Genomic DNA, 57,671 nt, shown 5'->3' on the forward strand with positions numbered 1-57,671 from the left:
GCGCGGGACGGGTCGAACTCGGCCGGCGGACCCGCGAACACGTCGAGGCCGCGCAGCCACTCCCGTACGCTCACGGGCTCACCGGGACCGCCGCGGCGGGCGGCCGGACCCGCCGGGGCGGTGAGGTCCGCCGGGGCGGTCCGGTCCGGCCGGGCGGGGCGATCCGACCGAGTGGTCCGGTCCGGCTGGGAGGCGCCGTTCGACGCGGTGGGTTCCCTCACAGGATGTCCTCTCCTTCACGTGTCTTCACAAGGCGCCGCCGGGGCGGTGGGAGCGGGCTCACGCCGTGCTGCGGCCGCCGCACTCGACGGCCAGGCGCAGGCTCCGGTCGACCGCGTACGGGATGTCGACGACCGGGAACAGGGTGTGCCGTACGGTGCGTTCGGCGTCGACGACCAGGATCAGCCGCTTGTGCCGCAGCCGTCCCGCACCGCGGAAGGCGGGCAGCCGCAGGGCCGCGGCCAGGTGGTGGGCGGCGTCGGAGAGCAGCGGGTACGGTACCTGCTCGGCGCGCGCGAACCCCTCCTGTTCGTGGACGAGTTGGGTGCTCACGCCGCGTACGGCGACGCCCGAGCGCCGGAACTCGGGCCAGGCGTCCCGGAAGAGCCGGTTCTCCAGGGTGCACCCGGCGGCGCCGGGTATCGGCGGCTCGCCCCATTCGACGCCGGTGCCGGGATAGGTGAACAGCACGGTGGCGGCGGCGTCCGGAGGGACGACGGGCAGGCTCTCCCCGCCCGGCCCGGGCAGGTTCAGGTCCTCGGGCAGGCGCGTACCGGTCAGGGCGTGCACACGGGCGTGCTCGGCGCCGTCCTCGTCGGCCGTCGCGGTGAGGGAGCCGTCGCCCAGCACCCACCGGTCGCCCCAGTCCTGCATGGCGACCAGCACCGGCAGCAGCGCGGCGCCGGCGTCGGTGAGCAGGTACTCGTGGCGCACCGGACGCCGCTGGTAGAGGCTGCGCGTCAGCACCCCGCTCGCGACCAGCCGCCCCAGCCGCTCGGTGAGCACCTTCCGGGACAGGCCGATCTCGGCGGCCAGCGCGTCGAAACGCACGTGCCCGCGGGCGACTTCGCGCAGCACCAGCACGTTCCACCAGTCGCCCAGGACCAGGGCGGCCCCGGCGATGCCGCATGTCTCGTCGGCGTTGCGCATCCTCATGCGCCCCTAGTACGTTCCTTTTCAGGACTCACTTTGTTTCTCGACGAAACTTATCGCTCGCCGACGCGTGGGCCAGCATGAGGAGCCGCATCATGACCGCCATCGGCCGGGTCGTCGCACGGGAGATCATCGACAGCCGGGGCAACCCGACCGTCGAGGTCGACGTGGAACTGCGGGACGGCTCCCTCGGCCGCGCCGCCGTGCCGTCGGGTGCCTCCACCGGGGCCCGGGAAGCGGTCGAGCTGCGCGACGGCGACCCGGCCCGCTTCCACGGCAAGGGCGTACGGCGCGCGGTCGACGCCGTGAACGAGACCATCGCGGACGCCGTCGTCGGACTCGACGCCGAGGACCAGGCGACCGTGGACCGCGCCATGATCGAACTGGACGGTACGGACACCAAGTCACGCCTGGGCGCCAACGCGCTGCTGGGTGTCTCCCTGGCCACGGCCAAGGCCGCCGCGGCCGCCCACCGGCTGCCGCTGTACCGCTATGTCGGCGGCGTCGACGCCCGCCTGCTGCCGGTGCCGATGATGAACATCGTCAACGGCGGTGCCCACGCCGACAACCCGCTCGACTTCCAGGAGTTCATGATCGCGCCGATCGGCGCGGCCAAGTTCGCCGAGGCCGTCCGCATGGGCTCGGAGGTCTTCCACACCCTGCGCGGCGACCTCCGCGCGGCCGGCCACAGCGTGAGCGTCGGTGACGAGGGTGGCTTCGCCCCCCAGCTGACCACCGCCGAGGAGGCGCTGGACTTCGTCGTCCGCGCCATCGAACGGACCGGCTACCAGCCCGGCACCGACATCACGATCGTCATGGACCCGGCCACCTCGGAGTTCTTCCGCGACGGCGTCTACGACTACGCCGGCGAGGGCGTCCGCCGCACCCCCGCCGAGCACGCCGACTACCTCGCGGGTCTCGTCGACCGCTATCCCGTCGCCTCCATCGAGGACCCGATGGCCGAGGACGACCACGACGGCTGGCGCGAGCTGACCACCCGGCTGGGGGAGCGCTGCCAGCTCACCGGGGACGACGTCTTCTGCACCAACGAGAGCCTGCTGCGCGCCGGTATCCGCGACGGCATCGCCAACTCGGTCCTCGTCAAGGTGAATCAGATCGGCACCCTGACCGAGACCCTGGCCACCGTGGCCACCGCCCATCGGGCCGGCTACACCGTCGTCATGTCCCACCGCTCCGGCGAGACCGAGGACACCACCATCGCCGATCTCGCCGTCGCCACCGGCTGCGGCCAGATCAAGACGGGCTCCCTCTCCCGCTCCGACCGCACCGCCAAGTACAACCAACTCGTGCGCATCGAGGAGGAACTGGGCTCCCAGGCCCGTTACGCGGGCGCGGAGGCGTTGGGGCTGCGCCGCTAGCGTGCTCCCCCCCCGTAGTGGTCCGACGTGTCGGATACGCTACGCGTCCGACGACGGGGGGAGACACATGTTCGGCAACCGGCTGAGAGCCGTGGCCGTGGCGGCCGCCTTGCTGGCCGGGCCGGCCGCCTGCGGCAGCTCGGAGGACGAGACACCGGACCCTGTGTCCGGCCTGAAGGACACCGCCCGGCACGTCTCCCGGCAGACCGCACAGGCCGTCCGCCCGCGCCTGGTCAGGAAGTGCACGACCCGGACCCGCCAGGTCCGCCACACCTCCTCGTCGGGCTCCGGCAAGGAGCGCAAGACCCGTACCTGGTACACCACCGAGGACTACCAGGACTGCCGCAAGGTCCGCAGCGGCACCGAGATGTACCAGGAGGAGGTCCAGCCGGAGCGCTGGTGCGTGCGCCTGGACGACGTGGACGGCGACGACAGCGTGGACGACGTCTGGTACCGGGTGACCAGCACCGATTACGACCAGGCCCTGGCGGCCGACGACCACGCCCGGCTGGAGTTCGTCCCGCAGCAACCGGACGACGGCTGCTGAACGCCTACGGCTGCTGAACGCCGACCGCCGTTCCACGGGGCGCACAGCTTCGCACGCCGTTCGACGAGACCGCAGTCGGGGCCTTGTCGAACGGCGCGGGCGTCACCGCGTCTCGCGCAGCCCGAGCAGGTAGGCCGCGGTGAGCGCGACGGCGCGGTCCTCGTCCTGGGACAGCTGAGCCAGGGCGCGTGACGTCGTGGGCCCGGGGATGTCCCCGAGCGCCTGCGTCAGCCCTCGGCGCGCGGACGGGGACGGGGCGTTCCGGGTGAGGCGGTCGACGAGCCCGGTGGCGATCCGGTCCGCCAGCGCGGGCTCGTGCGCCAGGGCGCTCAGCGTGTCGGCCGCGTCGACGTCGTTCGCGCCCTCAGCGATCATGTCGATGAGCGTCGGCACCGCGTCGGCCACGCCGCGGGACCCGAGCGCCACGGCCGCGCACCGGCGGACCTCCACGTCGCGGTGCGTGAGCGCGTCCCGCAGCAGCGCGGTCGCCTCCTCGGCCGGCATCTCGGCGATGGCCCGGACAGCACGTCCGCGCACCTCGGCCACCGGCGAGCCCAGGCCCTCCGCCAGCAGTTCCAGTCCGCTGCCACCCGACTGCGCCAGTGCCCACCGCAGGGCGCCCGCGACGTTCGGGTCCGCTTCGTGCAACGCCGCCTCGACCAGGGCCTCCACCGGCACCGCGGCCTGCCCGGCCGAGGACAGGGCCGCGCTCTGGCGCTTCCCCGGGCTCTCCGACCCCAGCGCGTGCAGGAGGGCGACGGTCCGCAGGACGTCCTCCCAGCCGGTGGGCTCCGCGGCGCCGATCCGGCGGAGCCGGGTCAGCAGTTCCGTCTCGGCCGCGATGCGTTCCTGGGTGCGGCGGACGAGGTCGTCGACGAGCGCCGACGGCTCGAAGCCCGGATCGTCCAGCGCGCGCCCGATGTCACGCAGCGACAGACCCAGCGACCGCAGACTCTCGATGTGGAAGATCCGCTGGATGTCCTCCCGGGCGTACTCGCGGTAGCCGCCCCCGGTACGCCCGCTCGGCCGCACCAGGCCGAGCCGGTCGTAATGCCGGAGCATCCGTGCGCTCACCCCGGACCGCCGTGCCACCTCACCGATCAACACGCCTGGTCACTCCTCCTGGCCGGTCGTCCCCAGCGCCACGACACGCCGCGCCTCCTCGATCGCGTCCTCGGAACCGGAGTCCGGGTCGTACCACAGCCGTTCCGTGTCCTCGGCGTGCCCCCGCACCCGAGGGTCGGCGTCCGTCATCGCCGCCCGCAGGACCGGCGTGATCACCTCACCGAGCGCGATCAGCGCCCGGCTGAGACTCAACCGCGTCGCCCGCCCGCCGCGCCCGAGCTGGGTCGCCAGCACACCGGCCAGCGCGGACGCCTCGTCCTCCGGCACGAGCAGCACCGCGGCCCGCCAGGCGCAGCGCGCCACCTCGTCGTCGGCGTCGGTCAGCAGCGTCCGCGTGAGCGACGGCCACGCCCGCCGGTCCCCGATCTTGGACAGCGTGTGCAACGCCTGGCTCCGCGCCTGGGCGTGCTCCGAGCGGAGTTCCCCGAGGAGCCTGGGGAGCGTCAGCGCCGGCGAGTGGCGGGTGAGCGCCCAGGTGAGCGTCTCCCGCACGTACGGCTCGGGCTCGGTCGCGCACCGTTCGACGAGCGCGTCCACGAACCGCGGGTCCGGTGACGTGCCGATCGCCAGCGCGGCCCGCATCCGCACCGATGAGCTGCTGTGCTCCAGCGCCTGGAGCGTTCGTGTCATGTGCGGGTCCGCGGTCGCGTCCGCCCTTGTGTGCGCGTCCTCGTCCGGTCTGGTCATCGGGACCACCTCCTTGACCGCAGTGAAGACCTTGTCACCGTGTCAAGGTCAAACCGTCACACCGGGTCCGGGTCCCCGACGACCCCGTTTCCCCCCTCGCGGTCGGGAGTTTCCGCGCGCTCGCGCAGGTACGCCTCCAGTTCGGCGGCGCCGACCAGCATCGCGCGCCCCCGGGCGGACAGCCGGCCATGCCAGTCGCGCAGGGTGGCCGCCAGCGGCTCCGGCCCGCCGGCCGCCCGCACCTGGGCGATCAGCGGGGCGATCTGCTCCAGCAGGTAGCCGCCCCGCCTGAGCTGGTGCGCCAGCCGGGCGTCCCGCACGTCGGCCTCGCCGTAGACGCGGTACCCGGTCCGCGGATCGCGGCCCGGGCGCACCAGACCGGCGCGCTCCCACTTGCGCAGCGTCGCGGGCCGGATGCCGAGCTGCTTCGCCAGCGGCCCGATGAACCTGCCGCCGGACGCCGACGCCGACGCCGACCCGGCCCGGGCCCCGGCCTCGGAAGCCGATCCGGACGTACGGCCTGGCCCGGACGCCTGCCCGGATGCGGCCACCGCCGCCGACTCCAGCCCCCGGAGCGCCTCCTCCACCGCCCGCAGGGTCCGCCGGTCGTCGAGGAGCTGGGCATGGCTCTCGTCGATGAGGCGCAACGCCTCGTCGACCGTCCCCTGGTTCACCGCCCGCATGACCGACGTCGCCGTCCGGTGCCCATGACCGGGCACCAGCGCGAGGAACGCGCGCAGCGCCCGCGCGTGCAGCGGGGTGTAGGTGCGGTAGCCGTGGGGCGTGCGACCGGCGGCCGGGAGGATGCCGGCCTCCTCGTAGTTCCTGACCGCCTGCGTGGACAGCCCGTGCCCGCGCGCCAGATCGACGGGACGCAGCCGAACCCCGGTTTGAAGGTTTCTCCCCATGCTTCCGACGATATCGCGCCCCCAGCCCTGTCCAAGTCTCCATCGAAGGTTCAATGATACCGTTGAACGCATGCTCACCGACATCCAGGACACCGTCCACCCCGTCGAGGCCGCCGCCGTCATGCGGCTGCTCCCCACCCGCCCCCGGCTGCTCGCCCTGGGCGAGCCCACCCATGGCGAGGACGCGCTGCTCGGCCTGCGCAACGACCTGTTCCGGCAACTGGTGGAGCAGGAGGGCTACCGGACGATCGCGATCGAGAGCGACTGCTTGACGGGCCTGGCGGTGGACGACCACGTCACCTCGGGCACCGGCACCCTCGACGAGGTCATGGAGCACGGATTCAGCCACGGCTGGGGCGCCTACCCGGGAAACCGCGAACTCGTCCGCTGGATGCGCGGCTTCAACGACGGCCGGCCCGCCGCCGACCGGCTCCGCTTCGCCGGTTTCGACGGCCCGCTGGAGATCACCGGCGCGGCAGGGCCCCGGCAGGCCCTCACCGCGCTCCACGGCTACCTGCGCGCCCGGGTGGACGCGGACCTGCTCCCATGCACCGCGGACACGCTCGACCGGCTGCTCGGCGCCGACGACCGCTGGACCGAACCCGACGCGATGACGGACCCGGCCCGGTCCGTGGGGCGGTCGGCCGAGGCCGGCCGGCTGCGGCTGCTCGCCGACGACCTGGCGGCGCTGCTCGACACCCAGACGCCGCACCTGATCGAGGCGTCCTCGCGGGAGGACTGGGACCGGGCCCGCCTGTACGCGCGGACCGCCACCGGCCTGTTGCGCTACCACCACGCGATGGCCGACACCTCACCGCTGCGCATGGCACGCCTGGTGGCCCTGCGGGACCAGATGATGGCGCGCAACCTCCTCGCCCTCGCCGCGCGGGGCCCGGCCCTGGTCCACGCCCACAACGGCCATCTCCAGCGCGACGAGAGCACGATGCGGATGAGCGGGGCCCCGCTGCGCTGGTGGAGCGCCGGCGCGATCGTCCACGCGCACCTGGGCGAGCGGTACGCCTTCCTGGCCACGGCCCTCGGCACGCTCCGGCACCAGGGCGTGGACACCCCGCCGGCGGACACCGTCGAAGGACTCCTGTACACCGCCCTCCCGCACGACCCCCGCGTCATCGACGCCCCCGGGCTGGCCGCCGCCCTCGGTGACGCGCGCCCCGCCCACCGCGCATCCCCCTGGTTCGGCTACGCCCCGCTCGACCCGGCCCACCTGGCGGACTGCGACGGCCTCGTGTTCGTCAGGGACGTCGTGCGCACCGGGCGCCCCTGACTCCGGCTCGTCAGGCGGATTCCGCCCGCTCCTGGCCGGTGAACAGGGCGATCAGACCGTGGGGCGCGGTGTCGCCGAACATGAGTTCGTTCAGGCTGATGGCGTCGGCGGCTTCGGCGGCGCTGCGGGGGAACATGGCCCGCTCGTACTCGGCGAGCGCGGTCTCGGTGTCGTCGTCGGGGTGCGCGGCGAGCGCCTTGCCGAGTTCGGCGCCGTCGTACATGGCGAGGTTGGCACCCTCGCCGGACGGGATCATGAGGTGCGCGGCGTCGCCGAGCAGGGTCACCCCGGGTACCCGGTCCCACCGGTGCCCGGTGGGCAGGGTGTACAGGGGACGCAGGACGGGCGCGGTGTCGCCGTCGGTGAGCAGCGCGGTGAGTTCCGGCGCCCAGCCGTCGAACTCCTGCGCGATCCGCGCGGTGGCCGCTGCGGCGTCGGTGAAGTCGACGCCGTCGAACCACTCCTTCGGCCTGCGCAGCGCCACATAGGTGTGCAGGGTCCCGCCGCTCTCCCGGTGGGCCTGTATGCCCTTGCCCGGCGCGAGCGCGTACATTGCCCCGCCGCCGACCGCCTTCGCGGCGGCCGGGTGGCGGGTGTCGGCGTCGTACAGGTACGTCTCGACGAACGAGGTCCCGGTGTACTCGGGTGTGGCCGGCGAGAGCAGCGGCCGGACCCGCGACCAGGCGCCGTCCGCGCCGACCAGCAGGCCCGTGGAGACGGTGGAGCCGTCGGCGAACGTCACCTCGTGCCGCCCGCCGCCGAGCGCGCGTACGCCGCTGACCTTGTGACCCCACCGGACGGTACCGGCCGGGAGCGAGGCGAGCAGCACGCGCCGCAGCTCGCCGCGCTGCACCTCGGGGCGCCCTCCCGTGCCGTCGTCGGGCTCGTCGAGCAGGACGGTCCCGTCCGGGGCCAGGGCCCGGGACGCCTGCCGGCCCTCCAGGACCAGGCCGCGGAACTCGTCGGTCAGGCCCGCCGCCGCGAGCGCCCGCCGGCCGTTGTGCTCGTGGATGTCGAGCATCCCGCCCTGCGCGCGCGCCGTCGCGGAGGACTCCGCCTCGCAGACCACGGCCGGGATGCCGTGGACGTGCAGGACGCGGGCGAGCGTGAGGCCGCCGAGTCCGGCGCCGATGATCGTGACGGGGGTGCGCATGAAGGCTCCTTGGTGGTTCGAGGGCACCGGCGAGGTCCGGCCGACCTCTCTGGAACGCCGTTCTGGAATGCCGTTCCACCGCCATGGTGGAACGGCGCTCCAGTCATGTCAAAATGGCTCCATGGCAGCAGCACGGACACGCAGGTCACAGCGGCGCACCGAGGCGCTCTCCCGGGAGCGCATCGTCGAGGCCGCCGTCGAGCTGCTCGACGCGACCGGCGAGGGCGGCCTGACGTTCCGGGCGCTGACCGAGCGCCTGGCCACCGGCCCCGGGGCGATCTACTGGCACGTGGCGAACAAGGGCGAGCTGCTCGACGCCGCGACCGACGCCGTCGTGGCCGCCGCCGTGACCGTCGGGCCCGCAGGCTCCGCCGGCTCGCCGCAGCAGGGGATGCGCGCCGTCGCGCTCGGCCTGTACGAGGCGATCGACGACCACCCGTGGCTCGCCACGCGGCTCGCCGTACAGCTCGCCCGCAGCCCCTGGGGACCGGTGGCGCCGCGGATCTTCGAGGGCATCGGCCGGCAGATCCGTGCGCTGGGCGTGCCCGAGAGCCACTGGTTCACGGCGACCTCGGTGCTCATGCACTACGTCCTCGGCGCCGCCGGCCAGAACGCCGCGAACGCCGCGAGCGCCCGCGCTCTCGCGCCGGGCGTGGACCGTGCCGAGTTCCTCGGCACCGTCTCGGCGGCGTGGGAACGGCTCGACCCGGACGACTACCCGTTCACCCGTGCCGTCGCGGACCAGGCGCGCGAGCACGACGACCTCGAAGAGTTCCTCGCCGGGATCGACCTCGTCCTCGCCGGCATCACGGCGCTCCACCTGCCCGGCACCACCGGACCGGCGACGACGCAGACCGCGGCACCGCCCGGACGAATCCGGGACTGACCGACCCTCAAGGGTGCTGTTCCGGCCCTCGTGTTGACGCGCCCGCGGTCGTGACCGGCCCACACGGCGGGGAGCGCGGAAGACGGCCTGGATTCGCCGGACTCCCGCCGCGACGGCGGTTTACTGTACGGGCGTGCCGCGCTGCCCGCGGCGGTCGCGCGAGGAGGAATTCTGTGGCATCGCCCTGTGACCCCGAGCACGCTCCCGTCGGCGACGTGGGTGCGGCGCTCATGATGATCGACTCCCATCTCAAGACCGTCCACGACGGCAGGACCGCCGCCGGACCCGAACAACGGGCACTGACCGAGCAGTTGGCCGCGTCCCTGGGCCCCGAGGGAGTCGACGACGTGCTGGACGGCACCTGCACCCTCATCTACATGTTCATGATCTGGCTGCGGAAGGCCTACGAGAGCCACGGCAAGGACCCCGTGGAGTACGTGGTGCCGAGCCTGGTGGCCACCATGCGCAGGATGCCCAGGAGCTTCCCGCCCGAGGTCATCCCCACCATGGCCGGCCTGGTCCTCGCCGCCGCCACCGATCTCAGTCCCGGCCTGTGGCGCGAGCAGTACGGCTACTGGACCAAGGAGGAGATGACCCCGCTGGAAGGCACCGCCTTCCTGCTCGCGGACCACATCAACCGCCTCACCGAGGACCGTGACTTCGCCACCCGCCTGATCACCGACGCGCTGACGAGCATGGACGGGAACTGACCCGGTACGGACGGGGGCCGGGCCGACCCGCTGCATCGGCCGGGCTCGGCACTCAGCCGGACGGCACCGCCGCGGGCTCGTGCGGAGCGCGGTCCCGCGCGATCTCGCGGGCCGTCCGGCCGAACAGCTCGATCATCCGGTTGCCGTCACCCGACCGCCACATCAGGCCGTACGACAGCGGTTCGTCCTCCTCCACCGGGATGTACGAGATGCTGGGCCGGCCGTGGTACAGGGCGAGATGGGCCCCGGCCAGCAGGACTCCCGCACCGCCGGCGACGAGCGTCAGGGCTTCCTGGTAGCTGGTGACGGACGGGCCCCGGACGATCGCCCGGCCGCTGGGCGTGCGGGCCGGCAGCTGATGCTCCAGCCAGTACTCCGGGATCTCACCCTCGATCGTCAGCAACGGTACGTCGCCCAGGTCCTCCAGCGTCACCGCGCTCCGGCGGGCCAGCCGATGCCCCTGGCCGACGGCCAGCACCCGGCCTTCGACCAACAGGGTGGGGCCGCGGGTCAGGTCGTCCTCGCGCACCGGGAAGTCCGTCAGCTGGACGTCGAAACCGCCGTTGCGCAGCATGCCGTACGGATCGCACAGCGGTACCTCGCACACCTCCACGGTGAGCCCGGGACAGGTGGTGCGCAGTCTCCCGGCCGTCCGCATCACCAGCTCCCCGGCCAGGGCCGTGGAGAAGCCGACGTGCAGGACCCGCCCGGCGCCGCGGGCCGAGGCGGCGGCCCGGGCCAGGGCCGCCGCGATGCCGCGGTGGTGGGGCGCGAGGTCGTCGCGCAGGCGGGCACCCAGGGGCGTGAGCGCCACCCGGCGGCTGGACCGGGTGAACAGGGGCGCCCCGACGCGCCGTTCCAGCTTCTGGACGAGCTGGCTCACCCGGGCGCGGGACAGACGCAGCCGGTCCGCGGTACGCCCGAAGTGCAGTTCCTCGGCGAGCACCAGGAAGCAGTCGAGTTCGTTGTGGTCCACGTGCCTCTCCGGGACGGGGGGCGGACACGGATCGGTAAGCCTGACTGACCGAACGTTGCGCTGATCGCTGTTGTTCCCGGCCGCGCCCCGGCGCAGGCTCGAAGGCACCGACAACGTCTCTCACTCCGGAAGGAGTTCGTCGTCATGAGTGCCTTGAGCGCCGCGGACGGACTGAGCGCACGCAAGTGGGGCATCCTGCTCGTGCTGTGCGGCGCGATCTTTCTCGAAGGCATCGATGTGGCCATGCTCAATGTGGCCCTGCCCTCGATCCGCGCCGATCTCGCCCTGAGCACCGGTGAGCTGCAATGGGTCATGAGCGCCTACGTCCTCGGCTACGGCGGCTTCATGCTCCTGGGCGGACGGGCGGCCGATCTGTTCGGGCGCCGCCGGATGTTCGTCCGCTGGCTCACCGTCTTCCTGGTGTTCTCCGGGCTCGGCGGCCTCGCCACGCAAGGGTGGACACTGATCGCCGCCCGGTTCGTCACGGGCGTGGCCGCGGCCTTCCTCACCCCGGCGGCCCTGTCCGTCATCACCACGAGCTTCGCCGAGGGGAAAGAGCGGAACAAGGCACTGCTCGTCTATTCGGGCACCGCGGCGGGCGGCTTCACCATCGGCCTGGTCGCCGGCGGGCTGCTCACCGCCGTCGGCTGGCGGTGGGTGTTCTTCGCCCCGGTCATCCTCTCCGCCTTGGTCCTCGCCGCGGCCTTCGTGTTCGTGCCCAGGTCGGCGCGGCCCGACCGGCACGGCACCCGCGTCGACATCGCCGGCGCGCTCACCGTGACCACCGCCCTCGTGCTCGTCGTGCTGGCCGTCGAGCGCGCCGCCCACACCCGGGCCGCCGTCACCGCCGCCACCCTGCTGGCCGCACTGGCGCTGCTCCTGGTCTTCGTCGCCGTCGAACGGCGTTCCGCCGCACCGCTGGTACGCCTGGGCGTCCTCCGCGACGGCCCCCTGCTGCGGGCGAACCTCTCGGCGATGCTGTTCGCCGCCGGATTCTTCGGCTTCCAGTTCCTGGTGGTGCTGTACCTCCAGGAGGTGCGCGGCTGGTCCACGCTGCAGACCAGCCTCGCGATGCTGATCGCCGGCATCGACGCCGTCCTCTCCCCGACGCTCACCCCACGGCTCGTCGACCGCTTCGGGAACGCCCGAGTGATCCTCGCCGGTCTCCTGCTCGCCGTGCTCTCCTACGGGCTGTTCCTGCCGGTGGGGCCCGACTGGAGCTACGCGGCGATGTTCCCGAGCCTGCTGATCCTCGGTCTCGCCTTCTCCCTGGCGTACGGCCCGCTCACCATCGCGGCCACCCAGGGAGTCGCGGAGGAGGAACAGGGGCTCGCGGGCGGCCTCCTCAACACGTCGTTCCAGTTCGGTGCCGCCCTCGGCCTGTCCGCGGCCACCGCCGTCAGCGTGGCCGCCACCCGCGCGGACACCCCGGCCGCCCTGCTCGCCGGCTATCGGGCCGGGCTGCTCGTCCCGTTCGCGGCGGCCGGCGCCGCCGCCGTCATCAGCGCCTTCGGCCTGCGCACCGGGCGAGGAAAGGAGAGCACGCGCGGCCATGCGGCCGCCGACGTCCCCGCGCGAGCGGAGGCGGGGTAGGGAAAACCGGAAGGCCAGGTCTCGACCTGGCCGTCATGACCCCGGTGGGGGAGCGCGGCTGCAATGGCCGGGTGATGATTCACCGGTTCGAGAAGACGGTCGCAGGCCGGGCACCGGGCGGCAGCCCCCGCCGGCTCGACTCCAGACCTGTGTGGGCCGCCGGATGGTCCCTGGCCGCCGTGTGGGCCCTGGGCTTTCCGCTGGTGTCCGACCTGCCCGCGCACCGGGCCTGGGGGCTGAGCGCGGCCGTCGGCTACGGGTGCGCGGCGGTCGCCGCCGGCCTGCTGCCGTGGCCGCGCGCCCGTACGGTCTCCCTGGCGTGCGCGCTCACCGGAGCGGTGATCGTGCCCCTGGTCCTCCTCGTGCTGACGGGACTCCAACAGAGCGAGGTCGGGGTCATCGAGCGCTCCGGTGCCCTGACACTCCATCAGGGCACCCCCTACCTCGCCCACCCGCACCAGGCCGCCGACTACACGCCCTACCTGCCGGGCATGGCCGTCCTCGGACTGCCCCGGGCCCTGCTCGGCACGGACCACCGGGTGCCGCGCGCCCTGGGCGACGCCCGCCTGTGGTGCGCCCTGGTCTTCCTGGCCTGCCTCCACGCCGGCCGCCGGACGCTGACCGCACCGGACCCGGGCCGCCCGGCTCCGGCCGGCCGCCTCCCCTATGGCGTCGCGCTCACGGCGCTGATCGCCGCACCTCCGGTCGCGCTGCCGCTGAGCGTCAGCGGGGTGGACCTCCCGCTCACCGGGCTGTGCTGCCTCGCCCTGTGCTGCGCCGCCCGGGGCCGGCCGTGGGCCACGGGACTGGTGCTGGCCGCGGCCTGCTCGCTCAAGTGGACCGCGTGGCCCGCCACAGCCGTCGCCGCCGTGCTCCTGGGACACACCCGCGGCAGCCGGGCGGCGCTGCGCTGCGCCGCCACGGCCACGGCGGGCACCGCGCTGCTGCTCCTGCCCGGGGCCCTGCTGTCGCCCCGCGCCATGGTCGAGCAGGTCCTCGCCTTCCCCACCGGGCGGGGCGGCGCCGCGACCCCGGCCGACAGCCCGCTCCCGGGCCACCTGCTCGCGGACCTGGGACCGGCCGGCTGGTACGCGGCGGCCGGCCTGCTGCTGCTCGGCGCCCTCGCCGTGGGCGCCTCACTCCTGCTGCGGCCGCCGACCGGACCGGCCGGCGCCGCACAGCGCCTCGCGACGGGCCTCACTGTCGGCTTCCTGCTGGCCCCGGCGGGCCGGTTCGGCTATCTCACGCTGCCGCTCGTCCTCGTGGCCTGGACCCGGCAGGCCGCACCCGAGCACTCCGCGCGACCGGACCGGCCGGCCCCGGCCCGGCGACCACGAGACCAACCGGCGACCGGGGCGGGGGCCGCCGCGGTCCGCGCACCGATCCGGTCCGGTACCTGACCGGCGCCCGTACGGAGGCACGCGACCGGTGCTCCCGAACTGCCGCCCCACCACCGTCCGCCCACGACCGAAGGCTGTGCCGACACCCATGGGGACCACCCTGGTCATCACCAACGACTTCCCGCCCCGGCAGGGAGGCATCGAGACGTTCGTCCACGCCATGGCGACCCGCGTGCCCGGCGACGACGTCGTCGTCTACACGTCGAGCGAGCCGGGCCACCGGGAGTTCGACGCGACCCTGCCGTTCCCGGTGATACGCGACCGCGGCCGTACGCTGCTGCCCACCCGCGCCGTCGCCAGACGCGCCGCCGAGATCCTGCGCGGCCACGGCTGTGACCGCGTGTGGTTCGGCGCCGCCGCCCCGCTCGCCGCCATGGCGCCCACACTGCGGCGGGCCGGCGCGCGGCGCGTCGTGGCCACCACCCACGGCCACGAGATCTGGTGGGCACGCACCCCCGGGGCCCGGCAGGTGCTGCGCCGGGTGGGCAACGGCGTGGACGTGGTCACCTTCCTCGGCCCCTACACCCGGGACCGCATCGCGCCGGCCCTGGGACCGCGGGCCCGCCTGAGCCGCCTGGTGCCCGGGGTGGACACCCTGGCGTTCCGGCCGGACGCCGATCCGGCGGCCGCGCGGCGCCTGCGGGAGCGTCTGGGCGTCGGGGACCGGCGCGTCGTGCTGTGCGTGTCCCGGCTCGTCGCCCGTAAAGGGCAGGACGTCCTCATCCGTGCCCTGCCTCTGATCCGGCGGACGGTGCCCGACGCGGCACTGGTGCTGGTCGGCAAGGGGCCGCAGGAGCGGCGGCTGCGGGCACTGGCCCGCCGCCACGCGGACGGCCCGGTCGTCTTCGCGGGCGGCGTGAGCCACGCGGACACGGCGGCCTACTACGCGGCGGCCGACGTCTTCGCCATGCCCTGTCGCACTCGCAGGGCCGGACTGGAGGCGGAGGGCCTCGGCATCGTGTTCCTGGAGGCCCAGGCGAGCGGACTCCCGGTCGTCGCGGGGAACTCCGGCGGCGCCCCCGACACCGTGCTCGACGGCGAGACGGGCCGGGTGGTGGACGGCCGGGACGTACGCGCTGTCGCCGATGCCGTCGCACGGACGCTGCTGTCGCCGGACCGGGCACGTATGGGCGAGGCCGGGCGGCGCTGGGTGACGAAGGAGTGGACGTGGGACGCCTCCGCCCGGCGGCTGACGGCGTTGCTCACCCCGGGGCCGGACGATCCCGAAGCCGGCAGACGGCTGTGACGCGGGACTGGGACGGCTCTCAACCGGCCGCGTGCTCCCGCAGATGCGCGAGCACCGCCAGCACCCTGCGGTTGCCCTCGGTGGGGTCCAGGTCGAGTTTCATGAAGATGTTGCCGGAGTGCTTGACCACCGACGCCTCCGTGACGACCAGCCGCTGGGCGATCGCCTGGTTGTTCAGCCCCTCCGCCATCAGGGCCAGCACCTCCCGTTCCCGGGGGGTGAGCCGTCCCAGCGGCCGGCCCGCCGACTGCTGGAGCAGCAGGACGCGGACCACCTCGGGATCGATGACGGTCCGGCCCGCCGCGACCCGCGTCAGCGCGTCGAGGAACTCGGACACCTCACCGACCCGGTCCTTGAGGAGATAACCGAGCCCTCCGGCCCCGTCCCCGCCCTCGCTGAGCAACTGTGTCGCGTACGCCGTGGCCACGTACTGCGACAGCACGAGGACGGGCAGCCGCTCGTGGCGGGCGCGCAGGGCGAGCGCGGCCCTGAGGCCCTCGTCGCGGAAGTCCGGCGGCATGCGCACATCGGTGATGACGACGTCGGGGCGGTCCGCGTCCACCGCGCGGGCCAGGGCGTCGGCGTCCCCGACGGCGGCGACCACCTCGTGGCCGCCGCGGGCCAGCAGCTCCACGAGCCCGGCCCGCAGCAGCACGGCGTCCTCCGCCAGCACTACGCGCAGCACGGCACCTCCACCCGCAGTTCGGTCGGGCCGCCGAGGGGACTGCTCACGATGAGCCTGCCTCTGTGCAGCGCCAGCCGGTCCGCCAGACCGCGCAGACCGGCCCCGGCCGCGGGATCCGCCCCGCCCCGGCCGTCATCGGTGATCAGCAGGACGAACCGGTCCGCGTCGATCCGGCCGACGACGCTGACGGCGGACGCGTCGCTGTGCTTGGCGGCGTTGGTGAGTGCTTCGGTGACACTGAAGTAGGCCATCGACTCCACGGCGGCCGGCAGCCGGTGCGTCAGGTCGATGTCGACCGTGACCGGGACCGGGTTGCGCAGCGCGACCTCCGCCACCGCGGCGGTCAGTCCGTGGTCGGTCAGTACCTGGGGATGGATACCGCGTACGAGGTCGCGCAGTTGGCCCAGCGCCCGGCGTGCCTCGCCCTGGGCGCGCGCGAGGAGTTCGGCGGCCGGCGAGTCGGTGCCGCGCAGTTCCAGCCGGGCGAGCCCCAACGTCATGGTGAGCGCGACCAGTTGCTGCTGGGCGCCGTCGTGCAGGTCGCGTTCGATACGGCGGCGTTCGGCCTCGAAGGCGTCGGCCAGCCGGGCCCGGGACCGGGTCAGCTCGATGACCCGGCTGCGAAGGTCCTCGTCACGGGCCGACAGCAGGAACCGGGCCACGCGGACCTGCGTGCCGGCGAGCAGCCCGCCGGCGTACGCGCACACCGCCAGCCCCACGAGCCCCACCGACGTCCCCGGCAGCGCGGCCACCGGGTCCGCGACCCGATGGCCGGGAACGAGCATCACGGTGTCGGGGGCGACGGCCCACACGATGACCGGGGCGGCGGTGAGCAGGAACGACAGCCCCAGCAGAGCGGTGAACCCGGTCCCGACGGCGGGAACGACCGTCGCGAGCAGCACCGTGTACCCGAACTCCCGCCAGGTCGCGCGTTCCCGCACCCGGGTGCGGAGCCGGCCCGCCACCCCGGTCCCGGCCAGGGACGCGTGCGGGTCGGGCAGCGGCGCGGGATCGACCCAGCGCAGCCGCCTCCGCTCCGCCGCACCGACCGGAACACCGAGGACCACGGCCGCCGCGAGCAGCAGCAGCCCGACCCCCACGACCGACAGCCCGACCCCTAGGAACAGCAGCACCGCGAGCGCGGCCAGGGCGACGTACCCGAACAGGGTCCCGGTGAGCAGATAGCCCCAGCACCGCCACGGCCACCAGGAGACGAGAAACCGCAGCGGCCGCCCCCTGAGCGCTCCCCAGACCTCTGCACCCGGACCGCCGCGCCCCGCACCGGCGGACTCCACCCGCACCCGCTCTCCCCCTCGCCGTCCGCGCCTCATGGCCTCGCAGAACCCTAACCCGCCCTGTGTCCCGCCCACGCAGGACAACCCCCAGTAGTTAATTGTAGGCTTACAATGGTTTTGACAACACAAATAAATTCTCGGGAGTCCCTCATGCCAGACGCCGATCGCCGGCGGCCCTGGCTCGTGCTCGCCATCTGCTGCATGAGCCTGCTGATCGTCAGCCTCGACAACACCGTGCTGAACGTCGCCCTGCCCTCCGTCCAACGTGACCTGCACACCTCGGTGTCCGGGCTGCAGTGGACGGTGGACGCCTACACGCTGGTGCTGGCGAGCCTGCTGATGCTCTCCGGGTCCACCGCCGACCGCCTGGGCCGCCGCCGGGTCTTCCAGACCGGGCTGGTGGTCTTCACCGCCGCGTCCCTGCTGTGCGGCCTGGCCCCCGGCCTCGGCTGGCTCGTCCTCGCGCGGATGCTCCAGGCGGTCGGCGGGTCGATGCTGAACCCCGTCGCCATGTCGATCATCAGCAACACCTTCACCGATCCCCGGCAGCGCGCCCGCGCCATCGGCGTGTGGAGCGGTGTCGTGGGCATCAGCATGGCCGCCGGGCCGATCATCGGGGGAGCGCTGGTGGAGTCCGCCGGCTGGCGGGCCATCTTCTGGATCAACGTACCGATCGGCCTGGCCGCGCTTTTCCTGACCCGCAGGTATGTGCCGGAATCCCGGGCACCGCGGGCCCGCCGCGTGGACCCGGTCGGCCAGGCCCTCGTCACCGTGCTGCTCGCCGCGCTCATCTACGCGATCATCGAGTCACCGCACCGCGGCTGGACCTCGCCCCTCGTCCTCGGCTGCACCGCTGCCGCCCTGTGCGCGCTGCTGGGACTGCTGTGGTACGAACCCCGGCGCACCGACCCCCTCATCGACCTGCGGTTCTTCCGTTCCGCACCGTTCTCGGGCGCCACCGTGATCGCGGTCGCCGCCTTCGCCGGACTGGGCGGCTTCCTGTTCGTCAGCTCCCTGTACCTCCAGGAAGTACGAGGGCTGGACCCGCTGCACGCCGGGCTGTTCATGCTGCCCATGGCGGGCATGGCGATGCTGACCGCACCGCTGTCCGGCCGCGTGGTCGCCACCCGGGGACCGCGCGCCCCGCTGCTGCTCGCCGGGACGGCGCTGAGCGCGAGCGCCGTGCTCCAGGCGCTCACCTACTCCGACCACCTCCCGGCGGCCCTGCTGATCGTCGCGTACCTGCTCTTCGGCACCGGCTTCGGCGTGGTCAACGCCCCCATCACCAACACCGCCGTCTCCGGGATGCCCCGCGAACAGGCCGGCGTCGCGGCGGCGGTCGCCTCCACCAGCCGGCAGATCGGCCAGTCCCTCGGCGTGGCCGTCCTCGGCGCCCTGATGGCCGGCGCGACGCACCCGGACCCGACGGCCTTCACCGACGCCGGCCGCACGGCCTGGTGGATCATCGCCGGCTGCGGCGCCGCCGTGCTGGTCACGGGTACGCTCACTTCCGGCCGCTGGGCCCGCACCACGGCGGTGCGCACAGCACAGCGGCTCGCCGACGAGGAGACGAAGGAGCCAGTGAACGCCTGATGGAGCGTGAGCGCCTCGATGCCGACGAAGCCCACGAGGGGGACGATGCCACCGCCAGGGCGGCGACCCGGGTCTGGCAGGGCCTGAACACCCTGCTGATGGAGCGGCACAACCGCCGCAAGGCCGTCGCGGAAGCCCTCGGCATGAGCTTCAGCCGCGTCAGGGCGCTGCGCCGCCTCGCCGCCGGTCCCATCACCCTGCGGGAACTGGCCGAGCGGATGGGCAGCGACCCGCCGTACACCACGGTCATCGTCGACGACCTCGTACGGCGCCATCTGGCCGAGCGCATCACCAACCCCGCCGACCGCCGCTCCAAACTGGTCCACCTCACCCCGGAGGGCCGGACGAAGGCCGACCTCGCCATCGAGATCCTCACCACCCCGCCCGACGCCCTGCTCGCCCTGCCCCCGGAGGACATCCGGGCGCTCGACCGGCTCGTGACGAAACTCCTGGGCTGAGCGCCCGCGGCCCCGGTCGACCGGAGGCCGGGGCGCCTTCGGTGAGGCGTCTCGCGGTGGACTCGAACTCCCTGCCATCCCGGCGAGGGAGCGGTCGTGCTGCCCGGCCTTCTCGGCGCGGGCGGCGCCCCGCACGCCAACTCGCCTTCCCGCGTGCGGAGAACGGAGCCCGGGCCCTGGCACCTTGATGCCAGCCACAGAGGTGCCCCCCACGGACACTTCCCAGCCCGGGGCACGGCCGACAGGATGGCTCCCGGTCATTTCCGCGCCACTTCGCGACTACTGCGCGCCTCCGATCTCCCGACCTCCTCCTGAGGACCTCCCATGCCCATACGCCGTCCCGCCCTCCTCCGCTCCGCCGCGGCCCCCACCCGGGCCGCGCCCGCCGCGCCAAGTGCGACCGCATCCGCCTTGGGCACCAGCGCGGTCGTCATCGGGGTGAACTGGTGAGCACACCAGCCGACTTCACCCGAGCGCCGTCGTCCCATCCGGTACCGAGGACCCTCGTCCAGCGCTCCGGGCGGCGGCTGCGCCGCGCCCTCGTCGCGTCCGCGACGGCACTCGCCGGCCTCCTGGGCCCGCTCGCCCTGACCGCGCACGCCGACAGCGTGTCCGGCGCCGACGCCCCGCCGCTGCGCTTCGTCAGCTACAACCTGTGCGGCAACATGTGCTCGGACGCCGAGGGTTACGACAACCAGCGCCGGATCGACACGGTCGTCGGCGAGGCCACGGGCGCCACCTGGAACGCCGACCAGCTCTACCTCCAGGAGGTCTGCCGCCCCCAGTACGACGCGATCCTCGACAGGCTCCAGTCCCGGGGATTCCAGGGACGGTACACAGCCACCCTCAGCGGCCAGGCGGACGTCTGCGGCGGAAGCGACTACGGGGTTGCCGTCTTCACGAAGGGCACCATCACGGCGTCCACGGTCCTCGACCTGACCGTCGGCGGTGAGAGCGAGCCCATCAAGGTCCCCTGCGTCAGGACCTACACGCAGTACCGCGCCAACTGGGGCTGCTCGGTGCACCTCTACTGGAACGACGCCACCCTGCGCGACCAGGAGGCCGTCAAGCTCGCCCAGCAGGCGGCGCAGTGGCAGGACGAGGGCACTCCGGTGATCCTCGGCGGCGACTTCAACGCCGGCCCGCGGTCCAAGGTCGCCTCCGAGTTCTACGAACCGGGGATCGACGACGGCGGCATGGGCACCTTCGTGGAAGCCGACGAGACGGACCGGGACCACTTCGTCAGCGATCCGTGCTCCGACGGCCGCACCCGCTGCCGCAGCGGCGAACCCACCTTCGGCACCTCGAAGATCGACTACCTCTTCCTCTCCGCCCGCCACTTCCAGGGCGCCAAGGCCGACGTCGTGCCGCAGGACACCTCGGTCTCCGACCACCGGATGCTGCGCGGCGCCGCGTACTGGGCCGACTGCCCCGGCGCGGACGCCACCGGCGGCGCGGTGTTCCGCCGGGACGCGGCCGGCGCCCTGTTCCGGTACGCGGGCCGCGTCAGCGGCGGCGTCTCCGGAGCCTGCAAGACGGGCACGGGCTGGAGCGGCATGCGACTGGTGGCCCGCGAGGGCTCCGCCGTCCTGGCCGTCGACGCCAACGGCACGCTGTGGCGCTACCCGGCCGATCCCGCCACCGGAACGTACTCCGGCAGCACGCGCGTCCAGGCGGGCACGGGCTGGCAGTCGTACGACACCCTGCTCGCCCCGGGCGACTTCTCCGGCGACGGCAGGCCGGATCTGCTCGGCCGGGACAGCTCCGGTGGTCTGTGGCTCTTCAAGGGCACCGCGACGGGCAGCTACGCGGCCGCCGTCCGGATCGGCACGGGCTGGCAGTCGTACGACACCCTGCTCGCCCCGGGCGACATCTCCGGCGACGGGCGGCCCGATCTGCTCGGCCGGGACGACTCCGGCGGCCTGTGGCTCTTCAAGGGCGACGGCTCCTCCGCCTACGGTCCGCGCACCCGGATCGGCACCGGTTGGCAGACCTACACCGCTCTCGCCGCACCCGGTGACCTCGACCACGACGGCAGATCCGATCTGGTCGGCCGCGACAGTGCCGGCGGCCTGTGGTCGTACAAGGGCGACGGCGCGTCCTCTTACGGCCCGCGCAGCCAGATCGGCACCGGCTACCCCGCCGGGGAACTCCTCTTCTGACAGCGGCGGCGCCGAAAGGGAGGGGCGGGGAGACCGGGGAGATCAGATCCCACTCCCCGCCCCTCCGGGGCGTACAGCGCTCTACGTGACCGGGTACAGCGCCCGCACCTGCTGCAGCGCCACGACGTCCCACGTCACACGGAGCGGCCTGCCCGCCAGTGGGAACCGCGGGCAGAACACCCCGTCCGCCTGCTCGTCGAAGTGACTCGCTCCTACTTCCATATCCACGTAGCACGGCTGACCGCACACATTGCACACGCGGATCTCGCCCCGGTACGACCGGATTGACTGCACCCGACTGCCCTTCATTAGTTCGTAGACTCCGCACGGTAGCCAGTGCGGGCACCACCGTGCTCGTCGGCTTCACTCGTACGCGTGAGCGCATGCCAGCTCTTTACCGTGCGGTGCTCCGGTGGAGTGGGGCGGGTGCGGGCCGGGCACGGCGGCGCGGCGGGGCGGCCGTCGCCGGTGCTGTCACCAGTTGACCGGCAGCTCGTGCAGTCCCCTGAGCATCGCCTCGGTCTTCCAGCGCAGTTCGTCGTCGGACACGGCGAGCTTCAGACCGGGCATGCGGATCAGGAGGGACTCCAGGGCCACCTGGAGTTCCAGGCGGGCCAGGCGTGCCCCGACGCAGAAGTGCGGGCCGTGTCCGAAGCTCAGGTGCGCGGCTTCCGGTGCCCGGTCCGGCAGCAGCGTCTCCGGGTCGGGGAAGGCCGCCGGGTCCCGGTTGGCCGCCGACATGTCGACCAGGACCGGTTCGCCCGCGCGGACCAGGACCCCGCCCACCTCGACGTCCCGCGTCGCGTACCGGGGGAAGGTGAGGCCGTTGGGCATCGGGACGTAGCGCAACAGCTCCTCGACGGCGGCCGGGATGCCGGCCGGCCGGTCCCGCAGCCGCGACAGCCACTCGGGGCGGCGCAGCAGGAGGTAGCAGAAATTGGAGATCTGGTGGTACGTGGTGACGAACCCGGCGGACAGCAGCTCGGCGGACAGCCCGAAGAGTTCCTCGTAGGTGAGGCGGCCCTCCTCGTCGTGGGCCCGGACGAGGACCGTGAGCAGGTCGTCGCCCGGTGCGCGGCGGCGCAGCTCCACCAGTTCGGCGAGGTAGGCGCCGAACGCCGCCGACCGGTCGGTGAGGTCCTCGGCCGTCACGGTGCGCGCCAGTATGCCGTCGAGCCACTGCCGGATGCGGCGGTGGTCGCCGTCCGGCACACCGAGCAGATCGCAGATCAGGGTGATGGCGAGCGGGAAGGCGAAACCCTGCACCAGATCGCCCGGCGGGCCGGTCTCCTCCAGCCGGTCCAGCAGGTCCTCCGCGATCTCGGCCACCCGGTCCCGCAGCCGCTCCACCCGGCGCGCGCCGAAGTGCCGGGCCACCACACCGCGCAGCCGGGCGTGCTCGGTCCCGTCGGTGGACAGCAGCCCGACACCGCCGGTGGACAGCGGCCGCACCCGCGGCTGGTCGCGGTCCGCGCCGGCCTTGAGGCTGAACCTCGGGTCGGCCAGCACCGCGCGGGCGTCGGCGTACCCGGTGACCAGCCAGGCGTCCTCGCCGTAGGGCAGCCGCACCCGGGGCATCGGGGCGTCCCGCAGCGCGGCGTAGCGCGGGGCGAGGGCGAGGCAGTCAGCGGACGCGAAGGGATACGGGAGCGGCTCCGGCCGATCGCTCATCGCAACTTCCATCCTTTCCGTGGGGTCCTACCGGGATGACGACGTGGGTCGGGGGCGGGCCGGTGCCGTCGGTGTGCGCGGTGAAGGCCCGGCCGTCGTCACGGCAGACGAACTGCATGACATGCCGGCCGGCGGCCGCGGCGCGGATCAGGCCGCCGGTGGTGGCCCAGACACCGGAGAGGTAGAAGTTCTCCAGGCCCGGCAGGGTCGGCCCGTACTTCTTGACGACCTTCTCCAGCGTCTCGCCGCTCTCCACGAAGGGCTGCCAGCCGAGGACGGTCCCGTCGTGGTTCGCGGTGTACCGCAGCTGGGTGAGCGGCGTCGACACGTCCCGTACGGCGACGCCGTCCCGCAGCCCGGGGAACCGCTGCTCCAGCAGGTCCAGCAGGGTGTCGCGGACCTGGTGCTTGGCCGCGTAGTACGCGCGGCCCCGGCGCACCGGCAGGGTGTGCAGCTCCTTCCCGCCGCGGTGGCGGGTGCGCTGCTCCGGGCCGTCGCTCAGGTCGCGCCAGGGCCCGGTGTCGCTGAAGTAGGTGGCGTAGACGACGGTGGTGTGCTCCGGTGACAGTTCCGGGTAGTGCAGGCTGCGGAACTGGACGTTGACGCTGGGGTGGCGGATGCCGACCAGCCGGGACGCCTCCGCCTCGGTGAGCAGGTGGGTGGTGCACGGGTCGCCCTGCGGGAAGGGGCGTCGCAGCCCCAGGAACAGGGCGACGTACCCGGGGAAGATCATGCCCGGTTCGTCGATGACCTTCGTGTACAGCCGCCGGTACTCGTCGTTGAGGTAGCGGCCCCGCAGCAGCCTCGTGGTGGTGGTGTGCCCGTCGCAGGCCGAGACGACGATGTCGGCGCGGAACTCCCGGCCGTCGCTGAGCCGTACGCCCACGGCCCGGTCGTGCTCGACGAGGATCTCCTCCACCTTGGTGTTGTAGGAGACCTCGCCGCCCAGCCGCAGATAGCGCTGCTCGATGGAGGTCGCCAGGCCCAGTGACCCGCCCTCCGGCACCCCGGCCGAGAGGTTGGCGTGCGCGGCCAGCTGGAAGTAGAACGGCAGCACCGGGAAGGCCGCGTGCTTCTCGTAGAGGATGAAGTTGAACGCCTCCCGCAGCAGCGGGTCCTTGAACGCGGCGGAGTAGTCGGTCATCAGGACGCCGATCGACTTGCGGATGACGTTGAAGCAAGGGACGAAGGAGGCGAGCATGCGCCAGCGTTCGGCGCGGCTCATCAGCCCCACCGGTTTGAGGAACGGGTACGCGGCCAGGCACTTGCGGAACTTGCGCAGTCCCGCGCAGAAGTTCCGGATCAGCTTGGCGTCGGCCGGTGAGAGGGCCAGCAGATGGGCTTCGAGCCGGTCGGGATCGGAGTAGAAGTAGACCGCCCGGCCGTCCCGTCCGCGCACGATGTTGAAGACGTCGAAGTGCCGCATCTGCTTGCCCTGGAGGGCGCCCAGCTCCAGCCAGATGCGGTGCATCTCGTTGCCGGGGCCGTTGCCGAGCAGCCAGCTGACACAGCAGTCGAAGGTGAAGTCGCCGCGGTCCCACGCCGTGCAGCAGCCGCCCGGGATCTCGTGCATCTCGAAGATCCGGGTCCGGTAGCCGTTCATCCGGGCGTAGCAGCCGGTGGACAGCCCGCCCAGACCGGCTCCGATGATGATCATCGTCTCGCGGGGGCCCTTTCGTGGCATCGTCAAGCCCTCCTCACCTCATGCTCTCGTCGAGCTGGGGCAGATGGCCCAGCTTCCCGGGGTGCCACGCCTCGCGGCCCGTGCTCTCCTGCGCCCGGAAGGCGACTCCCAGCTCCTCGCAGAGGTACTGGGTCACGAACCGCCCGCCGGACGCCACCCGGATCAGCCCGCCCCCGGTGAACCACTGGCCCGCCAGGGAGAGACCGGCCAGCCCCGGCAGCCGCAGCCGGTCCTTGTCGGTCAGGGCCTGCAGCGGATCGTCGGCGTCGGTGAACGATTTCCAGGCGAGGATGGAGCCGCGCAGATTGCCGGTGTAGCGCTCGGTGGTGACGGGTGTGGCGACGTCCACCACGTCGATGCGTTCGGCGATGCCCCGATGGTGCCGCTCCAGGAACTCCCGGACGAAATCCCCGGTGCGCCGCTTGAGCGCCCAGTAGGCGCGGCGGTCGGTGCCGCGCAGTGTCTTCCAGGAGGCGTAGTCGCTGAAGTAGGTGCAGTGGATCACGGACTTGCCGGGCGGTGCGAGGCCGTCCGAGAAGCGGGAGCGCAACTGCACGACCAGGCTCTTCTGCAGCATTCCGGGCAGTCGGGCGCTGTCGGCGTCGGAGAGCAGATAGGTCGTGCTGTGCGGGGCTTCGGGCCGTACGTCCCCCGTGAAGCCGACGAACACCGACACCACCCCCGGATAGACCAGCTCGGAGGTGCCCAGCATCGACTTGAAGAGCTGGTCGGACCGGGGGCTGGAGTACCGGCCGCCCAGGAGGCGGTCGAGCGTGGTGGCGCCGTCGCAGGCCGCCACGACATGGTCGGCGTAGTGCCGCTCGCCGCCGCGCAGTTCCACGCCGATCGCGCGGTCGTCCTCGACGAGGATGCGCTCCACCCGCGCCCGGTAGTCGATCCGGCCGCCGAGGCGGGTGTACCGCTCCTCGATCGAGCGGGCCAGCCCCAGCGATCCGCCCTGCGGGAAGCCCGCGTTGGCCCGGTGCGCCCCGGCCATGTTGAACAGGTACGGCAGCAGCGGGAAGCCCTCGTGGTCCTGGAAGAAGATGAACGGCAGCGCCCGGCGCAGCAGCGGGTCCTCAAAGCGCGCGGCGAAGGCCGCCATGGAGGTGCCCGCCGTGCGCCGCAGCAGGTTCAGCAGCGGCAGGACGGTCCGCACCGTCCTTGCCTTCTCCCGCAGGGTGAGCAGCGGGGTGGGCTTGAGGAACGGGAAGAGGTCGACGTCGGCGAACCGCCGCAGGTCGCGGCAGAACGACCGGATCAGCCGCGCGTCCGCGGGGGAGAGGTCCAGCAGGTGCCGCTCCAGCCGGTCGGGGTCGTTGTAGAAGGACACCGACCGGCCGTCCTCGCCGACGACCGTGTTGAAGACGTCGAAGTTGCGGATCGTCTTGCCGTCGAGCGCGCCCAGTTCGCGCCAGACCTGATGGGCGTCGTTGCCGGGGGCGGTGCCGATCAGCCATTCGATGCAGTAGTCGAAGACGTAGCCGTCGCGCGACCAGGCCGTGCAGCAGCCCCCGGGCAGGACGTGCTTCTCGAAGACACGGGTCTGCATGCCGCTCATCTGGGCGTAGCAGCCCGTGGACAGGCCGCCGACCCCCGCGCCGACGATGATGACGCGCGGCTTCCCCCCGGGGACGCGGTCCCGGGCGGCCCACCGCTCCCTCGTACTAGACCGCACCCGACTCGGCCCCCTCCCGCACCCGGCGGCCGTGCGCCAGCACACCGCGGATCAGCCGCGCGTTGTGTTCCACGCACCCCGGGTCGAGCATGTCCGCGTGGGCGCCCGCGCCGCGCAGCACCTCGGTGGGCGCCCGCGAGGTCCCGTGCCAGGAACCGCGTTCCCCCGCGGCGTAGAAGCCGGCCTTGTGCTCGTCGGAGACGACGGTGACGCGGGCCCGGACCGTGCCCAAGTTGGGGGTGCGGCCGCAGAAGGCGATGTAGTCCCTGGCCTGGTCGAGGGTCTCGCGCAGGGCGGTGTCGGAGCCGGTGTGCTTGCGCAGGTGCTCGCGCAGCTCCCGCTCGAACGCCTCGATGTGCTCGGCGGCCGGGGTGAAGGAGGCGTCGATGCGGTACGAGTCGACGATGACGACATCACTCACCTCCCGCCCCCGGCGTTCGAGTTCCTTGGCGACCTCGAAGGCGAGATTGCCGCCGAGGGAGTAACCGAGCAGCGCGCACGGCCCGTCGGGCCGGAGCGTGGTGATCAGGTCGGCGTAGCGGGTGACCTTGTCGTCCTCTGCGGTGTAGTGGAAGGCCGTCAGCTCGTGTTCCGGCAGGTGCGCGGCGAGCCGCCGGTAGACCAGGCCGTGGCCGCCGGCCGGCGGGAAGCAGAACACCTCCGGGCCCGCGCCGCGGTTGAGGCGTAGGTAGGGCTGGGCGCCCGGGAGACGGCCGGTGACGATGTCCTCGACGGTCCTCGCCATCCCGTGCACGGTCGTCACCTTGAAGAGGTGGCTGACCGGGATGCTGATGCCGAACTCCTCCTGCAGCCCGTGGATCAGCTCGATCAGCTTGATGGAGCTGCCGCCGCACTCGAAGAAGTCCGTCTGCAGGCCGGCCCGCTCCAGGCCGAGCAGCGCCTCCCAGTGCGCGGCCATCCGTGTCTCGTAGAGCGTCACCGGCGGCTCGTGGGCCTCCTTCCCGGTGGTGAACCGCGGCTCGGGCAGGGCGGCCAGGTCGACCTTGCCGTTCGCGGTGAGCGGCAGTTCGGGCAGCTCGGTGAAGGAGGCCGGGATCAGGTACGTCGGCAGGTGCTCGCCCAGGTACCGGCGCAACAGGCGCCAGTCGAGGTCCGCGCCGGGCGCCGCGACGCCGTACGCGCACAGCGTGTTCTCGCCCTGCCCGTCCGGCCGGACGCGGACGACCGCCTGGGCCAGGGCGGGCCAGCCGGCGAGCCGGGACTCGATCTCACCGATCTCGACCCGGTGGCCGCCCACCTTGACCTGCGAGTCGGCGCGGCCCAGGAGGTGGAGGTCGCCGCGCGCGTCCCAGCGGGCCAGGTCGCCGGTCCGGTAGAGGCGCACGGGCCCCGCCGGGCCGCCGCCGTGCAGGGTGCGGGTGACGAAGCGCCGCGCGGTCTGCCCGGGGTCGGAGAGATAGCCCGCGGCGAGCCCGGTGCCGCCGATCCACAGCTCGCCCGCCACGCCCGGCGGCACCGGCTCGCCCCGGTCGTTCAGGACGTACACCTCGGTGCCCGGGAACGGCCGGCCGATCGGGACCATCTGGCTCGGGTCCAGCCCGTCGGCCGGACCCTCGAAGTAGGTGCTGTCGATCGTGGCCTCGGTCAGGCCGTAGGAGTTGACCACCCGGGTGTCCGGACCGCACAGGGCACGCAGCCGCTCGTACTCCTCGACCTTCCAGGTGTCCGAGCCGACGGCCAGCAGGCGCATGAAGTCCAGGCGGACGCCGCCGTGCGCGCAGTGGGCCATCAGGGCGCGGACCACCGCGGGCACGAACTCGGCGCAGTCGACACGCTCGGCCCGCATCACCGCGTACAGCCGGGCCGTGTCGAACAGCAGCTCGCGGCGGGCCAGCACCAGCGTCCCGCCGGAGCACAGCGCCCGGACCAGATCGCCGGTGAAGACGTCGAAGGCCGGGCTCGCCAGCTGCAGATGCACGCGGACGTCGGTGTCCAGGCGGTACTCCGCGCGCCAGGCGGCGTAGGCGGAGGCGAGGCTGCGATGGCTGACCTGGACCGCCTTGGGCCGGCCGGTGGAGCCGGAGGTGCAGATGACATAGGCGGGGGAGTCCAGGCCGACCTGCGGCTCGGCCGCCTCCGGGCCGCAGGTGAGCCCCGGCTCCGGGGCGCCGGTGTGTCCCGTCTCCGGGTCGGACAGCTCCGCCAGGGTGATCAGGCCGGGGTGGTCGGCGAAGCGCTCCCGGTCCGGGCCGTCGACCACGAGGTGCGCGGCTCCGGCCCGGCCGGTCAGGTACGCCAGCCGGTCGTCCGGGTCGTCGGGGGCGAGCGGCAGCCAGGCGGCGCCCGCCCGGAGCACCGCGAGCAGGGTGACGACGAGTTCGGCGGACTTCTCCGCGCAGACGGCGACCACCGCTCCCTCGCGGACACCGAGGTCCCGCAGCCGCCGGGCCCGGCTCCGGCTGAGCCGCTCCAGCTCGCCGTAGGTCAGGCGCTCGGTCGTGCCGTCCTGCGCGGGGACGCGCACGGCGATCGCCTCGGGGTGTGCGGCGGCGGCCCGGACGATCAGCTCGTGCACCGGTGCGACGGGCGCTGCGGTCCGGTCCGCGGCGCCGCTCCAGTCACCCAGGATCTGCCGGCGCTCGCCGGGGCCGAGCAGCTCCAGCCGGGCCGCCGGGTGCGCGGCGGGGGCGCGGGTCAGGGCGTCCAGCACGTTGGCGTAGTGCGCGGACAGCCGCCGCATCGTCTCGGGCAGGAACAGGTCGGTGTTGTACTTGAACACGCAGTGGAACCGCCGGTCCGCCTCATCCTCGTACACCGACAGCGTCAGGTCGAACTGGCCCTCCTCCTCGGGCAGTTCGACGTACTCCAGGCGGTATCCGTACTTCTCGGTGGCCACCTTGTGGGTGAGCAGGATGAACATGGCCTGGAAGACCGCGGAGCGGCTCGGGTCGTGCTGGAGGCCCAGCTCCTCGACGAGCAGCACGAACGGGTACTCCTGGTTGTCCAGCCCGCCGAGCACCACCTCGCGGACCCGGGCCAGCAACTGCTCCACCGACGGCCCGTCGCCCAGGCCGACATGGAGCGGCAGCGGATTGACGAAGTAGCCGTAGACGGAGGAGAACTCCTCCTTCGTCCGGCCCGTCACCGGGGTGCCGACGATGATGTCGTCCTGCCCGGAGTAGCGGTGCAGCAGGACGTAGTAGGCGCTGAGCAGCACCATGAACACGGTGACGTGGTGCGCGCGGGCCACCTCGTGCACGCGGGCGCTGAGGCCGGCGTCCAGGACGAAGAACTCGGAGGCGCCGTTGTGGGTCTGCACGGCGGGACGCGGCTTGTCGGTGGGCAGGCCGAGCACCGGCACCTCGGCGGGCAGCGCGGCCTTCCAGTAGTCGAGCATCCGGCGTGCCTCGGGCCCGGCGAGGAACTCGTTCTGCCAGTTCAGGAAGTCCAGATAGCGCGCGGGCACCGGCGGCAGCCCGGGGGTGCGGCCCTGGCGCAGCGCCTCGTGGACGGCGAGCAGCTCCTCGATGAAGGTGAACGTCGAGATCGCGTCGGAGATGATGTGGTGGACGGCCTTCATCAGTACCCAGCGGTCCGGACCGCGCCGGAACAGCCGCAGGCGCACCAGGGGATCGTGGGCCAGGTCGTACGGCGCGCGGTACTCACGGACGATCATCGCGTGGACCTCGTCCCACGGCACGCCTTCGACGTCGAAGAGGGCGACATCGAGGCGCTGCGCGGCGTCGGCGGCGGGGGCCACCGTCTGCACCGGCCTGCCGTGCTCGTGGACGAAGTTGGCACGCAGGCTGGGATGACGTTCGACCAGGACACGGAACGCCTCGAAGACCAGCTCCGGATCGAGCGGCGCGCGGATCTCGACCGCTCCGCCGATGTTGTAGGCGAAGCCGTCCGGGTTGAGCTGCTTCAGGAACCACAGTGCCTTCTGGTTCTGGGTCAGCGGGTGCCGTGACTCGTCACGGAACACCTCGACCGCGGCGCCGTCATCCGTCTCGCCGCCATCGGCCGCCGCCCGCTCGGCCAGCGCGTCGTGGAGCTGTTCGATGAGCTCGCCGACCGGAGCGGAGCCGAGCCAGGTGACGACGGGCAGCGTCAGGCCCAGGCGCGCCTGGACCCGGGAGCGCAGCTCCATCGCCAGCAGCGAGTCCAGGCCGAGCGCGCCCAGGGCGGCGCCGGGGTCGATCCGGTCCTGGCCCACGCGCAGCACACCGGCGACCACCTCGGTGAAGCGCGCCGCGACCAGGGCGCGGCGGGCCGCGGCGTCGGCCTCGCGGAACTCGTCGAGGAAGCTGCCCCGCTCGCCGGGCGGTGCGGCCGGGCCGCCCGCTGCGGCCAGTGCGCTCACCAGGGGCGGCGGCGAGGGGTACCAGGCCAGGAAGAGGGGCCAGTCGACGACGGTGGCGACCAGCAGGTGGGCGCGGTCCTGCCCGATGACGCGTTCCAGTACGGCCATGCCCGCCTCGGGCGACAGGGAACTCATGCCGCGGCTGTCGCGGTAGTGCTCGACGAGTCCCAGCTCCTCGATCATGCCGGTCGCCCAGGGCCCCCAGGCCAGGCTGAGACCGGGCAGGCCGCGGGCGCGGCGATGGTGCGCCAGCGCGTCGAGGAACGCGTTGCCCGCGGCGTAGTTGGTCTGTCCTGCGGTCGTCAGCAGGGAGGCGATGGAGGAGAAGAGGACGAAGTGGTCGAGCGGCTCGTCACCGAGGTGGCGGTGGAGGACGTAGGCACCGAGGACCTTGGGGTCGTGGACCGCGTCGAAGGTCCGCCGGTCCATCTCGGGCACCAGCGTGTCGCGGACCTGGCCCGCCAGATGGAAGACGCCGCGGATCGGCGGTGCGGCGCGACGGCGGTACTCCGCGAGCCAGGCGGTGAAGCTCGCCTCGTCGCCGATGTCGAGGGACGCGACGACGGGCCGCGCGCCGAGCGCCTCCAGCTCCTCGACGAACCGGACGGCACGGCCGGCCGCGGACTCGGGGGCGATGTCGGGGCCGGTGTCGGTGTCGGTGTGGTGCCAGTGCTCCCGGGCGGGCAGCGGGGTGCGGCCCACGAGGATCAGCCGCCGCGCGCCCCAGGACACGAGGGCGCGGCACAGCAGCCGGCCGAGCGCCCCGAAGGCACCGGTCACCAGATAGGCGCCGTCCGCGCGCAACCGCAGCGGCAGGGGGCGGGTGAGGCCGGCGGCCGGGGTGAGGCGGGCGGCGCGGCGGCGGCCGCCGCGCAGCGCGATCTCGTCCTCGGCGTCGTCGCCGTCGCCGCCTTCCGCGCGCCCGGCCGACGCGTCGGTGGCCGTCAGTTCGCGCAGCAGGGCCTCGGCCTCGGCCTGCCGGGCGGCCGGGTCGCTGCCGCAGGCCGGGTCGAGATCGATGAGTGTGCCGCGCCGGTCGGTGAGTTCCTGCTGCCAGAGGACCCGGCCGATGCCCCAGGCCGGGGCCGACAACGGCTCGACGCGGTCGGTGGCCTCGACGGCCTGGCCGCCTCGGGTGACGATATGCAGCCTGGCGTCCGGCAGCGCGCCCGGCAGGGTCTGGGCGAGGGCGACCAGGGTGTAGCCGCCGACGCCGGCCAGCTCGCGCAGCTCGGCGGCGGTGGCCGTCGCGTCGAGTGCGGGCAGGTCCAGGTTCCACAGGTGCACGACGTGGGCGTAGGACCGGACGCCGTCGCCGCGCAGGTCCGCGAAGAGCCGTTCCAGGTCGGCGGCCGAGCCCGGTCGCACGGCCGATGCGCGGCGGTCGTCGGTGAGGCGATACGCGGCTCCCGGGCGCACGAGGTGGCAGTGCCCGCCCCCGGCGGCGATCAGGGCCGCCAGCGCGTCACCGACACCCTGGGCGTCGGCGAACACGAGGCACGAGGGCGCGGCCGTGTCGCCGGGCGCGGCAGTGTCGGCCGGATGGGGCGCGTCGATCCAGGTGAGGTCGGCCAGCCACGAGTCCACGGTGGCCGGGCCGACGCCGGCGGTCGTCCGCTCGACGTCGGCGGCGCGGAAGCCGCTGATCCGGCCGAGCGGCGCGCCGTCGTCGCCGTGGACGGCGATGTCCCCGACGAGTTCGCCGTCCGCCTGGCGGGTGACGACGGCGTGCGCCCACAGCGGGCGGTCGCCCACGACGCTCATGCGGACCTCGTCGATCGACAGGGGCAGCCGGATGCCGTCGGCGCCGGGCGAGGCGTCCTCGGCGTCCAGGAGCTGTGGGGCCAGCAGTGTCTGGAAGCAGGCGTCGAGCAGGACCGGGTGCAGCTGATGACGGGCGGCGTCGTCCCCGATCGCCTCCGGTGGGCGAATCCGGGCCAGCGCCTCCCCGGGGCCGATCCACACCTCCTCGATGCCCTGGAAGGCCGGCCCGTAGTGGTAACCGAGCCCGCCGAGGGCGGCATAGCAGTCGGCGCCTCGGAGGTGGCGCAGGCCGCGCGCGCGGACCCGCTCGGCGTCCAGTCGCTCCCCGCCCACGGAGGGCTGCCCGGAACGGACGACACCGCGCGCGTGCACGACCCGCTCCCGGGCGTCGTCGGCGGGCACCGTCGCCACGGTGAACACGGCGTTCTCCGGAGAGAAGGAGAACTGCACCCGGGGGCTGCCGTCGGCGGACACGGCCGACCCGGACTCGCCGTCGGTCCCGGCGGACAGGAAGAGCGCCTTCCGCAACTCGATGTCGGCGAACACGGCCTCGCCGCCGGTCATCGCGCGCACCGCCTGCGCGGCCATCTCCACATAGCCCGCCGCCGGGAACAGCGCACTGCCCTGGATGCGGTGGTCGCGCAGGTAGGGCAGCTGCTCGACGTCGAGCCGGGTCTCCCAGACCGGATGCGCCGTGGCCAGCCGGCGGCCCAGCAGCGGATGGTCGCGCCGGCCGAGCCGGACCTGCTCGACCGGTTTCGGCTCGGCCCAGTGGCGGTCCCGTCTCCAGGGGTAGCGGGGCAGCGCGACCGGCCGGCCCTCGGGGTGCAGCACCTCCCAGGCGATGTCGACGCCCGCGTTGTGCAGGGCCGCCAGCGAGAGAGCGAACCGTTCGCGTTCGTCCTCCTGGCGACGGATCGAGGGAAGAGTGAGGGCCGCCGTGCCCTTGGCGGTGAGGCATTCGGTGATCGAGTGGCCCAGGACGGGGTGCGGGCCGATCTCCAGGAAGAGGCCGTGGCCGTCGTCCGTGAGGTGGTCTACGGCGTCCCGGAAGCGGACGGTGTCGCGGACGTTGCTCCACCAGTACGCGGCGTCCAGCTCGGGGCCCTTGGCGGGGCCCCGGGCCGCCGCCTCCTGCCCTCCCGTCAGGTACAGCGGCACCTGTGCGACGCGGGGCTTGAGCCGGGAGAGCGACGACAGCAACTCGTCCTTGATCTCGTCCATGCGGTGGCTGTGGTACGGCACCCGTACGGCGAGGAACCTGGCGAAGACGTTCTCCGCCTCCAGCTCGCAGGCGAGCCGGGCGAGCGCCTCCTCGTCCCCGGCGAGGGTGATCGCGGTGGGGCTGTTGACGGCGGCCACCGACACACGGTCGGCGTACGGCCGCAGCCACCGCTCGGCCTGCTCCGCCGGGAGTCCGACGGCCAGCATCGTGCCGGTGCCTACGAGCTTCTGCTGGAGGCGGCTGCGGTGCAGGACGACCGACACGGCCTCCTGCAAGGAGTAGACGCCCGCCTCGTGGAAGGCAGCGACCTCGCCGGTGCTGTGGCCGACCACGGCGTCGGGACGCACGCCCCGGCTGTGCCACAGGGCCGCGAGGCCGACCTGGACGGCGAAGTTGGCGGGCTGGGCCAGCCAGGTCTCGCTCATCCTCGAGTCCGCTTCGGCGGCGGACAGTTCCCTCACCAGCGACCAGCCGGCCAGTTCGCGGATCTCGTGGTCGCAGCGCTCGACGGCCGCGCGGTACACCGGCTCGGTCGCGAACAGCTGCCGGCCCATCGCCCACCACTGCGGTCCCATGCCGGTGAAGACCCAGACCAGCCCGCGCTGCCGGCCTTCGCGCCGCTGGTCCAGCAGGACCCGGGGATGCGTCTCACCGCGTAAGTAGGTGTCCAGGGCCTCTTCCAGTGCGGTGCGCGAGTCGTAGACCACCGACAGCCGCGCTTCGAGGTGCTGCCTGCGGCGGGCCAGGGTGTGGCCGATGTCGGTCAGCGACGCGGCCGGGCCGTAGCCGGCGCCGGCGAGTTCCGCGCGGATACCGGCGGCCGCCCGGGGGAGGAGCGCCGGATCGCGGGTGGTCAGCGGCAGGACGGAATACCCGAGGGCGGCGGGGACCGTGTCCTGCCGGGTGACGGCCGCCGCCTGGTCCGGTGCGCTCTTCGCCGGTTCGGCGCGGGCCGGCGCGGCTTCCAGCAGGACGTGCGCGTTGGTGCCGCCGAAGCCGAAGGAGTTGACCCCGGCCCGGTCCGGGCCCTCGTGCTCGGGCCAGTCGACCGTGCGGGTGGGGATCTCGTAGGGCAGCGCGTCGAGGTCGATGGCGGGATTGAGCCGTTCGAGGTTGATGTGCGGCGGGATCCTGCGGTGTTCGAGGCAGAGGGCGGTCTTGATCAACCCGGCGATGCCGGCGGCTGATTCGGTGTGCCCGATGTTGGTCTTGACCGAGCCGACATAGCAGGGCGCGCCGGGTTTCCTGCCGATCGACAGGGCCTGGCCCAGCGCGGCCGCCTCGATCGGGTCACCGACCGGCGTCGACGTGCCGTGCGCCTCGACGTACTGGAGATCGCCGGGTGTGATGCCCGCCCGCGCGCAGACCCGCTGGATCAGGGCGACCTGTGCGTCGGGGTTGGGCACGGTGATGCCGTTGGTACGGCCGTCCTGGTTGACTCCGCTGCCGATGATCACCGCGTGCACCGGGTCGCCGTCGCGCAGGGCGTCGTCCAGGCGCTTGAGCGCGACCACGCCGACGCCCTCGGAGCGGACGTAACCGTCGGCCGACGCGTCGAAGGTGCGGGAGCGGCCCTCGGGGGAGAGGAAGCCGCCCTTGGTCTCGGCGATGGTGTACTGCGGTGCCATGTGCAGCAGGGTGCCGCCGGCGAGGGCGAGGCCGGTCTCGCGACGGCTCAGGCTCTGGCAGGCCAGATGGACCGCCACCAGTGAGGAACTGCACGCGGTGTCGAGGGAGACGCTGGGACCGCGGAAGTCGAAGCAGTACGAGATCCGGTTCGACGCCATGGTCATCATCGTGCCGGTCGCGGTGTGGGCGGCGAGCGTCTCGAAGCTCAGATCGGCGAACTGGAGGATCTTGTAGTCCAGGGTGAACGCCCCGACGAAGACACCCACATCGTGCCCCGCCAGCTCGGCCGGTTTCTGCCCGCCGTCCTCCAGGGCCTCCCAGGCCACCTCCAGCAGCTTGCGCTGCTGCGGGTCCATGTACGCGGCCTCGCGGGGGCTGATGCCGAAGAACGCGGGGTCGAACTCGTCGAATCCGTCGATGTAGCCGCCGCGTCCGCCGACGAGCCGGCCGGGCTTGGTCTTGTCCCGGCTGGTGAGCGTCGTGATGTCGTAGCGGTCCGCCGGTGTCGCCGTGATGCAGTCCCTGCCGTCGATCAGGTTCTGCCAGAACGCCCGGTGATCGCTGGCGCCACCGGGCAGCCGGCAGCCGATACCGATGATCGCGATCTTGTCGGTGGCGGCGTTGGGTAACTCCGACATGGCCGAGTCCTTGAGTAGTCGTGAGGTGAGGTGAGGTGACGGGGCGGTGGACGGGTAAGGGCAGGGCGGGTACCTGACCGGGGCTGTGGCCGGGCGTCAGGCGAAAGGTCGCGCTGCGCGTGCGCGCAGGCGCGCGGGTGCGGGGGGGCGTACGAAGGCGTACGGAGAGGTGGGACGTCAGCCGGCGGGGCCCCGCCACGCCTGGAGCTGGCTGGCGAAGACGGAACCCGTCTCCGGGAAGGACGCGGGGTCCTTCAGGCCCACCGCGGACGGCTCGCGGCCTGGATACCAGGTGTAGCTGTTGAATATCCGGTCCCAGATCGCCAGGTCCGAGCCGTAGTGACCGGCTTCCGCGAGGTCCGTGCTGTGGTGCAGGCGGTGTTGTTCCGGGCCGGCGAGGACCTGGTTGAGCCAGCCGATGCGGACGTCGATGTTCGCGTGGGTGAAGTAGCCCTGGGTGATGACGAAGAGGCCGATCGCGAACACGGACTCCTGGGAGAACCCGAGCAGGCTCAGCGACAACTGGACACCGCCCTGCGCCAGCAGGACGTCCAGGATGTGATTGACACCGTTGTTGGCGACATTGACCTTGTCCGGCACGTGGTGCACGCCGTGCAGTCGCCACAGCCACGGGTTGCTGTGGCTCCACCGGTGCACCAGATAGCTGGCCAGGGACCCCACCAGCAGCGCCGACGGGATCTCGGCCGCCAGGGGCAGCTTCGGTCTGGCCGGTGACACGACGCCCACGACCGCTTCCACCAGGAACTGCGCGGTGACGCTGCCGACGGCGGTCAGCAGGAAGTAGACCCCGTACCAGCCCCACTCGCGGCGGTCCGGGTGCCAGCCGCGGTCGTAGGGGATCAGCCGCTCCAGGATCACCAGATACGCGATCACCCCGAACTGGAAGGCGGAGGTCGCCAGGCCGAGATCGAGCCGGCAGCGCAGTGCCACGGCAGCCGTGGCGACCGTGGCGCACAGCAGCACGGGATAGGCCGCATGGCGCATCCACACGGACGACCACCCCCCTTCTCCCCGGCCCCTTCGTCCTGCTCCGTGCATGCCCTCCGTGGCGTTCGGTAATCGTATGGCGACTAAGAGTGATGGTATGACTTCCGGGGGTGGGGGCACGGGATGGCTGGGCGTCCGCGCGTGCACGTCGAGGTGTGTGCGGCGATATGTGCGCATATCTTCCTCATAGCGTGGAGACCCCCGGAACCGAGAAGAGAAGGGTGCGCCCATGTCCGAGAACGGCAGCATCGGCGGGATCCGGAACGTCACCGTGGTCGGGGGAGGCGTCATCGGTGCCTCCTGGACGGCGCTGTTCCTGGCGCGCGGCCTGTCCGTCACCGTCAGCGACCCGCAGCCCGGCGTCGACGAGGCCGTGCGCGGGTACGTCGAGCAGGCCGCGCCCGCGCTGAAGGCGCTCGGACTGGACACCGCGGACCTCACCGCCCGGCTCGCCTTCGAACCTGACCTGGCCGGCGCGGTCCGCGCGGCGGACCTGGTGCAGGAGAACGGGCCGGAACGGCTGGAGGTCAAGCACGACATGTGGCGCACCATCGAGGAGAACGCCCCCGCCGGCGCCCTGCTCGCCACCTCCACCTCCGGCATCCCCGCCACCGAGATCGCCACCGTCCTCAAGGACCCGGGACGGCTCGTCGTCGGTCACCCCTTCAACCCGCCGCACCTGGTGCCGCTGGTGGAGGTCGTACCGGGCCGGCGGACCTCCGAGGAGACGGTCGAGCGCGCCCGCGCCTTCTACCGCGCTCTCGGCAAGCGCCCCCAGGTGCTGCGCAAGGAGGTGCCCGGGTTCGTCGCCAACCGGCTGCAGTCGGCGATCTTCCGCGAGTGCGTGCACCTGGTGAGCGAGGGCGTGGTCACCATGCGGGAACTGGACGACGTCGTCACCTCGTCCATCGGCATGCGGTGGGCCGTCGCCGGTCCCTTCCGCTCCTTCCACCTCGGCGGCGGCGAGGGCGGACTGCCCCACTTCATGGACCACCTCGGGATCGGGATGGAACGCTCGTGGGCCACCATGGCACAGGAGAAGGTCGCCTTCGACGAGCCCACCAAGCGGCTGCTGACCGAACAGGTCGAGGAGTTCGGCGGCACCGTCGACCAACTCGCCGCCGAACGCGACCGCAAGCAGATCGCCCTCATGCGCGCCCTCGGCGAAGGCTTCGCCACCTCCGACACCTCCAGCACTGCCGACGCCTCCAGCACTGCCGACGCCTCCGGCACCGCCGACGCCTCCGGCACCGCCGACACCTCTGCAACCTCCGGCACTTCCGACACCTGCGAAGGCTGACCCCTCATGAGCGCCGAAGAACTCACCGACCGCGTCCAGAAAGCCGTCACGCACCCGCTCACCCACGACGACGGCTTCGACATCCACCTGGCCCTGCGCGAAGTCCTCGCCTCGGTCGGCCTGCGCCCCGAGGACAGCGGCGGACGGATCACGTTCATCGGCAGCGACCCGATCGTCCCCAGCGTCATGCGCCTGGGCGCCGTCCCCGCGCTGGGCATGACCGCCAAGTCCGTGGCCCTGGCCGCCCTCTGGCGGCACCGCGGCGGCGAGGGCCAGGACATCACCATGGACCTGCGCAAGGCCCCGCACCGGCTGTGCCCGTTCTACGACAAGAAGTGGGAACTGCTCAACGGCTACCCCGGCGGCACTCCGTCCGACCCGGTCAACCCGCTCGGCTTCGACTTCTACCAGGCGCGCGACGGCCGCTGGGTCATGCCGCTCAACCCCTACCCGAAGATCAAGAACGCCGTCTACAAGCTGCTGCGCACCTGGCCCGAGAAGCAGGCCGTCGCCGCCGCCATCGCCACGTGGAACGCCGCCGACCTGGAGCGGGCCGGCGACGAGATCGGCGTGGTCATGCCGATGCTGCGCACCACCGAGGAATACCTGCGGGAACCGGCGTACGAGTACATCGCGCGGGAACCGCTCATCAAGATCGAGAAGATCGGGGACAGCGAGCCCGAACCCCTGACCACTGCCGCCGACCAGCCGCTGTCAGGGGTACGCGCCCTCGGCATGGGCCACATCATCGCGGGCGCCGGGGTCGGCCGGGACCTCGCCCAGCACGGCGCCGACGTGCTCAACATCTGGCGGCCCGGCGAACTGGAGCACGACGCCACCTACAACAGCGCCAACGTCGGCGTCCGCTCCACCACCATCGACCCGTACGGCCCCGAGGGACGGGCGAGGATCCGCGCGCTGCTGCGGGACGCCGACCTCTTCCACGCCAACCGCCGCCCCGGCTACCTGGCGAAGATCGGCCTCAGCGCGGAAGAAGCCGCGGCTGTCCGCCCCGGCATCATCCACCTCAGTTTCTCCCTCGCCGGGGAGAGCGGCCCGTGGGCCGACCGCGTCGGCTTCGACCAGACCGCCGGCGCCCTCAGCGGCATCATGCTCATGGAGGGCGAGGACGGTGTCGCGGCCCGGCCGGACAGCACGCCGGGCCTGCCGTACATCAGCGTCGTCAACGACTACGTCCTGTCCTGGCTGGCCACCACCGGCGCGCTCGCCGCGCTGATGCGCCGCGCCACCGAGGGCGGCAGCTACCGCGTCACCCTCAACCTCACCCGCGTCGCCACCTGGATCCTCAGCCTCGGCGTCTTCGACCGCGACTACGCACGCGAGGTCGCCCTGAACCCCGACCCCGACTCCCCGCACGCCTACCTCGACCCGGACACCTTCACCGCCCACACCCCCTGCGGCCACTACCAGGGCGTCACCGACCAGGTCATCATGTCCAGGACCCCCGGCCGCTTCCGCGACATCCTCGTGCCGCGCGGCAGCGGCGCCCCCGTCTGGCTGCCCCGCCACAGCTGACCGGCCCTCCCCGGGGGCGGTCAGCCCTTGGACGGGGCCAGATGCGCGCGTTCCCCCTGCGCGCCGAAGAGGGCGAGCACTTCCGCGGGCCGGCCGCCGGCGCTGCCGATCCAGTGCGGGACGCGGGTGTCGAACTCGGCGGCCTCGCCGGTGCCGAGCCGGAACTCCTGCTCGCCGAGCACGAACCTGACGTGCCCGTCCAGGACGTAGAACCACTCGTAGCCCTCGTGGGTGCGCAGGCGCGTCGTGGTGGTCGGTCCTGCGGGCGGATAGATCACCTTGTAGGCGTGGATGCCGCCGGCCCGTCTCGTCAACGGCACCATCACCAGCCCGGCTCGCCGCACCGGCCGCAGATGGATGCGCGGGTCGCCGGTGGGCGGGGCCGCGACGAGATCATCCAGCGGTACGCCGTGCGCCCGGGCCAGCGGCAGCAGTTGCTCCAGCGTGGGGCGGAGCCTGCCGTTCTCCAGCCGGGACAGCGTGCTCGCCGTGAGGCCGGTCTCGGTCGCCAGCGCCGCCAGGGTGGCGTTCCGCGCCCGGCGCAGGGCACGCAGCCGCGGCCCGACTCCGGCCAGCACGTCTTCCGCGGTGTCGTCCATGGCGACGATGATGCGGATCCGCAACTTTCCTTGCAAGCCCGGAAGAGCCGCACCGATGCTTTCGGTATCTCACCACCTCATCACCTCACCGGCGCGCGGGCGCGAGACGGATCGCGCTTGGCACGTCGGCCGACAAAGGGGCGACCCCGATGGATTCCACCCGACACCCACGACCCGCCGCCGACCCCACCGCCGACGCCACCACTGAGGCCGAGCTGTTCTGGGAACGGCACTACCGCACCCGGCGGACCGGGGGCGCACGCGTCAACCCCGTGCTGGCCGAGACCGCCGCTCCGCTGCGCCCCGGCACCGCCCTGGACCTGGGCTGCGGCGCCGGCGGCGACACCCTCTGGCTCGCCCGGCGCGGCTGGCACGTCACCGCCGTGGACATCTCCGGCACCGCCGTCGGACGGGTACGGGAAGAGGCCCGCGAACTCGGCCTCGCGGACCGCGTCGCGGCCGAACAGCACGACCTGGCCCATAGCTTCCCGGCCGGCCGGTTCGACCTCGTCTCCGCCCAGTACTTCCAGACGCCGTTCGCGCTGCCCCGTGCCCGCGTCCTGCGCACCGCCGCCCAGGCCCTGCGCCCCGGCGGTCTCCTGCTGATCGTCGACCACGGCTCCACCGCCCCCTGGTCATGGAACCAGGACACCGACATCCACCACCCCACCCCCACCGAGACCGCCGCCGAACTCGATCTCGACCCCGGGCAGTGGTCCGTGCTGCGCGCCGACATGCCCCACCGCCGGGCCACCGGACCCGCCGGTGAGACGGCCACCGTCATCGACAACGTCCTGCTCCTCGGACGGACCCCGACCGACGACCGCCGAACGTCTGTCCGCTGACGGCACGACGATCGCGCGGCAATCACCCGGTGGCCGACCCACGATCGGCCGAGCCGCACCACGACAGCCGGACCGCGTCAGCCACGTCACGTCGACCCCACCCCACCACCTCCGAACGGAGCGACCCGATGCCACAGAACCGAGCGCGGCCGCCCATGCCCCGGCCGAAGGACACCGGCCCCCCGCGCACCGGCGACGACGAGAAAGCCGTCCTGCGGAGCTTCCTCGACTATCTGCGGGACGCGATCGCGGACAAGGTCGCGGGCGTGCCGGAACCGGCCGTGCGCACGGGCGGAGTGCCCTCGGGCACCAGCCTTCTCGGGCTGCTCAAGCACCTGGCGTTCGTCGAACGGTTCTACTTTCTCGGCGAGGACACCGGCCGTTGGAGCGCGACCATGCGGCCGACCGCGGACGACACCGTCGAGAGTGTGCTCGCCGGCTACCGGCGGACCGTCGAGCGGGCGAACGAGGTCATCGACGCCTGCCCGGACCTCGCTCACCCCGCCCCGCGCCCCCCGCACCGGGGAGCGGCCCCTTCGATGCGCTGGGTCCTGGTGCACATGATCGAGGAGACCGGCCGGCACGCCGGGCACGCCGACATCCTCCGCGAACAGATCGACGGAATCACCGGCCGCTGACACCGGCCATCTCGTGGCGCAGGGCCCGCAGAAGTGCGCCTCTCCGTATGCGCGGGCGTACGCCAGGGCTGAGCTGCGCGGCGGTACGCCATCGACCGTGGCGGGGCGCGCGCGGGCGGTCGGGGGTCCCGCGCGCGCCCTGGGCAGGGCGTCCGCCATACGACAGACTCCGACCCCCGCTCGCTCGGGCGGGTGACGGACCGGGAGGGGTCATGAACACTCGGAAGAGTTCTCGCCTGCTTACCGCGCTGGCCTTGGGGGTGGCCGCCGTCGTCACACCGCTGACCGTCGCCGCGACGCCCGCGGCGGCCGCGGTGACCGGCTGCACCAAGGGATACAACAACGCCAACACGGCGTGGGGGCACTGTTCTTCGGGTTCCGGGCACTGGACACTGACGGTCCAGTGCTACTTCTGGGCGGCGCACACGTCGGACGGGAACGGGCCCGGGACCATCTACTCCAGCTGCCCGGCGCAGTCGCACATCACCAACATCATCCTGTCGACCGACCAGTAGCGGCGGCGAGCCCGCGCCCGGCTCCGGGCGCGGGCGACCGGGGGAGGCGGAGGGCGGCGACGGGAAGGCGGAGGCAGAGCCTGGGTGTGCCGCGCCCAGGGGAACCACGTCTCTCCCGCGAACGCTCCCGCCGGGCCAGCATCGGGGCCATGAGCACACAGCAATCGAAAAGCAGTGACTTCACCGAGCAGACCGAGCAGACAGAGCAGGCCGAGCAGGCCGAGCAGACCGAGCGCACTGAACACATCGCGCGCACCGGACCGGTCGACCGGAAGGTCGTCCTCGTCACCGGTGCCAGCAGCGGCATCGGCGCGGCCGTCGCCGCCCGGCTCGTCGCGGAGGGCCATCAGGTCGTGGCCGGTGCGCGCCGTACCGACCGCCTGGACGAGCTGGCCGGGACGACGGCCGAGGCGGCCGCCCGCTCCGGTGGCGGCCTGCGGCCGGTACGGCTGGACGTGACCGACCGCGCCGACGCCGAGGCGTTCGTGCGGGCGGCCCGCGACCGGTACGGCCGCGTCGACGTCCTCGTCGCCAACGCCGGCGTCATGCCCCTGTCGCGTCTCGACTCCCTGCTCGTCGACGAGTGGGACCGGATGATCGACGTGAACATCCGCGGCCTGCTGCACGGCATCGCCGCCACGCTGCCCGTCTTCACCGCGCAGGACTCGGGACACTTCGTCACCATCGCCGGCATCGGCGCCCACCAGGTCGTGCCCACCGGCGCGGTCTACTGCGCCACCAAGTACGCGGCCTGGGCGATCACCGAGGGACTGCGCCAGGAGTCCGCACCCTCGATCCGGGGCACGACCGTCTCGCCCGGTGTGGTCGAGTCCGAACTCGCCGCCACCATCACCGAGCCCGGCGCCGCCGAGGCCATGCGCACCTACCGCGCCCACGCCATCAGCCCCGACGCCGTCGCCGGCGCGGTCTCCTACGCCCTCGCCCAGCCGCGCGACGTCGACGTCAGCGAGATCGTCGTACGCCCCGCCCGGCAGCGCTGACCTGGCCGGACACCGGAGGGAAGGCCGCGGCTCCCCGGTGGCGGCGCGATACCTCAGCCTGACGGGGATCACCCGCCAGGGGTACGGCCACGTACCGCCGGCGTCGGATGCGGCGCGGGGGACCAGGGCCTAGTTTCGAGCGCATGACCACCGGATACCGCAGAGCCGCTGTGGCCACCGCGCTCACCCTGGCACTGTCCGCGCCGCTCCTGGGGGCCGCGCCGCCCGCCTCGGCCGCCGGCCCGCACGAGGCGCCCCAGGTCTCGTACACGAGCCCTTTGGAGCTGCCGCCGCCCACCGGCTCGTACGCGGTCGGCCGCCGCACGCTGCACCTGGTCGACCACAGCCGCACCGACCCATGGATGCCCGCGGCCGGTGCCCGTGAGCTGATGGCGACGGTGTCCTACCCGGCGCGCCCGGCGACCGGCTCACCGGCGGCGTACATGACCGACGAGGAGGCGCGACGGCTCCTGGCGGCCAGGGGGCTCGGCGGCGTGGTGCCCGGCGCGGCGGTCGCCGGGGCGCGTACGCACGCACGGACCGCCGCTCGTCCGGTGCCGGGGCGTTTCCCCCTGGTGCTGCTCTCCCCGGGCTTCTCCATGCCCCGCACCACGCTCACCTCGCTCGCCGATGATCTCGCCAGCCGCGGCTACGTCGTCGCGTCGGTGGACCACGCCTACGAATCCGTCGGCACGGTCTTCTCCGGGGGCCGGATGCTGGAGTGCGTGGCCTGCGAACGGGTCGACACCCGCGAGGAGCAGGCCGCTCTCGTGCGCGGCCGGGCCGAGGACATGTCCTTCGTGATCGACGAGCTGACCGACGGCAGGCGCGTCGGCGCGCTCGCCCGCATGATCGACCCGGACCGGATCGGCATGGGCGGTCACTCGATCGGCGGAGCCACCGCCGCGGTGGTCATGGCCGAGGACCGCCGGGTGCGAGCCGGTGTCGACCTCGACGGTGACTTCTTCGTCGACCCGGCCGCGACGGGACTCGGCGGGCGTCCGTTCATGATGCTCGGCGCCGCCGCCACGCACAGCCCCGGCAGTCCGACGACCGACTGGCCCGCGGCATGGCGTGCCATGACCGGCGCGAAGCGCTGGCTGACCGTGTCCGGCGCCGAGCACTTCTCTTTCACGGACCTGCCCTACCTGGCCGGGCAACTGGGTCTGCCGGACCCCGGCGCGGCGCTGTCCGGCGACCGCGGATGGCGTGTCACCCGCGCCTACGTGGCCGCCTTCTTCGACCGGTTTCTGCGGGGCGTACCGCAGCCGCTCCTCGACGGTCCCACCGCCGCCTACCCGGAGGTCGCGTTCCAGCGGCCGTGACCCTCGCCGCTGGCTGCCCCCGTCTCCGCCCCGCCGTCCTGCCCGCCGCGGCGGGGACGGCACAGCGGGCGGATCGGGGTGCGCGGGAGCGGAGCCGACCGAGGGACCCCAGGCGTCACTCTCACCGAGACGGGTACGCGCGCGGGGGGAACGGGTTGTGAAGGCGACTGCGACGGGATCAGTGCCCATGAGTGAGGACGACATCGCGCCGGGCGAGTGGATCATACGGGCCACGGTGGCCCTGGACGGGGACGGCACGGACATCGCCCAGGCCCGCCACCTGGCCGCCGACTTCCTCACCCGCGTCCACGCCGAGCACGCCCTGCCCGTCTCGCAGCGCGCCGTGGACCTCATCCAGCTGGTGGTCAGCGAGCTGGTCACCAACGCCCGCAAGTACGCGCCCGGCCCCGCACTGCTGGATCTGCGCGTCTCCGGCGACACGGTGGAGGTGATGGTGTGGGACTCCGACCCGGTCCTGCCCGTCGCCCGCGCCGCGGACGCCGACCGGGTCGGCCAGCACGGCCTGGAGATCGTCATGGCCGTCGCCCAGGGCTTCGAGGCGCGGCGCGAACCGGACGGCAAACGCGTCACCGCCCGCATCACCCTGGCCGACACCCCCGGCGCCACCGTCACCCGGTCCCGGTGCGTGTAGCGGCAGGGCGGGCGAGCGGGACGGGGGCCGCCGTCCTCAGAGGGCGCCCTGCTCGTTGACGCGGCGGGCGACATCGCGGAGTTTGATGTTGTGCTGCTGCGAGTAGCGGCGCAGGACGTCGAAGGCCTGCTCCTCGCTCAGTCGGCGGCTGCCCATGAGGATGCCTATGGCTTCGCCGATGGCGTGGCGGGTGGCGAGAGCCAGTTCCATCTGCGCGTGGGTGCGGGCGCTGGAGAAGGCGACCGCGGCGTGCGAGGCCAGCAGCCAGCCGGCCGTCTCACCGGCCTCGGTGAAGGCGCCGGGCCGGCGGGAGTAGACGTTGAGCGCGCCGAGGTCTTCTTCCTCGGTGTAGAGGAGGAAGCCCATCATGCTGCCGAGGCCCAGTTGCCGGGCCTGGGGGACGTAGGCCGGCCAGCGCGGCTGCGCGGCGTTGAAGTCGGCGATCCGGAAGATCCGCTCGCCCCCGCTGCGGTGGGCGGCGTCGAAGCACGGGCCCTCCCGCAGCCGCTCCTGGAGCCGGTCGCTGTCGACGACCAGCTGATCGGTCGGCGCGAGGGTCTCCACGCGCTCACCGTGCAGGATCAGGATGCCGGCGGCGTCGCAGCCCTCCACGAGCGCGGTGGCCGAGCGGGTGATCCGCTCCAGCGTGTCACCCACCGACTCCTGCGCCAGCAGGTCACGCGCCATGGTCGCCAGCTGCCGCGCGAACATCTCCCAGTCCATTGCGTCCTCCGTCCCACCCCGTTCAGGGCAGACTGCTACGACTACCCCGTACCGCCCTGCCGTCACCCCCTCGGCGTCCCATCGGTCCCCCCAGTACCGGTGCCCGCATGTGTCACCCGGCCAGGTTGAGCTGCCAGGAGACGCCGAAGCGGTCGTCCACCCAGCCGAACCCGGCGCTGAATCCGTACGAGCCGAGCGGCATGAGCACGGTGCCCTGCTCGGAGAGGGCGGTGTAGAGGCGGTCCAGCTCGGCCTCGGTGTCGCACTCCACGAACAGCGAGACCGCCGGGGTGAACCCGAAGTCGTGCCGGGGCCAGGACAGCCGCCCCGGCACCCTGCACGCCGCCTCGATCTCCTTCGGCGCGACGGGCGGCGCCCGGCTCGGGAACGTGCGGTCCGCGCAGGTCCGCGCCCCGTACCCGGCCGAGCACGTACGCCACGCCTCGGACGTCGAAGTGACCGGGTCCGGCACGCTGCTGGTGAGTTCGGCGGCCGACCCGGGAGACGACGGGCCGTTCGCCTCGGCGGTCTACGCGGCGGGACGCGTGACCCTCGACCGCTCCGGCACGGTACGGCTGACCGTGTTCGAACACCCCAGGACACTGCGGAAGTCCGCCGGGCACAAGGTCGAGGCCATCGGGTGTGTGCCGGGCTCGTCGCGCGCCGTCCTCGGCACGGACGACGAGAACGCCGGTGGCTCGCTGACCGTCGTGGCCGGGCTCTGCCGGCACTGACGTCCGCCGCCGGCGCCCCGCTCACCGGGCGCGGCCCCGGCCGAGCCGGTACGGCTGGGCCGGGGGCCGCGCTCCCGCGGGCGAGTGCCGTCTGCGGGAAGCCGGTACGGCGCCACATCGTGGTGTGCGCCGCACGCGGCGCCGCGCGGTCCGGTCAGTCGGTGTAGACGGTGTCCGGCGGGGGTGTCCGGCCGGTGAGCAGATACGCGTCGATGGCGTCCCGGGTGTGGCTGACACCGTGGGCGAGGTAACTGGTGTGGCCGTCGCCGTGACGGGTCACCAGCACACTGGTCGACAACTGCCGGTGCAGCCGCCGTGCCCACGGGTACGCCGTCGAGGGATCGTGGTCGGCATTGGTGATCAGGATCGGTGGGGCGTCGCGGGCGCTGACCGGACGCGGCGGGTTGACCACGGGCGCCGGCCAGCCGGCGCACCCGGTCAGGATGGTCCACGACTGGGACGCGCCGCCGAGCCGGGGCGCGGACGCCTGCCCGACCCGCCGCAGCCGCCGCAGGTCGGCCAGGGTCCGGATCGGTGTCGGCCAGTCCAGGCACTCGACCGCGATGCCGCTGCCGTTCATGATGTCGTCGCTCTGCCCGGCGGCGAGCGGGGAGGAGAGCGAGGAGGCGTCACCGGCCGCCGCCTGCCGCAGGGCGAGCGCCGCGTTGTCGCGCACGGCCGGGAACAGCAGCAGGTTCTGCAGGTTGAGCCGGATGTCCTCGCCGGTCACGGTCGCACGGCAGTCGCCCGCCTGGGCGCACTGCGGGGCCGGGATCGGCGTACGGTCCGCTCTGGCCAGCAGGGTGTCGAGGAGATGTCTCACGTCGGTGCCGTGCAGGGCGCAGGAGGTGTCCCGCGCGCACCAGTCGGCGAACCGGTCGAAGGCGTCCTCGTAGGCGTGCGACTCGTCCTTGAACAGGCTCGTCGTCCGCAGCGAGTGGTCGAGCGCGCCGTCCAGCGCCAGCGTCCGGATGTGCTGCGGGAACAGCGCGGCGTACGTGGCGCCGAGCTGCGAACCGTAGGACAGGCCGAGGTAGTTGAGCTTGCCCTGGCCGAGCGCCTGGCGCAGGGCCTCCAGATCGCGTGCGGCGCTCACCGTGTCGACGTGGTCCAGCAGGGACCCGGTGAGCCTGCGGCAGCTCTCGCCCAGTTGCCGGTTGCGCGTGACCAGGCGCTCGAACTCGGCCTCGTTCTTCGGGAACAGCGAGACCCGGCGGTTGAGCAGCGCCGGATCGCAGCGCACCGGGCTGCTGAGCCCGACGCCGCGCGGGTCCAGGCCGATCAGGTCGAAGTGCTCCCGGGTGGCGGCGGAGAACACGCGCGTGCCGAGGGATTCGGCGTACACGATCTGCGTACCGGGACCGCCCGGTCCGCCCGGATCGAAGAACAGGCTGCCGGTCGGGTGCGCGCCGGTCGCCGGGAGGCGGTCCACGGTGACCGTCGTGGTCGGCCCTTCGGGGTGCGCCCAGTCCACCGGCACCTGGATCGAGGCGCATTGGAGGGCTTTCGGCGCGTTGGGGAACGGGCACGCCTTCCAGTCGAGAGCCGCCGTGGAACGGGTGGGTGCGGTCGACGTCGACAGGACTGTGGTGGGCCGGGCGGTGGCCGTCGTCGCCGACGCGGTCGGTGCGGTGAACGCCGCCGTGACGAGCGCCGCCGCTGCGGCGAGTCCGGCAGCCCGAAGCGACCACCTCTGTCGTGGTGGCCGTCCGTCTCGCGCCGGTCTCGGCGCCGCGCCGGTTCTCGCTGCCGCGCCGGTGACGTGTGGTGAAGTCGTCATGCCGGTCACTATGGCGCGGGAGGCGGCGCCAAGTCACTGGAGCACGCCGGAGGTTGAGGGTGACGGACACCTCACCGAGCACCGCCGCACCCACCGTCCGCCCGGCGTCGAGGGGCAGGGCGGCGACCGGCCTTACGCGTGCGTCGCGTCCGGGCCGGCGTGGTCCGCGATCCAGCGGTCGACACGGGTCCACTGGGCGAGCAGCCACTCGCTGCGGGCCTCGTCGCCCGGTGGGACACGGCTCGCGGGCACGCGCCACCAGTGCGCCCGTACGGACTCACGCAGCGGCAGCCGGCTCCAGGCGGTACGCGCCGAGTGGACGGTGTCGAGACCGGTGTGGGCGACGAAGACCACGTCGGCCGTGGGCGCGGCGGCGATCGCGGCGAGGGCGCCGGCGTCCCGTGGCGGCAGGACGTGATGCATCCGTTCCGCCCGCGACGCCCGGCGCCGCAGCCCCCGGCGGCGCAGCGAGGCGATCGCGCGCCGGCGGCGGCGCGGGGTGAAGTTGCCGCCCTCCGGGAAGATCACCAGCGCGTCGCCCGGGCCGAGCCCCGCCGCCAGGTCACCGATCGCGTCCTCGGCCCGGCCGCCGAGGGTCGGGAGGAAGCAGTGCGGGACCCGCCCGACGAGGACGTCGAGAGCGGGGTCGGCGCGCAGGGCCCGCTTCAGGACGGTGTGGGGGCGCAGTCCGGCCTCGCTGAGCAGTGTCTGGAGCAGCAGGAAGGAATCGCCGACCCCCGCATGGCGTACGAACACCAGGACCGGGGCCGTCGCGCGTCCGGTCCCCTCCGGTATCGGCGGCGTCACCTGCACCCGGACCCGGAACATCCGCCCGGCCGCACCTCGCAGCAGCCGCAGCAGCCGCTCCAGCACGTCGAACGCGTCCGAGGCGCGCCGCTCGTCGCCGTCCCGCCCGGCGGGCAGCCGCCGCGCCCACAGACCGGCGGCGGCCAGCAGCCCACCGAGATCCACCAGGAGGTACAGCAGGGCGAAGCCGAGGATCCGCACCGGCCTCCAGAGGCCGCGCGTGGCGAGCGAGACCGGCGTGCACAGGACGCACGCGGCGACGAGCAGCGCGGCCACCACGGGGACGAGGATGAGCAGGAGCGCGGTGGTGGCCGTCCGGCGCACTCCGGTCAGCAGCGCGCCGGCCATTCGCGCGGGGCGGCTCCGGGGCGCGCCCGCAGCGGTCATGGCGCGCCGTCGGATGTGCTGAGGGCGGTGTCGAGGTAGCGGGAGGAGGCCGCGTAGGCGCGCTCGATGCGCTCGGCGGTCCGGCCGAAGCTGCGGTACCGCAGCTGCCGCAGGGTGGCCGTGCCCTCATCGGGGCCCGAGCCGGACGGCAGCACATGGACGGTGACGCCGGGCGGCAGGTCCGCCATGTCACGGGCGAACCGGTGCCGGCGGGCGATCTCGAACGCCACCAGCGCCACCTGCCAGGGCGCCCGGGGCGGAGTGAGGGGGCGCTCGACGCGGCCGACCTGGAGGACGTAGACCTCGGTCGCGCCAAGAGCCACCGCGCGGCCGACGGGGATGCTGTTGACGAGGCCGCCGTCGACGAAGTGCTCGCCGTCGAGCCGGACGGGCGGCAGCAGTCCGGGCACCGCGCAGGAGGCGAGCACGGCGTCCACCAGCGGCCCGTCGGCGAACCAGTGCTCGGCGGCCCGTTCGATGTTCGCCGCGACGCACTGGAACGACAGGGCCAGCTCTTCGATACGAACCACCGGGACGTGGGTGGAGAGCAGCTCGCGCAGGGGCGTGGGGTGGTACAGGTGGGTGCCGCTGCGCATGGCGGTGCCCAGCCGCCCGAGCAGCGAGCCGGAGAACACCCCGGCTCGTCCGAGGCCGGTCCACAGGTCGGCGAGCCGGGCCACCGACGCCCGCGACGGGTCGGCCGCGACGGCGGCGCCGTTGATCGCGCCGACGGAGGTGCCGATGACGAGGTCCGGGTGTACGCCGACGGTGAAGAGCGCCTTGAGCATCCCGACCTCGTAGGCCCCGAGCGCACCGCCGCCGCCCAGCACGAAGGCACGGGTCGGTGGGTGGGCGGGCCGGCTGTCCTCCATGACGGACGGGTGCCCCGGGAACACGCGACCAACCACCGGGACCCCCACTGCCCGGGCCGGACGACGCGACCCACGCTGAACGCGCCTCGGAGTACGAGCCGTTGCTCGCTTGGCCGTGCGCCACGGCCTTACCTCCGGTTATCACCTCTTCGATGTGTTTCTCCTGGCCACGGCCGGTTTGACCGTATTCCGTCTGTAGCGTGGCGGCGACGAAGCACCGTTCCGTCATGTCCGTCATGACCCGACATCGCCGACAGGACCGGCCCGTGTGCCGGCCTTCGCATGAAGGAGAGCCTGTGATCTCGAAGAGCAAGAGGGCCGTGCGTTCCCTTGCCGTGGCACTCGCCGCGGCCGCCGCGTTCACCCTCGGCGTGCCGAGCGGCAACGCCTTCGCCATCGACCACGTCCAGTGTGTCGGCGGGGAGAACTTCCTGAAGATCTGGTCGCACCTCGACGGCCGGCAGAGCGTCGACTGCTACGCGAACGCCGGGAAGACCGACTTCGGCGGGTGGTGGATCGACCGGATCTCCACGGGCAACAACGACCTGATCTACTACGACGCCAACGGCGACTCGGTGAAGATCGAGCGCTGGCACGACATCACCTTCCCGAACCACCCGCCGAGGGTCGTCGCCATCCAGATCCTGTGACGGACTGACTCCCGGTCACGGGGAACAGCCACCCGGCCGCGCCCCGCCCGGGCGTGGCCGGGACACGACCACCTCCCGCGAATGCGGGATCGGCCGGGAGGGGATGCGGCGTTCTCGATGATCTGGAATCCACCGCCGAATTGTCCGGTAGTGGACCGGAATTCACAGTGGCGGGATTGCACCCGAGTGAATTACCGAACTGTTGATCGAATAGTGGGATAAGGTACGTAGTGCCGTCCGTGGCGTCGTCCGTGCCGAAGCTGAATTCCGGGGCCGGTCCAGGGCGGTATGGGTGAGGCCGGGGCGCGGCGCAGGCGCGCGTTCAGGGCGCGCGCCCCAGGGCCGTTGAGCTGCGGCGGCGCCCTCCGCCCCTCGCCAACGTTGTCATTACTCGCACCGGGCCGAACATGTCCGCACGCCCCGCGCCCCATGTAAGCAGACCCACCTGCGGCATGTCCTCAAAATCCGTCATTCCGAAGGCGGAAGGGGGCGGAAGCGCGCCCGGCGACAAAAGTTCCGAAAGACTTCCGCATGCGCCGGTTTGCTGTCAGGGGTTCGGGGCACACGCCGGGGCGGCGATCCGGCCGGGGCATCGAACCAGCCGAAGTTCCCTCGGGGTTGCCGGGGTGTGGCGTCGATACATCGGGTGCATACTCTGCGTTTAACTTCAGGGGGTTGCTTACGGATGACTCACCGTGAAGACTGGCCGAGTTCCGTCGGAGCGAAGGTATCGGGATGCGCTTCATGCGAGCGTGGGGGAGGCGTGACCCGTTACCGCACAGTTCCGTACGCCGGATACGCGGGCGTCATCGCCCGTTCACGAGCCGGGGGGACCCGCGCGGCCGCCGCGCGGGAGGTATCGCTGAGGGGATGTGCCATGCCGGATCGCCGCGCCGCACGACAGTGTCCGAACGGGTGCCGTGGCCGACTGCCGAGCCGCAGTGCGCCGCACCTGACCTGCTGAGGCACGCCCCGCCCCGCCGGCCCGGCGGCTGTTGACCGCCGGACCATGTCCCATGTCCCGTACGCCACGCGAGTCCCCGCTGCGGTGCTCCCGCGATGGCTACGGCGATGGCGATGACCACGGCGAAGCCCTGTCCGAGCCGACCGCCGCGCGCGCACCGCACCGCGCCGCAGGTGGCCGCCGATCCCCGCGTGCCCGGTACCCGTGCCCGCGCACAACCAAGGAGCAAAGGTGATAGGCAACAGAGTGTCGGGCGACCCGTTCGTCCTTGAGGCGTTACCCGACCGCTGGCGGGGACTGCGCGAGGCCGGGCCGATGCGGTTCGACGAGACGCAGGGTGTGTGGCAGGTGTTCGACCACGAGACCGTCGCCACGGTGCTCGGGGACCCGGCCACCTACTCCTCGGACCTCTCCGCCCTGGCTCCCGCCCAGCCCGACTTCGAGGCACTGCGGCAGGGCAACTTCGTCGGCATGGACCCGCCGGAGCACCGCAAGTTCCGTACCCTGGTCAGCCAGGCGTTCACCCCCCGGGTCGTTCAGGGACTCGGGCCCCGTATCGAGGCCGTGTGCGAGCGGCTGCTGGACGCCGTCGCCGACCGCGACCGGTTCGACCTCGTCGACGAGCTGGCGTACCCGCTCCCCATCATCGTCATCGCCGAACTGCTCGGCATCCCGGCCGAGGAGCACCGGCTCTTCCAGGAGTGGGCGAGCGTCCTGTTCGGCGGCGACCAGCTCGGCGAGACACCCGACATGGCCGACCTGGAGCGGGCGCTGGAGTCCATCGCGCCCACCATCCGCGCCATGAACGGCTACATGCTCGACCACATCCGCAGCCGCCGGGCCGATCCGGGCGACGACCTCACCAGCAGGCTCATCGCCGCCGAGGTGGACGGCGTCCGCATGCAGGACCAGGAGATGGTGGGCTTCGTCGCCCTGCTGCTGGTCGCCGGGCACATCACCACCACCGCCCTGCTCGGCAACGCCGTCGTCATGTTCGACCGGCACCCCGGCACGGCCGACGTGCTGCGCGCCGACCCCTCCCGGCTGCCGCAGGCCATCGAGGAGGTGCTGCGCTGGCTGCCCCCCTTCCCCGAACTCGGGCGCCGCGTCGCCCGGCCGGTGGTCCTGCACGGGCAGGAACTGCCCGCCGACAGCCTGCTCATGACACACCTGGGGGCCGCCAACCGGGACCCGGCCCGCTTCGCCGCTCCCGACGAGTTCGACATCGGCCGGCACCCCAACCCGCACCTCACCTTCGGGCAGGGCATCCACTTCTGTTTCGGCGCGCCGCTGGCCCGGCTGGAAGCACGGATCGCCCTCCGGCTGCTGAATGAACGATTCCGCAGTCTGTCGGTGCCCTCCTACGACGACGTCGTCTTCCAGAACCCGGCCGTCATCGTGGGCGTACGCCATCTGCCCGTCGAGGTCAGCAGGACGTAGCGCCGCCGCGCTCGCACCCGCTCACACACCGGCCGGCTCGCCGCCGCTCGCCCGGGCCCGCCGTCTCACCCGCACATGAGACCCAGTCAACGGGAGTCCCCTTCTCATGCCGTACACCGTCCCCACCACCGCGACCGAATCCTGGGCGCCGTCGTCGTTACGCCGGGAGCTGCAGGACCGTCTCGACACACTGACCCGCATGCACCGGGTGCCCGGCGTCCAGCTCGTCCTGGACACCGGTACGGACTTTCTCACCCTGCACACCGGCACGGCCGACACCGCGACCGGCGCTCCGTTCGCCGCCGACACGGCCGTGCCCCTCGGGTCCCTCACCAAGCCCTACACCGCGGCGCTCGTCATGCTCCTCGCCGACGACGGCGACCTCGACCTGGACGAGCCCGCCGCCGGCCACCTCCCCGAGCTGCGGCAGCTGCCGGAGGTGACCGTACGGCAGCTGCTCAGCCACACCGGCGGACTGCCCACCGGACCCGACTCCGACACCGCCGCCGCGACCACCGCGGCCCGCTACCTCGCCGCCGTCTGCACCGCCCGCGACGCGCTGTTCGCCCCCGGCACGGACTTCTCCTACTCCAACGCCGGTTACGTCGCCGCCGGCCGGCTCGTCGAGGAGGTGACCGGCATGCCGTGGCACGAGGCGGTCCGCGCCCTGCTCCTCGCACCCCTCGGCACCCGGCCCGCGTTCATCGGCGAAGCCACGGGCGGCCGCCCGGTCGCCGCCGGCCACGCCGTCAACACCGCGACCGGCCTCGCCCGCCCGGCCCGGCAGAACCTGGCCCCGCTGGAGGCGCCGGCCGGCGCGCTGCTGGCCTCCGCCGAGGACCTCTGCGCGTTCGGCAACGCCCTGATCGGCCGCTCGGACATCCTGCCGCCCGCCGTCGCCAAGGAGATGCGGCGCGGCGAGAACGCCGCCCGCGCCGGCGGACTCGCCGACGGCTGGGGCCCCGGCCTCGCCCTGTACCGGGACGGCGACCGGGTGTGGTGCGGCCACGACGGCAACGCCCAGGGCACCTCCTGCCATCTGCGGGCCGACGCCGAGAGCGGTGTGGTGGTCGCCTTCACCGGCAACGCCGGCGGCGCCACCGCCCTGTGGCGCGACCTCGCCGCCGAGATCGCCGCACTCACCGGCGTACGCGTGCCCGTCGGCGTACGTACGGCCGACGCCGACCGGGGCCGTCCCGTGCCGCTGCCCGAGTGCGTCGGCGCCTACCGCAACGGCACCACTCACTACCGTGTGGCGCCCGGGCCGGATGGCTCGCCCGCCCTGTCCGTGGACGGCGACCTCGCCCTTCCCCTGGTCTGCTACGCCGACCTGACCTGCGATCTCGTCGACCCGGCCAGCGGCCGCCTCGAACCCGGTGGCCGGTTCCACCGCGACCCCGCCACCGGCACGATCGACCGCATACAGATATCCGGGCGCACCGCGCGCCGCACCGACGACGGCTGAGGCGGCGGCGCGACGGCACGGGGCGGCCCGCCCGCGCGGCGCCACGCCTGGTCAGGCACGTCCGGCCTGTCCGGCCCGTCCGGTCCGGCATGCCGGGAGCGAGCAGTCGCCCGCGACGCCACCCGGCTGCGCCGACCAGCTGCCGACCGCGCACCGGCTGCCGCCGACTGGTGCCCGGACGTACCAAGCAGCCACCCGGCGCCCGCACGACGGCGCCCCGGCCGACCGTCGCCCGCCCCCGATCGCTGTGCGCACCACTGCCCGCCCCGATTTCTGTTCGCATCACTGCCCGTCCCCGACCGCAACCCCGTTGTCCGCCCGCCTGTCCCGGCGCCGGCCCGCTCCGCCTAGGCGGGCCCGTGGCCTGCCCGCCTCCGCCCGCGCCGTACCGCCCTGCCCTGCGAAGGACTTCACCCATGACGGACCTGCACGACAAGCCCGCACCGGCGGCCCACGCGCCGCAGGACGGTTCCGCCGCCGGAGCCGCGGAGAGCGCCGCCGCCGTGACGGCCCGGCAGTTCCCGACGCTCGACGAGCTGTTCGCCGTATGGGTGGCCCGGACCCCGGACGCACCGGCCCTCACCGACGGGCGGCGGACCTGGACCTACCGGGAGCTGTCGGCGCGGGCCGACCGGCTCGCCGGCCACCTGCGGCGCCAGGGCGCCGGCCCGGACCGCGTGGTCGCCCTGGTCCTGCCGCGCTCCATGGAGCTGATCGCGGCCGAACTGGCCGTCGCCCGCTCGGGCGCCGCCTTCCTGCCCGTGGACCCCGCCTACCCCGCCGAGCGACGGGCCCTGATGCTCGCCGACGCCGCGCCCGCGGTGACCCTGGACGACCCCCGGCTGACCGCCGGGATCCTGGACCAGGAGCCCCCGCAGGACGAGCCGTCCGCGCCGCGCCCGGCGGAGGCCGGGCCCGACCACGCCGCCTACGTCATCTACACCTCCGGCTCCACCGGTACCCCCAAGGGCGTGACAGTCACCCACCGCGGCATCGGCGGCTTCACCGAGGCCGCCGCCGACCGGTACGCGGTGGGCCCCGGCGACCGGGTGCTCCAGTTCTCCTCGCCCAGCTTCGACGCCTCCGTCCTGGAGCTGTTCATCTCCGTGCTGTCCGGGGCCACGCTGGTCGTCCCGCCCGACGGCCCCTGGCTGGGCGACGAACTCGCCGCCGTGCTGGACCGGCACCGCGTCACGCACGCCCTGATCCCGCCGGCCGCCCTGGCCACCCTGCCCGACCCGGCGGGCGGCACCGGACGCCACCTGCGCACCCTGATCGTGGGCGCCGAGGCCTGCCCGGCCGGACTCGTCGACCGGTGGGCGACCGGCCGCCGCATGATCAACTCCTACGGCCCGACCGAGGCCACCATCGTCGCCACCTGGACCGGACCGCTCACCGCCGGCTCGGGCACCCCCACCATCGGCCAGGAGCTGCCACACACCCGCGTGCACGTGCTGGACGCCGCGATGCGGCCCGTGGCGGACGGCACGGCCGGCGAACTGTTCATCGGCGGTGACGCGGTGGCCCGCGGCTACCTGGGCCGCCCGGGCCTGACCGCCGCCCGCTTCGTCGCCGACCCCTTCGGCCCGCCCGGCGCGCGCATGTACCGCACCGGCGACCGCGCCCGCCGGAACGCCGCCGGGGAGCTGGAGTTCCTCGGCCGGCTCGACCGGCAGATCAAGATCCGCGGCTTCCGTATCGAACCGGGCGAGATCGAGGCCGCGCTGCGCCGCGACGACGACGTCGAAGAGGCCGTGGTCGTGGTCCGCGAGGACGAACCGGGCCGGCCGCGCCTGGTCGGCTACGTCACCCCGGCCGGCCCCGGCCGGAAACCGGACCCGGCGGCCCTGCGCTCGGCCGTGTCCGGCGCGCTCCCCGCCCACCTGGTGCCCTCCGCCGTGGTCGTCCTGGACCGGCTCCCGCTCACCCCGCAGCACAAGATCGACCTGCGGGCCCTGCCCGCACCCGGCCGGACCGCCGGCACCGGTCACGTGCCGCCGCGCACCCCGCGGGAGAAGGCCCTGGCCGCCGTCTGGTCGGAGGTCCTGGGCATCGACGAGGTCGGCGCGAGCGACGACTTCCTCGACCTGGGCGGCGACTCGATCCTCGCCGCCCGCCTCCTGGCCCGGGTCCGCGAGGAACTGGGCGTCCGGCTGACCATGCGGGACATCTTCACCGCGCGGACCATCGCCGCCCTGGCCCCCCTGGCCGGGTCCGTCTCCGCCGTACCGCAGGAACCGGTCCGCCCCGCCCCGCGCGAAGGCGCGCTGCCGCTGTCCAGCGCACAGCGCCGGCTGTGGTTCCTCGACCACCTGAGCGCCGGCGGCGCCGAGTACAACACCGGCGTCTGCCTGCGGCTGCGCGGCGCACTCGACACCGACGCGCTGCGCCGTTCCCTGCGCCGCCTCGCCGCCCGCCACGACTCCCTGCGCACCACCTTCGCCTCGGCCGGCGGACAGGGCGTCCAGCGCACAGCACCCGAACCCGGCCTGCCGCTGCGCAGCGCCGACCTCACCGGCGTACCCGAGGACCGGCGCGCCCAGGCCGCCGAGCAGGCGCTCACCGACGAGCTGAACC

The 57,671-nt window shown here is 73.3% G+C and carries 44 protein-coding genes (2 of these 44 running past the window's edge); 24 read left to right on the forward strand and 20 right to left on the reverse strand.

All coding sequences use genetic code 11. The annotated features are described in order from the left end of the window. Positions 1 to 41, reverse strand: the beginning of a protein-coding gene (locus tag ABZ858_RS07110; protein WP_361373727.1) for a pyridoxal 5'-phosphate synthase. It extends 583 nt beyond the left edge of the window; only the first 41 of its 624 coding nucleotides appear in the window; the start codon lies at positions 39 to 41; its stop codon lies beyond the left edge, outside the window. A 238-nt stretch (positions 42 to 279) separates the two neighbouring features. Further along, a complete protein-coding gene (locus ABZ858_RS07115; protein ID WP_361373549.1) occupies positions 280 to 1,155 on the reverse strand; it encodes a winged helix-turn-helix transcriptional regulator in 876 nt (291 codons plus the stop codon). A gap of 92 nt (positions 1,156 to 1,247) precedes the next feature. On the opposite strand from ABZ858_RS07115, the gene eno reads away from it, so the two are divergent. Beyond that, positions 1,248 to 2,531 carry a phosphopyruvate hydratase gene (eno, locus tag ABZ858_RS07120; protein WP_361373551.1) on the forward strand — a complete coding sequence of 428 codons (1,284 nt, stop codon included), beginning with the start codon at positions 1,248 to 1,250 and terminating at the stop codon, positions 2,529 to 2,531. A gap of 67 nt (positions 2,532 to 2,598) precedes the next feature. Beyond that, on the forward strand, positions 2,599 to 3,078 hold the full coding sequence (locus ABZ858_RS07125; RefSeq protein WP_361373553.1) for a hypothetical protein: 480 nt from the start codon (positions 2,599 to 2,601) through the stop codon (positions 3,076 to 3,078). Between the two features lie 102 nt (positions 3,079 to 3,180). On the opposite strand, the gene ABZ858_RS07130 is transcribed toward ABZ858_RS07125, so the two are convergent. From ABZ858_RS07130 to ABZ858_RS07140, 3 genes are all read right to left on the reverse strand, one after another. After that, positions 3,181 to 4,185 carry a HEAT repeat domain-containing protein gene (locus ABZ858_RS07130; RefSeq protein ID WP_361373555.1) on the reverse strand — a complete coding sequence of 335 codons (1,005 nt, stop codon included), beginning with the start codon at positions 4,183 to 4,185 and terminating at the stop codon, positions 3,181 to 3,183. A gap of 6 nt (positions 4,186 to 4,191) precedes the next feature. Next, positions 4,192 to 4,833 carry a HEAT repeat domain-containing protein gene (locus ABZ858_RS07135; protein ID WP_361373728.1) on the reverse strand — a complete coding sequence of 214 codons (642 nt, stop codon included), beginning with the start codon at positions 4,831 to 4,833 and terminating at the stop codon, positions 4,192 to 4,194. 113 nt (positions 4,834 to 4,946) lie between these two features. Further along, positions 4,947 to 5,798, reverse strand: a complete 852-nt coding sequence (locus ABZ858_RS07140) for a TioE family transcriptional regulator (RefSeq protein WP_361373557.1) — start codon at positions 5,796 to 5,798, stop codon at positions 4,947 to 4,949. A 70-nt stretch (positions 5,799 to 5,868) separates the two neighbouring features. Here ABZ858_RS07140 and ABZ858_RS07145 point away from each other — a divergent pair, with 70 nt between their 5' ends. Further along, positions 5,869 to 7,083: an erythromycin esterase family protein gene (locus ABZ858_RS07145; protein ID WP_361373559.1), complete on the forward strand. Its 1,215-nt coding sequence runs from the start codon at positions 5,869 to 5,871 to the stop codon at positions 7,081 to 7,083. Positions 7,084 to 7,093: 10 nt separating this feature from the next. On the opposite strand, the gene ABZ858_RS07150 is transcribed toward ABZ858_RS07145, so the two are convergent. Then, entirely contained in the window at positions 7,094 to 8,236 is a 1,143-nt protein-coding gene (locus ABZ858_RS07150) for an NAD(P)/FAD-dependent oxidoreductase (protein ID WP_361373561.1), read from the reverse strand. A gap of 121 nt (positions 8,237 to 8,357) precedes the next feature. Here ABZ858_RS07150 and ABZ858_RS07155 point away from each other — a divergent pair, with 121 nt between their 5' ends. Then, entirely contained in the window at positions 8,358 to 9,122 is a 765-nt protein-coding gene (locus ABZ858_RS07155) for a TetR family transcriptional regulator (protein ID WP_361373563.1), read from the forward strand. A 173-nt stretch (positions 9,123 to 9,295) separates the two neighbouring features. Then, the gene (locus ABZ858_RS07160) at positions 9,296 to 9,832 is read left to right on the forward strand and encodes a hypothetical protein (protein WP_361373565.1); all 537 of its coding nucleotides are present in this window, start codon (positions 9,296 to 9,298) and stop codon (positions 9,830 to 9,832) included. Between the two features lie 52 nt (positions 9,833 to 9,884). Here the strand turns inward: ABZ858_RS07160 and ABZ858_RS07165 are convergent, their stop codons facing one another. Then, positions 9,885 to 10,808 (reverse strand): LysR family transcriptional regulator, encoded by a 924-nt coding sequence (locus ABZ858_RS07165; RefSeq protein WP_361373567.1) that lies wholly within the window; start codon positions 10,806 to 10,808, stop codon positions 9,885 to 9,887. Between the two features lie 144 nt (positions 10,809 to 10,952). Between ABZ858_RS07165 and ABZ858_RS07170 the strand changes: the two genes are divergently transcribed. The 3 genes from ABZ858_RS07170 (at position 10,953) to ABZ858_RS07180 (ending at position 15,047) form a co-directional block, all read left to right on the forward strand. Beyond that, complete coding sequence (locus ABZ858_RS07170) at positions 10,953 to 12,401, forward strand: MFS transporter (protein WP_361373569.1); 1,449 nt, start codon at positions 10,953 to 10,955, stop codon at positions 12,399 to 12,401. Between the two features lie 74 nt (positions 12,402 to 12,475). Next, positions 12,476 to 13,801: a glycosyltransferase 87 family protein gene (locus tag ABZ858_RS07175; protein ID WP_361373729.1), complete on the forward strand. Its 1,326-nt coding sequence runs from the start codon at positions 12,476 to 12,478 to the stop codon at positions 13,799 to 13,801. Between the two features lie 88 nt (positions 13,802 to 13,889). Further along, entirely contained in the window at positions 13,890 to 15,047 is a 1,158-nt protein-coding gene (locus ABZ858_RS07180) for a glycosyltransferase family 4 protein (RefSeq protein ID WP_361373571.1), read from the forward strand. Positions 15,048 to 15,066: 19 nt separating this feature from the next. Here ABZ858_RS07180 and ABZ858_RS07185 read toward each other — a convergent pair whose 3' ends face one another. Then, positions 15,067 to 15,732: a response regulator transcription factor gene (locus tag ABZ858_RS07185; protein ID WP_361373573.1), complete on the reverse strand. Its 666-nt coding sequence runs from the start codon at positions 15,730 to 15,732 to the stop codon at positions 15,067 to 15,069. Continuing rightward, entirely contained in the window at positions 15,720 to 17,033 is a 1,314-nt protein-coding gene (locus ABZ858_RS07190) for a sensor domain-containing protein (protein WP_361373575.1), read from the reverse strand. The genes ABZ858_RS07185 and ABZ858_RS07190 overlap by 13 nt, the downstream gene beginning before the upstream one ends. A 144-nt stretch (positions 17,034 to 17,177) precedes the next feature. Here ABZ858_RS07190 and ABZ858_RS07195 point away from each other — a divergent pair, with 144 nt between their 5' ends. From ABZ858_RS07195 to ABZ858_RS07205, 3 genes are all read left to right on the forward strand, one after another. Continuing rightward, positions 17,178 to 18,620 carry an MFS transporter gene (locus ABZ858_RS07195; RefSeq protein ID WP_361373577.1) on the forward strand — a complete coding sequence of 481 codons (1,443 nt, stop codon included), beginning with the start codon at positions 17,178 to 17,180 and terminating at the stop codon, positions 18,618 to 18,620. Continuing rightward, positions 18,620 to 19,078: a MarR family transcriptional regulator gene (locus tag ABZ858_RS07200; protein ID WP_361373579.1), complete on the forward strand. Its 459-nt coding sequence runs from the start codon at positions 18,620 to 18,622 to the stop codon at positions 19,076 to 19,078. Before ABZ858_RS07195 ends, ABZ858_RS07200 begins: the two co-directional genes overlap by 1 nt. A 446-nt stretch (positions 19,079 to 19,524) precedes the next feature. Next, positions 19,525 to 21,240, forward strand: a complete 1,716-nt coding sequence (locus ABZ858_RS07205; protein WP_361373581.1) for an FG-GAP-like repeat-containing protein — start codon at positions 19,525 to 19,527, stop codon at positions 21,238 to 21,240. A 474-nt stretch (positions 21,241 to 21,714) separates the two neighbouring features. On the opposite strand, the gene ABZ858_RS07210 is transcribed toward ABZ858_RS07205, so the two are convergent. The 5 genes from ABZ858_RS07210 to ABZ858_RS07230 form a co-directional block, all read right to left on the reverse strand. Next, entirely contained in the window at positions 21,715 to 22,911 is a 1,197-nt protein-coding gene (locus ABZ858_RS07210; RefSeq protein WP_361373584.1) for a cytochrome P450, read from the reverse strand. Next, positions 22,865 to 24,568, reverse strand: a complete 1,704-nt coding sequence (locus ABZ858_RS07215; protein WP_361373730.1) for an NAD(P)/FAD-dependent oxidoreductase — start codon at positions 24,566 to 24,568, stop codon at positions 22,865 to 22,867. Before ABZ858_RS07215 ends, ABZ858_RS07210 begins: the two co-directional genes overlap by 47 nt. 40 nt (positions 24,569 to 24,608) lie before the next feature. Further along, entirely contained in the window at positions 24,609 to 26,273 is a 1,665-nt protein-coding gene (locus ABZ858_RS07220; RefSeq protein ID WP_361373586.1) for an NAD(P)/FAD-dependent oxidoreductase, read from the reverse strand. Continuing rightward, entirely contained in the window at positions 26,263 to 35,853 is a 9,591-nt protein-coding gene (locus ABZ858_RS07225; RefSeq protein WP_361373588.1) for an amino acid adenylation domain-containing protein, read from the reverse strand. The genes ABZ858_RS07220 and ABZ858_RS07225 overlap by 11 nt, the downstream gene beginning before the upstream one ends. 177 nt (positions 35,854 to 36,030) lie before the next feature. Continuing rightward, a complete protein-coding gene (locus ABZ858_RS07230; protein ID WP_361373731.1) occupies positions 36,031 to 36,858 on the reverse strand; it encodes a sterol desaturase family protein in 828 nt (275 codons plus the stop codon). Between the two features lie 232 nt (positions 36,859 to 37,090). Between ABZ858_RS07230 and ABZ858_RS07235 the strand changes: the two genes are divergently transcribed. Next, on the forward strand, positions 37,091 to 38,161 hold the full coding sequence (locus ABZ858_RS07235) for a 3-hydroxyacyl-CoA dehydrogenase NAD-binding domain-containing protein (RefSeq protein WP_361373590.1): 1,071 nt from the start codon (positions 37,091 to 37,093) through the stop codon (positions 38,159 to 38,161). Between the two features lie 6 nt (positions 38,162 to 38,167). Continuing rightward, positions 38,168 to 39,697 (forward strand): CoA transferase, encoded by a 1,530-nt coding sequence (locus ABZ858_RS07240; protein WP_361373592.1) that lies wholly within the window; start codon positions 38,168 to 38,170, stop codon positions 39,695 to 39,697. A 20-nt stretch (positions 39,698 to 39,717) separates the two neighbouring features. Here ABZ858_RS07240 and ABZ858_RS07245 read toward each other — a convergent pair whose 3' ends face one another. Beyond that, positions 39,718 to 40,296, reverse strand: coding sequence for an XRE family transcriptional regulator (locus ABZ858_RS07245; protein WP_361373732.1), 579 nt, complete (start codon positions 40,294 to 40,296; stop codon positions 39,718 to 39,720). 149 nt (positions 40,297 to 40,445) lie between these two features. On the opposite strand from ABZ858_RS07245, the gene ABZ858_RS07250 reads away from it, so the two are divergent. From ABZ858_RS07250 to ABZ858_RS07275, 6 genes are all read left to right on the forward strand, one after another. Next, complete coding sequence (locus ABZ858_RS07250) at positions 40,446 to 41,141, forward strand: class I SAM-dependent methyltransferase (RefSeq protein ID WP_361373594.1); 696 nt, start codon at positions 40,446 to 40,448, stop codon at positions 41,139 to 41,141. A gap of 128 nt (positions 41,142 to 41,269) precedes the next feature. Then, on the forward strand, positions 41,270 to 41,779 hold the full coding sequence (locus ABZ858_RS07255; RefSeq protein WP_361373596.1) for a DinB family protein: 510 nt from the start codon (positions 41,270 to 41,272) through the stop codon (positions 41,777 to 41,779). Between the two features lie 212 nt (positions 41,780 to 41,991). Next, on the forward strand, positions 41,992 to 42,294 hold the full coding sequence (locus tag ABZ858_RS07260; RefSeq protein ID WP_361373598.1) for a hypothetical protein: 303 nt from the start codon (positions 41,992 to 41,994) through the stop codon (positions 42,292 to 42,294). A gap of 149 nt (positions 42,295 to 42,443) precedes the next feature. Continuing rightward, entirely contained in the window at positions 42,444 to 43,295 is an 852-nt protein-coding gene (locus ABZ858_RS07265) for an SDR family oxidoreductase (RefSeq protein ID WP_361373600.1), read from the forward strand. Between the two features lie 143 nt (positions 43,296 to 43,438). After that, the gene (locus ABZ858_RS07270) at positions 43,439 to 44,620 is read left to right on the forward strand and encodes an alpha/beta hydrolase (protein ID WP_361373602.1); all 1,182 of its coding nucleotides are present in this window, start codon (positions 43,439 to 43,441) and stop codon (positions 44,618 to 44,620) included. Between the two features lie 187 nt (positions 44,621 to 44,807). Further along, a complete protein-coding gene (locus tag ABZ858_RS07275; RefSeq protein WP_361373604.1) occupies positions 44,808 to 45,272 on the forward strand; it encodes an ATP-binding protein in 465 nt (154 codons plus the stop codon). 36 nt (positions 45,273 to 45,308) lie between these two features. Here the strand turns inward: ABZ858_RS07275 and ABZ858_RS07280 are convergent, their stop codons facing one another. After that, a complete protein-coding gene (locus ABZ858_RS07280) occupies positions 45,309 to 45,995 on the reverse strand; it encodes a GAF and ANTAR domain-containing protein (protein WP_361373606.1) in 687 nt (228 codons plus the stop codon). A 112-nt stretch (positions 45,996 to 46,107) separates the two neighbouring features. Next, a complete protein-coding gene (locus tag ABZ858_RS07285) occupies positions 46,108 to 46,266 on the reverse strand; it encodes a VOC family protein (RefSeq protein ID WP_361373608.1) in 159 nt (52 codons plus the stop codon). Here ABZ858_RS07285 and ABZ858_RS07290 point away from each other — a divergent pair. After that, the gene (locus ABZ858_RS07290; protein WP_361373610.1) at positions 46,253 to 46,729 is read left to right on the forward strand and encodes a hypothetical protein; all 477 of its coding nucleotides are present in this window, start codon (positions 46,253 to 46,255) and stop codon (positions 46,727 to 46,729) included. The two genes, ABZ858_RS07285 and ABZ858_RS07290, sit on opposite strands and share 14 nt — an antisense overlap. Before the next feature lie 154 nt (positions 46,730 to 46,883). Here ABZ858_RS07290 and ABZ858_RS07295 read toward each other — a convergent pair whose 3' ends face one another. The 3 genes from ABZ858_RS07295 to ABZ858_RS07305 all read right to left on the reverse strand — a co-directional run bounded on the left by ABZ858_RS07295 (position 46,884) and on the right by ABZ858_RS07305 (position 50,575). Then, positions 46,884 to 48,509, reverse strand: a complete 1,626-nt coding sequence (locus ABZ858_RS07295; RefSeq protein WP_361373612.1) for an alpha/beta hydrolase — start codon at positions 48,507 to 48,509, stop codon at positions 46,884 to 46,886. A 132-nt stretch (positions 48,510 to 48,641) separates the two neighbouring features. Then, positions 48,642 to 49,664, reverse strand: coding sequence for a hypothetical protein (locus tag ABZ858_RS07300; protein WP_361373614.1), 1,023 nt, complete (start codon positions 49,662 to 49,664; stop codon positions 48,642 to 48,644). 35 nt (positions 49,665 to 49,699) lie between these two features. Then, positions 49,700 to 50,575, reverse strand: coding sequence for a patatin-like phospholipase family protein (locus tag ABZ858_RS07305; RefSeq protein ID WP_361373616.1), 876 nt, complete (start codon positions 50,573 to 50,575; stop codon positions 49,700 to 49,702). 296 nt (positions 50,576 to 50,871) lie between these two features. Here ABZ858_RS07305 and ABZ858_RS07310 point away from each other — a divergent pair, with 296 nt between their 5' ends. The 4 genes from ABZ858_RS07310 to ABZ858_RS07325 all read left to right on the forward strand — a co-directional run. After that, positions 50,872 to 51,225 carry a beta/gamma crystallin domain-containing protein gene (locus ABZ858_RS07310; RefSeq protein WP_361373618.1) on the forward strand — a complete coding sequence of 118 codons (354 nt, stop codon included), beginning with the start codon at positions 50,872 to 50,874 and terminating at the stop codon, positions 51,223 to 51,225. A 1,195-nt stretch (positions 51,226 to 52,420) separates the two neighbouring features. Then, positions 52,421 to 53,629 (forward strand): cytochrome P450, encoded by a 1,209-nt coding sequence (locus tag ABZ858_RS07315; RefSeq protein WP_361373620.1) that lies wholly within the window; start codon positions 52,421 to 52,423, stop codon positions 53,627 to 53,629. 106 nt (positions 53,630 to 53,735) lie between these two features. Further along, positions 53,736 to 55,094: a serine hydrolase domain-containing protein gene (locus tag ABZ858_RS07320; protein WP_361373622.1), complete on the forward strand. Its 1,359-nt coding sequence runs from the start codon at positions 53,736 to 53,738 to the stop codon at positions 55,092 to 55,094. Between the two features lie 416 nt (positions 55,095 to 55,510). Further along, positions 55,511 to 57,671, forward strand: the 5' portion of a protein-coding gene (locus ABZ858_RS07325) for a non-ribosomal peptide synthase/polyketide synthase (RefSeq protein ID WP_361373624.1). It continues 16,673 nt past the right edge of the window; 2,161 of the gene's 18,834 nt are visible here — the first part of the coding sequence; the start codon lies at positions 55,511 to 55,513; the stop codon falls past the right edge of the window.

This window comes from Streptomyces sp. NPDC047017 (assembly GCF_040644175.1).
Lineage (GTDB): Bacteria > Actinomycetota > Actinomycetes > Streptomycetales > Streptomycetaceae > Streptomyces.

Excerpts from the sequence above, each read along its gene's own strand:
- ABZ858_RS07215 (WP_361373730.1), bottom strand. The coding sequence starts at position 24,568 with ATGATCATCATCGGAGCCGGTCTGGGCGGGCTGTCCACCGGCTGCTAC.
- eno (WP_361373551.1), top strand. The coding sequence starts at position 1,248 with ATGACCGCCATCGGCCGGGTCGTCGCACGGGAGATCATCGACAGCCGG.
- ABZ858_RS07295 (WP_361373612.1), bottom strand. The coding sequence starts at position 48,509 with ATGACGACTTCACCACACGTCACCGGCGCGGCAGCGAGAACCGGCGCG.
- ABZ858_RS07260 (WP_361373598.1), top strand. The coding sequence starts at position 41,992 with ATGAACACTCGGAAGAGTTCTCGCCTGCTTACCGCGCTGGCCTTGGGG.
- ABZ858_RS07280 (WP_361373606.1), bottom strand. The coding sequence starts at position 45,995 with ATGGACTGGGAGATGTTCGCGCGGCAGCTGGCGACCATGGCGCGTGAC.
- ABZ858_RS07125 (WP_361373553.1), top strand. The coding sequence starts at position 2,599 with ATGTTCGGCAACCGGCTGAGAGCCGTGGCCGTGGCGGCCGCCTTGCTG.
- ABZ858_RS07225 (WP_361373588.1), bottom strand. The coding sequence starts at position 35,853 with ATGTCGGAGTTACCCAACGCCGCCACCGACAAGATCGCGATCATCGGT.
- ABZ858_RS07180 (WP_361373571.1), top strand. The coding sequence starts at position 13,890 with ATGGGGACCACCCTGGTCATCACCAACGACTTCCCGCCCCGGCAGGGA.
- ABZ858_RS07300 (WP_361373614.1), bottom strand. The coding sequence starts at position 49,664 with ATGGCCGGCGCGCTGCTGACCGGAGTGCGCCGGACGGCCACCACCGCG.
- ABZ858_RS07265 (WP_361373600.1), top strand. The coding sequence starts at position 42,444 with ATGAGCACACAGCAATCGAAAAGCAGTGACTTCACCGAGCAGACCGAG.
- ABZ858_RS07175 (WP_361373729.1), top strand. The coding sequence starts at position 12,476 with ATGATTCACCGGTTCGAGAAGACGGTCGCAGGCCGGGCACCGGGCGGC.
- ABZ858_RS07145 (WP_361373559.1), top strand. The coding sequence starts at position 5,869 with ATGCTCACCGACATCCAGGACACCGTCCACCCCGTCGAGGCCGCCGCC.
- ABZ858_RS07240 (WP_361373592.1), top strand. The coding sequence starts at position 38,168 with ATGAGCGCCGAAGAACTCACCGACCGCGTCCAGAAAGCCGTCACGCAC.
- ABZ858_RS07140 (WP_361373557.1), bottom strand. The coding sequence starts at position 5,798 with ATGGGGAGAAACCTTCAAACCGGGGTTCGGCTGCGTCCCGTCGATCTG.
- ABZ858_RS07195 (WP_361373577.1), top strand. The coding sequence starts at position 17,178 with ATGCCAGACGCCGATCGCCGGCGGCCCTGGCTCGTGCTCGCCATCTGC.
- ABZ858_RS07170 (WP_361373569.1), top strand. The coding sequence starts at position 10,953 with ATGAGTGCCTTGAGCGCCGCGGACGGACTGAGCGCACGCAAGTGGGGC.
- ABZ858_RS07210 (WP_361373584.1), bottom strand. The coding sequence starts at position 22,911 with ATGAGCGATCGGCCGGAGCCGCTCCCGTATCCCTTCGCGTCCGCTGAC.
- ABZ858_RS07200 (WP_361373579.1), top strand. The coding sequence starts at position 18,620 with ATGGAGCGTGAGCGCCTCGATGCCGACGAAGCCCACGAGGGGGACGAT.
- ABZ858_RS07235 (WP_361373590.1), top strand. The coding sequence starts at position 37,091 with ATGTCCGAGAACGGCAGCATCGGCGGGATCCGGAACGTCACCGTGGTC.
- ABZ858_RS07255 (WP_361373596.1), top strand. The coding sequence starts at position 41,270 with ATGCCACAGAACCGAGCGCGGCCGCCCATGCCCCGGCCGAAGGACACC.
- ABZ858_RS07305 (WP_361373616.1), bottom strand. The coding sequence starts at position 50,575 with ATGGAGGACAGCCGGCCCGCCCACCCACCGACCCGTGCCTTCGTGCTG.
- ABZ858_RS07150 (WP_361373561.1), bottom strand. The coding sequence starts at position 8,236 with ATGCGCACCCCCGTCACGATCATCGGCGCCGGACTCGGCGGCCTCACG.
- ABZ858_RS07115 (WP_361373549.1), bottom strand. The coding sequence starts at position 1,155 with ATGAGGATGCGCAACGCCGACGAGACATGCGGCATCGCCGGGGCCGCC.
- ABZ858_RS07275 (WP_361373604.1), top strand. The coding sequence starts at position 44,808 with ATGAGTGAGGACGACATCGCGCCGGGCGAGTGGATCATACGGGCCACG.
- ABZ858_RS07320 (WP_361373622.1), top strand. The coding sequence starts at position 53,736 with ATGCCGTACACCGTCCCCACCACCGCGACCGAATCCTGGGCGCCGTCG.
- ABZ858_RS07230 (WP_361373731.1), bottom strand. The coding sequence starts at position 36,858 with ATGCGCCATGCGGCCTATCCCGTGCTGCTGTGCGCCACGGTCGCCACG.
- ABZ858_RS07135 (WP_361373728.1), bottom strand. The coding sequence starts at position 4,833 with ATGACACGAACGCTCCAGGCGCTGGAGCACAGCAGCTCATCGGTGCGG.
- ABZ858_RS07250 (WP_361373594.1), top strand. The coding sequence starts at position 40,446 with ATGGATTCCACCCGACACCCACGACCCGCCGCCGACCCCACCGCCGAC.
- ABZ858_RS07270 (WP_361373602.1), top strand. The coding sequence starts at position 43,439 with ATGACCACCGGATACCGCAGAGCCGCTGTGGCCACCGCGCTCACCCTG.
- ABZ858_RS07245 (WP_361373732.1), bottom strand. The coding sequence starts at position 40,296 with ATGGACGACACCGCGGAAGACGTGCTGGCCGGAGTCGGGCCGCGGCTG.
- ABZ858_RS07155 (WP_361373563.1), top strand. The coding sequence starts at position 8,358 with ATGGCAGCAGCACGGACACGCAGGTCACAGCGGCGCACCGAGGCGCTC.